General features: G+C 61.8%; 57 protein-coding genes, 3 tRNA genes and 1 riboswitch (2 of these 61 only partly in view). Of the genes, 26 read left to right on the top strand and 34 right to left on the bottom strand.

Annotated elements, in window-relative coordinates; all coding sequences use genetic code 11:
- Positions 1–897 carry the 5' portion of an isobutyryl-CoA dehydrogenase gene (locus AC1RRE_RS18400; RefSeq protein WP_492983191.1) on the bottom strand. 255 nt of this gene lie to the left of the window's left edge, so the window shows 897 of its 1,152 coding nt (coding positions 1–897); it begins with the start codon at positions 895–897; its stop codon lies off the left edge, out of view.
- A 139-nt stretch (positions 898–1,036) separates the two neighbouring features.
- Here AC1RRE_RS18400 and AC1RRE_RS18395 point away from each other — a divergent pair, with 139 nt between their 5' ends.
- Genes AC1RRE_RS18395 through hemB form a run of 3 tightly spaced genes read left to right on the top strand, consistent with a single transcriptional unit; the run spans position 1,037 to position 4,591 of the window.
- Complete coding sequence (locus AC1RRE_RS18395) at positions 1,037–3,295, top strand: PAS domain-containing protein (RefSeq protein ID WP_492983189.1); 2,259 nt, start codon at positions 1,037–1,039, stop codon at positions 3,293–3,295.
- A gap of 51 nt (positions 3,296–3,346) precedes the next feature.
- Positions 3,347–3,574: a helix-turn-helix transcriptional regulator gene (locus AC1RRE_RS18390; protein ID WP_492983187.1), complete on the top strand. Its 228-nt coding sequence runs from the start codon at positions 3,347–3,349 to the stop codon at positions 3,572–3,574.
- Positions 3,575–4,591 (top strand): porphobilinogen synthase, encoded by a 1,017-nt coding sequence (hemB, locus tag AC1RRE_RS18385; RefSeq protein ID WP_492983185.1) that lies wholly within the window; start codon positions 3,575–3,577, stop codon positions 4,589–4,591.
- A 48-nt stretch (positions 4,592–4,639) separates the two neighbouring features.
- On the opposite strand, the gene AC1RRE_RS18380 is transcribed toward hemB, so the two are convergent.
- On the bottom strand, positions 4,640–5,554 hold the full coding sequence (locus tag AC1RRE_RS18380; RefSeq protein WP_492983587.1) for an NAD(P)-dependent oxidoreductase: 915 nt from the start codon (positions 5,552–5,554) through the stop codon (positions 4,640–4,642).
- Between the two features lie 201 nt (positions 5,555–5,755).
- Between AC1RRE_RS18380 and AC1RRE_RS18375 the strand changes: the two genes are divergently transcribed.
- From AC1RRE_RS18375 to AC1RRE_RS18330, 10 genes are all read left to right on the top strand, one after another.
- Positions 5,756–6,343 carry a hypothetical protein gene (locus tag AC1RRE_RS18375; RefSeq protein WP_492983183.1) on the top strand — a complete coding sequence of 196 codons (588 nt, stop codon included), beginning with the start codon at positions 5,756–5,758 and terminating at the stop codon, positions 6,341–6,343.
- Positions 6,344–6,473: 130 nt separating this feature from the next.
- Positions 6,474–8,876, top strand: a complete 2,403-nt coding sequence (locus AC1RRE_RS18370) for a penicillin acylase family protein (RefSeq protein WP_492983181.1) — start codon at positions 6,474–6,476, stop codon at positions 8,874–8,876.
- Positions 8,877–8,980: 104 nt separating this feature from the next.
- On the top strand, positions 8,981–9,841 hold the full coding sequence (gene motA / locus AC1RRE_RS18365; protein WP_492983179.1) for a flagellar motor stator protein MotA: 861 nt from the start codon (positions 8,981–8,983) through the stop codon (positions 9,839–9,841).
- A gap of 20 nt (positions 9,842–9,861) precedes the next feature.
- Positions 9,862–11,061, top strand: coding sequence for a flagellar motor protein MotB (locus AC1RRE_RS18360; RefSeq protein ID WP_492983177.1), 1,200 nt, complete (start codon positions 9,862–9,864; stop codon positions 11,059–11,061).
- A 5-nt stretch (positions 11,062–11,066) separates the two neighbouring features.
- Positions 11,067–11,558, top strand: a complete 492-nt coding sequence (locus AC1RRE_RS18355; protein ID WP_492983175.1) for an RDD family protein — start codon at positions 11,067–11,069, stop codon at positions 11,556–11,558.
- Between the two features lie 61 nt (positions 11,559–11,619).
- A complete protein-coding gene (locus tag AC1RRE_RS18350) occupies positions 11,620–12,399 on the top strand; it encodes an arginyltransferase (RefSeq protein WP_492983173.1) in 780 nt (259 codons plus the stop codon).
- A gap of 132 nt (positions 12,400–12,531) precedes the next feature.
- On the top strand, positions 12,532–13,656 hold the full coding sequence (locus tag AC1RRE_RS18345; protein WP_492983171.1) for a TRAP transporter substrate-binding protein: 1,125 nt from the start codon (positions 12,532–12,534) through the stop codon (positions 13,654–13,656).
- A 196-nt stretch (positions 13,657–13,852) separates the two neighbouring features.
- Positions 13,853–14,965: a TRAP transporter substrate-binding protein gene (locus AC1RRE_RS18340; protein ID WP_492983169.1), complete on the top strand. Its 1,113-nt coding sequence runs from the start codon at positions 13,853–13,855 to the stop codon at positions 14,963–14,965.
- A gap of 186 nt (positions 14,966–15,151) precedes the next feature.
- The gene (locus AC1RRE_RS18335) at positions 15,152–15,634 is read left to right on the top strand and encodes a hypothetical protein (RefSeq protein WP_492983167.1); all 483 of its coding nucleotides are present in this window, start codon (positions 15,152–15,154) and stop codon (positions 15,632–15,634) included.
- A 101-nt stretch (positions 15,635–15,735) separates the two neighbouring features.
- Positions 15,736–16,929, top strand: a complete 1,194-nt coding sequence (locus AC1RRE_RS18330) for a hypothetical protein (protein ID WP_492983166.1) — start codon at positions 15,736–15,738, stop codon at positions 16,927–16,929.
- A gap of 54 nt (positions 16,930–16,983) precedes the next feature.
- Here AC1RRE_RS18330 and AC1RRE_RS18325 read toward each other — a convergent pair whose 3' ends face one another.
- Together AC1RRE_RS18325 and AC1RRE_RS18320 are read right to left on the bottom strand one after the other, a co-directional pair.
- Entirely contained in the window at positions 16,984–18,252 is a 1,269-nt protein-coding gene (locus tag AC1RRE_RS18325; RefSeq protein WP_492983164.1) for a pentapeptide repeat-containing protein, read from the bottom strand.
- Between the two features lie 35 nt (positions 18,253–18,287).
- Positions 18,288–18,611, bottom strand: a complete 324-nt coding sequence (locus tag AC1RRE_RS18320; RefSeq protein WP_492983162.1) for a hypothetical protein — start codon at positions 18,609–18,611, stop codon at positions 18,288–18,290.
- Between the two features lie 141 nt (positions 18,612–18,752).
- Here AC1RRE_RS18320 and speB point away from each other — a divergent pair, with 141 nt between their 5' ends.
- On the top strand, positions 18,753–19,805 hold the full coding sequence (gene speB, locus AC1RRE_RS18315) for an agmatinase (RefSeq protein WP_492983160.1): 1,053 nt from the start codon (positions 18,753–18,755) through the stop codon (positions 19,803–19,805).
- On the opposite strand, the gene AC1RRE_RS18310 is transcribed toward speB, so the two are convergent.
- From AC1RRE_RS18310 to AC1RRE_RS18280, 7 genes are all read right to left on the bottom strand, one after another.
- Positions 19,802–20,557, bottom strand: coding sequence for an SDR family oxidoreductase (locus AC1RRE_RS18310; RefSeq protein ID WP_492983158.1), 756 nt, complete (start codon positions 20,555–20,557; stop codon positions 19,802–19,804). The genes speB and AC1RRE_RS18310 overlap by 4 nt on opposite strands.
- A 97-nt stretch (positions 20,558–20,654) precedes the next feature.
- Positions 20,655–21,914 (bottom strand): hypothetical protein, encoded by a 1,260-nt coding sequence (locus AC1RRE_RS18305; RefSeq protein ID WP_492983156.1) that lies wholly within the window; start codon positions 21,912–21,914, stop codon positions 20,655–20,657.
- A gap of 25 nt (positions 21,915–21,939) precedes the next feature.
- Positions 21,940–22,016, bottom strand: a tRNA-Arg gene (locus AC1RRE_RS18300).
- A gap of 71 nt (positions 22,017–22,087) precedes the next feature.
- Positions 22,088–22,387: an ETC complex I subunit gene (locus tag AC1RRE_RS18295; protein WP_492983155.1), complete on the bottom strand. Its 300-nt coding sequence runs from the start codon at positions 22,385–22,387 to the stop codon at positions 22,088–22,090.
- A gap of 32 nt (positions 22,388–22,419) precedes the next feature.
- A tRNA-Pro gene (locus AC1RRE_RS18290) sits at positions 22,420–22,496 on the bottom strand.
- An 82-nt stretch (positions 22,497–22,578) separates the two neighbouring features.
- Positions 22,579–22,953, bottom strand: a complete 375-nt coding sequence (locus AC1RRE_RS18285; RefSeq protein WP_492983153.1) for a DUF192 domain-containing protein — start codon at positions 22,951–22,953, stop codon at positions 22,579–22,581.
- A 101-nt stretch (positions 22,954–23,054) separates the two neighbouring features.
- A complete protein-coding gene (locus tag AC1RRE_RS18280; RefSeq protein ID WP_492983152.1) occupies positions 23,055–24,173 on the bottom strand; it encodes an acetoin utilization protein AcuC in 1,119 nt (372 codons plus the stop codon).
- Positions 24,174–24,234: 61 nt separating this feature from the next.
- Positions 24,235–24,342: riboswitch (TPP riboswitch) on the top strand.
- Between AC1RRE_RS18280 and AC1RRE_RS18275 the strand changes: the two genes are divergently transcribed.
- The 4 genes from AC1RRE_RS18275 to AC1RRE_RS18260 all read left to right on the top strand — a co-directional run bounded on the left by AC1RRE_RS18275 (position 24,335) and on the right by AC1RRE_RS18260 (position 27,420).
- Positions 24,335–25,066, top strand: a complete 732-nt coding sequence (locus tag AC1RRE_RS18275; protein WP_492983150.1) for an ABC transporter ATP-binding protein — start codon at positions 24,335–24,337, stop codon at positions 25,064–25,066. It overlaps the preceding riboswitch by 8 nt.
- Positions 25,063–25,851, top strand: coding sequence for an ABC transporter permease (locus AC1RRE_RS18270; protein WP_492983148.1), 789 nt, complete (start codon positions 25,063–25,065; stop codon positions 25,849–25,851). Before AC1RRE_RS18275 ends, AC1RRE_RS18270 begins: the two co-directional genes overlap by 4 nt.
- The gene (locus tag AC1RRE_RS18265; RefSeq protein WP_492983146.1) at positions 25,848–26,789 is read left to right on the top strand and encodes an ABC transporter substrate-binding protein; all 942 of its coding nucleotides are present in this window, start codon (positions 25,848–25,850) and stop codon (positions 26,787–26,789) included. Before AC1RRE_RS18270 ends, AC1RRE_RS18265 begins: the two co-directional genes overlap by 4 nt.
- A gap of 100 nt (positions 26,790–26,889) precedes the next feature.
- Positions 26,890–27,420 (top strand): PAS domain-containing protein, encoded by a 531-nt coding sequence (locus AC1RRE_RS18260; RefSeq protein ID WP_492983144.1) that lies wholly within the window; start codon positions 26,890–26,892, stop codon positions 27,418–27,420.
- A 61-nt stretch (positions 27,421–27,481) separates the two neighbouring features.
- Here the strand turns inward: AC1RRE_RS18260 and AC1RRE_RS18255 are convergent, their stop codons facing one another.
- Both AC1RRE_RS18255 and AC1RRE_RS18250 read right to left on the bottom strand, forming a co-directional pair.
- A complete protein-coding gene (locus AC1RRE_RS18255) occupies positions 27,482–28,126 on the bottom strand; it encodes a cold-shock protein (protein WP_492983142.1) in 645 nt (214 codons plus the stop codon).
- A gap of 122 nt (positions 28,127–28,248) precedes the next feature.
- Complete coding sequence (locus tag AC1RRE_RS18250; RefSeq protein WP_492983140.1) at positions 28,249–28,935, bottom strand: hypothetical protein; 687 nt, start codon at positions 28,933–28,935, stop codon at positions 28,249–28,251.
- Positions 28,936–29,129: 194 nt separating this feature from the next.
- Here AC1RRE_RS18250 and AC1RRE_RS18245 point away from each other — a divergent pair, with 194 nt between their 5' ends.
- The 5 genes from AC1RRE_RS18245 to AC1RRE_RS18225 all read left to right on the top strand — a co-directional run bounded on the left by AC1RRE_RS18245 (position 29,130) and on the right by AC1RRE_RS18225 (position 34,689).
- Complete coding sequence (locus AC1RRE_RS18245) at positions 29,130–29,798, top strand: SRPBCC family protein (RefSeq protein ID WP_492983138.1); 669 nt, start codon at positions 29,130–29,132, stop codon at positions 29,796–29,798.
- 107 nt (positions 29,799–29,905) lie between these two features.
- Positions 29,906–30,376 (top strand): (2Fe-2S)-binding protein, encoded by a 471-nt coding sequence (locus AC1RRE_RS18240; protein ID WP_492983136.1) that lies wholly within the window; start codon positions 29,906–29,908, stop codon positions 30,374–30,376.
- Between the two features lie 5 nt (positions 30,377–30,381).
- Entirely contained in the window at positions 30,382–32,754 is a 2,373-nt protein-coding gene (locus tag AC1RRE_RS18235) for a xanthine dehydrogenase family protein molybdopterin-binding subunit (protein WP_492983134.1), read from the top strand.
- Between the two features lie 20 nt (positions 32,755–32,774).
- Positions 32,775–33,572, top strand: a complete 798-nt coding sequence (locus tag AC1RRE_RS18230; RefSeq protein WP_492983132.1) for an FAD binding domain-containing protein — start codon at positions 32,775–32,777, stop codon at positions 33,570–33,572.
- A gap of 61 nt (positions 33,573–33,633) precedes the next feature.
- A complete protein-coding gene (locus tag AC1RRE_RS18225; RefSeq protein WP_492983130.1) occupies positions 33,634–34,689 on the top strand; it encodes an Ldh family oxidoreductase in 1,056 nt (351 codons plus the stop codon).
- Here AC1RRE_RS18225 and AC1RRE_RS18220 read toward each other — a convergent pair.
- Positions 34,686–35,612: a VOC family protein gene (locus AC1RRE_RS18220; protein ID WP_492983128.1), complete on the bottom strand. Its 927-nt coding sequence runs from the start codon at positions 35,610–35,612 to the stop codon at positions 34,686–34,688. The two genes, AC1RRE_RS18225 and AC1RRE_RS18220, sit on opposite strands and share 4 nt — an antisense overlap.
- A gap of 102 nt (positions 35,613–35,714) precedes the next feature.
- Here AC1RRE_RS18220 and AC1RRE_RS18215 point away from each other — a divergent pair, with 102 nt between their 5' ends.
- Positions 35,715–36,335 (top strand): TetR/AcrR family transcriptional regulator, encoded by a 621-nt coding sequence (locus tag AC1RRE_RS18215; protein WP_492983126.1) that lies wholly within the window; start codon positions 35,715–35,717, stop codon positions 36,333–36,335.
- Here AC1RRE_RS18215 and AC1RRE_RS18210 read toward each other — a convergent pair.
- The 7 genes from AC1RRE_RS18210 to AC1RRE_RS18180 form a co-directional block, all read right to left on the bottom strand.
- Complete coding sequence (locus tag AC1RRE_RS18210; RefSeq protein WP_492983124.1) at positions 36,330–36,671, bottom strand: nitrile hydratase accessory protein; 342 nt, start codon at positions 36,669–36,671, stop codon at positions 36,330–36,332. The genes AC1RRE_RS18215 and AC1RRE_RS18210 overlap by 6 nt on opposite strands.
- Positions 36,668–37,330, bottom strand: coding sequence for a nitrile hydratase subunit beta (nthB, locus tag AC1RRE_RS18205; RefSeq protein WP_492983122.1), 663 nt, complete (start codon positions 37,328–37,330; stop codon positions 36,668–36,670). Before nthB ends, AC1RRE_RS18210 begins: the two co-directional genes overlap by 4 nt.
- Positions 37,327–37,998: a nitrile hydratase subunit alpha gene (nthA, locus tag AC1RRE_RS18200; protein ID WP_492983120.1), complete on the bottom strand. Its 672-nt coding sequence runs from the start codon at positions 37,996–37,998 to the stop codon at positions 37,327–37,329. The genes nthB and nthA overlap by 4 nt, the downstream gene beginning before the upstream one ends.
- A gap of 12 nt (positions 37,999–38,010) precedes the next feature.
- On the bottom strand, positions 38,011–39,372 hold the full coding sequence (locus AC1RRE_RS18195; protein ID WP_492983118.1) for a sensor histidine kinase: 1,362 nt from the start codon (positions 39,370–39,372) through the stop codon (positions 38,011–38,013).
- Between the two features lie 8 nt (positions 39,373–39,380).
- Positions 39,381–40,058, bottom strand: coding sequence for a response regulator transcription factor (locus tag AC1RRE_RS18190; protein ID WP_492983116.1), 678 nt, complete (start codon positions 40,056–40,058; stop codon positions 39,381–39,383).
- A 52-nt stretch (positions 40,059–40,110) separates the two neighbouring features.
- Positions 40,111–41,589 carry a DegQ family serine endoprotease gene (locus AC1RRE_RS18185; protein ID WP_492983114.1) on the bottom strand — a complete coding sequence of 493 codons (1,479 nt, stop codon included), beginning with the start codon at positions 41,587–41,589 and terminating at the stop codon, positions 40,111–40,113.
- A 101-nt stretch (positions 41,590–41,690) separates the two neighbouring features.
- Positions 41,691–43,079 (bottom strand): multicopper oxidase family protein, encoded by a 1,389-nt coding sequence (locus AC1RRE_RS18180; protein ID WP_492983112.1) that lies wholly within the window; start codon positions 43,077–43,079, stop codon positions 41,691–41,693.
- Between the two features lie 191 nt (positions 43,080–43,270).
- Between AC1RRE_RS18180 and AC1RRE_RS18175 the strand changes: the two genes are divergently transcribed.
- Positions 43,271–44,794: a methyltransferase regulatory domain-containing protein gene (locus tag AC1RRE_RS18175; RefSeq protein WP_492983110.1), complete on the top strand. Its 1,524-nt coding sequence runs from the start codon at positions 43,271–43,273 to the stop codon at positions 44,792–44,794.
- A gap of 21 nt (positions 44,795–44,815) precedes the next feature.
- Here the strand turns inward: AC1RRE_RS18175 and AC1RRE_RS18170 are convergent.
- From AC1RRE_RS18170 to AC1RRE_RS18125, 10 genes are all read right to left on the bottom strand, one after another.
- Positions 44,816–44,908 (bottom strand) — tRNA-Ser (locus AC1RRE_RS18170).
- A gap of 70 nt (positions 44,909–44,978) precedes the next feature.
- A complete protein-coding gene (locus AC1RRE_RS18165; RefSeq protein WP_492983108.1) occupies positions 44,979–45,485 on the bottom strand; it encodes a YbaK/EbsC family protein in 507 nt (168 codons plus the stop codon).
- A gap of 2 nt (positions 45,486–45,487) precedes the next feature.
- Complete coding sequence (locus tag AC1RRE_RS18160) at positions 45,488–46,114, bottom strand: glutathione binding-like protein (protein WP_492983106.1); 627 nt, start codon at positions 46,112–46,114, stop codon at positions 45,488–45,490.
- Positions 46,111–46,551: a GNAT family N-acetyltransferase gene (locus AC1RRE_RS18155; RefSeq protein ID WP_492983104.1), complete on the bottom strand. Its 441-nt coding sequence runs from the start codon at positions 46,549–46,551 to the stop codon at positions 46,111–46,113. The genes AC1RRE_RS18160 and AC1RRE_RS18155 overlap by 4 nt, the downstream gene beginning before the upstream one ends.
- A gap of 62 nt (positions 46,552–46,613) precedes the next feature.
- Entirely contained in the window at positions 46,614–47,318 is a 705-nt protein-coding gene (locus AC1RRE_RS18150) for a glutathione binding-like protein (protein ID WP_492983102.1), read from the bottom strand.
- A 253-nt stretch (positions 47,319–47,571) separates the two neighbouring features.
- Entirely contained in the window at positions 47,572–47,778 is a 207-nt protein-coding gene (locus tag AC1RRE_RS18145) for a hypothetical protein (protein WP_492983100.1), read from the bottom strand.
- A 203-nt stretch (positions 47,779–47,981) separates the two neighbouring features.
- A complete protein-coding gene (locus AC1RRE_RS18140) occupies positions 47,982–48,155 on the bottom strand; it encodes a hypothetical protein (protein WP_492983098.1) in 174 nt (57 codons plus the stop codon).
- 115 nt (positions 48,156–48,270) lie between these two features.
- Positions 48,271–48,489 (bottom strand): hypothetical protein, encoded by a 219-nt coding sequence (locus tag AC1RRE_RS18135; protein ID WP_492983096.1) that lies wholly within the window; start codon positions 48,487–48,489, stop codon positions 48,271–48,273.
- Positions 48,490–48,578: 89 nt separating this feature from the next.
- Positions 48,579–50,678, bottom strand: a complete 2,100-nt coding sequence (locus AC1RRE_RS18130) for an ATP-binding protein (protein WP_492983094.1) — start codon at positions 50,676–50,678, stop codon at positions 48,579–48,581.
- Positions 50,679–50,857: 179 nt separating this feature from the next.
- Positions 50,858–52,099: a GAF domain-containing sensor histidine kinase gene (locus AC1RRE_RS18125; RefSeq protein ID WP_492983092.1), complete on the bottom strand. Its 1,242-nt coding sequence runs from the start codon at positions 52,097–52,099 to the stop codon at positions 50,858–50,860.
- Between the two features lie 226 nt (positions 52,100–52,325).
- Between AC1RRE_RS18125 and AC1RRE_RS18120 the strand changes: the two genes are divergently transcribed.
- Positions 52,326–53,315, top strand: a complete 990-nt coding sequence (locus tag AC1RRE_RS18120) for a Bug family tripartite tricarboxylate transporter substrate binding protein (protein ID WP_492983090.1) — start codon at positions 52,326–52,328, stop codon at positions 53,313–53,315.
- A gap of 24 nt (positions 53,316–53,339) precedes the next feature.
- On the opposite strand, the gene AC1RRE_RS18115 is transcribed toward AC1RRE_RS18120, so the two are convergent.
- The 3 genes in view from AC1RRE_RS18115 to AC1RRE_RS18105 are tightly spaced (at most 15 nt apart) and all read right to left on the bottom strand, a layout consistent with a single transcriptional unit that may run on beyond the window.
- A complete protein-coding gene (locus tag AC1RRE_RS18115) occupies positions 53,340–54,794 on the bottom strand; it encodes an N-acyl-D-amino-acid deacylase family protein (RefSeq protein WP_492983088.1) in 1,455 nt (484 codons plus the stop codon).
- Between the two features lies 1 nt (position 54,795).
- Positions 54,796–55,716 carry an NAD(P)-dependent oxidoreductase gene (locus AC1RRE_RS18110; protein ID WP_492983086.1) on the bottom strand — a complete coding sequence of 307 codons (921 nt, stop codon included), beginning with the start codon at positions 55,714–55,716 and terminating at the stop codon, positions 54,796–54,798.
- Between the two features lie 15 nt (positions 55,717–55,731).
- Positions 55,732–56,269, bottom strand: partial view of a protein-methionine-sulfoxide reductase heme-binding subunit MsrQ gene (locus AC1RRE_RS18105; RefSeq protein WP_492983084.1) — the 3' portion only. The gene runs 374 nt beyond the window's last position; only the last 538 of its 912 coding nucleotides appear in the window; its start codon lies beyond the right edge, outside the window; its stop codon occupies positions 55,732–55,734.

Below are 56,269 nucleotides of genomic sequence, written 5' to 3'. Positions count from 1 at the left end.
CTGGCGGATCATCAGCCGGGCGGCCGTCAGATCGGTGGCCATGTCGGCCAGCTTGAACTGTGTCGCTTGGAAATTGGCGATGGCATTGCCGAACTGCTTGCGTGTGACGACATATTCGCGCGCAGCCGTCAGGCAGGCTTTGGCCGCGCCCAGCGAGCAGGCACCGATATTGATGCGGCCACCATCCAAGCCAGCCATGGCAATCCGGAAACCTTCGCCTTCCGCACCGATCCGGTTGGCCTTCGGCACCTTGCAGTCCTCGAAGATCACCATGGCAGTCGGCTGACTGTTCCAGCCCAGCTTGCGTTCCTGCGCGCCGAAGGACAGACCTGGCGTGCCGTTCTCCACGATAAGACAAGTGACACCGCGCGAGCCCGGCTCCCCAGTCCGCACCATGCACACATATATGTCCGAGCGGCCGCCGCCCGAAATGAACGCCTTGGTACCATTCAACACATAGTGGTCGCCGGCATCCACCGCCCTGGTCTGCAGAGCAGCCGCATCGGAGCCGGCATTCGGCTCGGTGAGGCAGTAAGACGCGAATGTCTGCATCCGGCAGAGGTCCGGCAGGAACTTCCGCCGTTGCTCTTCACCGCCGAAGCGGTCAATCATCCAGGCAGCCATGTTGTGGATCGAGATATAGGCGGCGGTTGAGGTACAGCCGGCTGCGAGTTCTTCGAAGATCAGGGCGGCATCGAGCCTGCTGAGGCCGGAACCACCGACATCCTCCTGCACATAGATACCACCGAAACCGAGGCTGGCGGCTTCGCGCAATTCATCTGCCGGAAAATGCTTGTCCTCGTCCCAGCGCGCGGCGTTGGGCTGCATCCGGTCGGTCGCGAAGCGCCGCGCCGTGTCCTGTATCGCCCGCTGATCCTCCGTAAGCTCGAACAGCATTCTCTTTTCTCCCTTTAAACGGGTCTTAATTGCCCGTTCCACGTCCGTCAACGCGCCGCCGCAACGTCAATGGACCGCAACAGAGTCGCATGAGATCGACCCGCATGCTAGTTTCGCCGCAGGATAAACCAACCGTTTTTTGGCACTTACGCTGATGCTGCCATCGTCACCAACCCCAGCTTTACCGGATACCGGCACCGGTATCGGCTGGCCGTTGCGTGGCCTCGCCTATGGTACGGCCGGGCTGATGCTCGGTTTGTCCGCCGTCCTGCTGGCGACTGCATTCTTCAGCGGTAGCAGCACTATTGCCTGGCTGCCGGGTCAGCCACCCATTCATATCGATATCACGGCCTGTGCCATTCTTGCCGCCCTGTCGCTGCTCACCCGGGACAGTGCTGGCCGCGTGTCGCGTTTGCTCGCGCTGGCGCTCGGCCTTCTGGCCATCGTAAGCATCGTCGCCTTCCTGCAGCACCTGGATCTTCGACAGGCTGGAACATCCATCTCCCCGGTCGCGCCTGCACTCTGGTCCGGCCATATGGGACCGCTGGTCGCCTTTGGTTTCCTGCTGGCGTCTATCCGCCTCTATATTCCCGCCGCGGGCCGAGCCACTGTCAGCAATGTCCCGCTTGGCTGGTCAAATGCCATGACGCTGTTGGCACTGGCGCTCACGTTGACCATCGGTGCATTGGACGTCTTGCCGCAGAGTCCGGCCTGGACGATGCATGCAGCGGCATTGCCTGACGGCGCCATCATGCTGTTGCTGCTTGGCGCGGCAGGTGCAGCGCGAACCTACCATCCATCGCCATCCGTCGCCCCCGCGCCACTGCTCATCGGCCAGGCCGGCATCCTGATCGGCGGGATCCTGGCGTCTTTCGTACTGTGGCAGGCCAATGTCGCCACCACATCCGATCATCTGGTGCCGGCGCTGTCCTTCACGGCCTGTCTTGTTGCGACTTATATGATCGCGGGACTGATGGCACTTTCAGCCCGCGTCATGCTGCAGCAGCGCGCCATGGAAAGCGCCCATGCAGCCCTCGAGGCCAGCAACAACCTGTTCCAGGCCGCCGCACGCAGCAGCCGCCTGGGCATCTGGGACTGGGATCTCGCCAGTGGCAACCTGCTGATCGTCGCCAATTACCTGCAGGACGGAAAAGACAACAACCTGCTGGCCTCACGCACCACCATTCATGCCTTCAATGACCTGGTCCATCCTGACGATCTTACCATGCTGCAAAAGCATGCCGAGGACAGTCTTCGTCATGGCAAGCCTTATGATATCGAATTCCGCATCCAGCGCTCCGACGGGCGTTACATCTGGGTCCTAGGGCGCGCAGAAGTTGCCCGCAATGACGCCGGCCGCCCGGTTCGGATGACCGGCAGCCTCGAGGACGTCGACCAGATCCGCCGCCAGGTGAATGAGCTGGAATGGCAGCGTCAGATGCTGGAAGAGCAGTCCGTCAAGCTGGCCGAAACTGCGCAGGCACTGGTGCTGGCCAAGGATGCCGCTGAATCCGCCAATCGCGCCAAGTCCAGCTTCCTGGCAATGATGAGCCATGAGATTCGCACGCCCATGAATGGTGTGCTGGGCATGCTGAGCCTGATCCATCGCAGTGAACTGGAACCCGCTCTCAAGCGCTATGCGGAAGTGGCGCATCAGTCCGCTCGTGACCTGCTTGGCCTGATCGACGACATTCTCGACGTATCGAAGCTGGAAGCGGGCAAGCTGCAAATCGAAGCGATCGACTTCGACCTGCGACCAAGCATTGACAATGTCATGGCTCTGCTGGCGCCAAGAGCCCGGGACAACAACAACCAGCTCATGCTCGATCTGGCCGAGAATGTGCCGGAACATGTGATCGGCGATCCACTGCGCCTGCGGCAGATTCTGATCAACCTGATTGGCAACGCCATCAAATTTACCGAGAACGGCAGCGTAACCATCACCATAACGGCGACGCCATTGCAGAATGGCGAGTTCATGCTGCACTGCGCCATCCGTGACACCGGCATTGGCATCGCGGCCGACCAGCAGAACAAACTATTCGAGCCCTTTACGCAGGCAGATGCTTCCATGACCCGTCGCTATGGCGGCACGGGCCTGGGGCTGACGATCTGCCGCCACCTGGTACATCTGATGGGTGGCGAGATCGGTGTCGTCAGTGCCCCTAACGAAGGCTCGACTTTCTGGTTCACAGTGCGCTGCCGCGAAGATGTGGAGCTTACAGCCAAACTTGCTGACCAGCAGGCACAGGCTGCTGCACCACCGCCGGCAAACGATGCCGCAACCCTGCTGCCCCCCGAGCCGCTTGATAAGGATGTCACCAACCTGGTCAATCAGTTTGATCGGCTTGCCGGCCGCACCCCGCGCGGAAATGGCGGCGGCGTTACGGGACATTAACCAACGCAGCGCATGATTCTCCATGCCGTCATCACGGTATGGAGTTCCGACATGCTGCCGATCCATCCAGGTGTTCTTCTCGAACGGGCAATTGTCGCCCGCGGCACCGATCCGGACGATTTCCAGCGGGAAGCCCATATCCCCCGCAAGCTGCTGCGACTGGTTCTGTCCGGCGAACGCCCGATCTCCTTTGGACTTGCCCTGCGATTAGGGCGGATTTTCGGCACATCCCCCTGGGTCTGGATTGCGTTTCAGGAGCGGTTTGATAAAGCTTTGTGAATGAGCAATCCGCCGATTACCCAGCCCCCTGCCTTTCCCGCGTCCCGCCTCCGCCGTCTGCGCCAGTCTGACTGGACCCGCAGGCTAGTGGCGGAAAACCGCCTCAGCGTCGACGACCTGATCTGGCCCATCTTCGTCCATGACGGTAAATCCAATGCCGCCATTCCCTCGATGCCCGGCGTCGAGCGCCTGAGCATCGATGCCGCTGTGACGGGCGCAAAGGAAGCCGAGGCGCTTGGCATTCCGGCCATTGCCCTCTTCCCTGCCACCGATCCGAAACTGAAGACCGAGGATGGCCGCGAAGGCCTCAATCCGGAGAATACCGTCTGCCGCAGCGTGCGCGCCATCAAGGCTGCGACGAAAAACCTCGGTGTGCTTTGTGACGTGGCCCTTGATCCCTATACCAGCCATGGCCATGACGGATTGCTGCGTGATGGCGAAATCCTCAACGATGAAACCGTGGAATTGCTGGTACAGCAGGCCCTGATCCAGGCACAGGCCGGCTGCGACATTATCGCCCCTTCCGACATGATGGACGGCCGCATCGGTGCCATCCGAACGGCTTTCGAGCGCGACGGCGTGCGTCATGTCCAGTTGATGGCTTATGCCGCGAAATACGCCTCGGCCTTCTATGGTCCCTTCCGCGATGCCGTCGGTTCGTCGGTCAATCTCGGCGTCGGCGATAAGCGCACCTACCAGATGAACCCTGCCAACGGCGACGAAGCCCTGCGCGAAGTTGCGCTGGATGTGGCCGAAGGCGCCGACATGGTGATGGTCAAGCCAGGCATGCCATATCTCGATATCTGCTGGCGTGTGAAGCAGGCTTTCCACCTGCCGACCTTCGCGTATCAGGTGTCGGGAGAATACGCGATGCTGGCTGGCGCGGCCGAGCGTGGCTGGCTGGACCGCACCAAAGTCGCCTTTGAAAGCCTGCTCGCTTTCAAGCGTGCGGGCTGCGATGGCGTGCTGACATACTTTGCGCGTGATGTCGCCCGGATGATCGCCGAGAAGAAATAACCGGGGCAGCAGTCCTGAGAACTGCTGCCACCGGCATCACTCTGACAATCAGAACTTCTTGGCCGTCTTGGTCGCTTCAAGGCGGGCGATCAGGCTGGACGTATCCCAGCGATTCCCACCCATCTGCTGCACTTCGGCATAGAACTGGTCAACCAGTGCCGCCACCGGCAGGCTGGCGCCGTTACGCCGCGCTTCAGCCAGGCAGATACCGAGATCCTTGCGCATCCAGTCGACGGCAAAGCCGTAGTCGAATTTGCCTTCGATCATCGTCTTGTGGCGATTGTCCATCTGCCACGATCCTGCCGCGCCCTTGGAAATGACTTCTACAGCCTTGGTCAGGTCCAGACCCGAAGCACGACCGAAGGCCAGTGCTTCCGCCAGGCCCTGCACGAGACCGGCAATGCAAATCTGGTTCATCATCTTGGTAAGCTGACCACTGCCAGTCGGCCCCATCAGGTTCTGCATCTTCGCATAGGCCTGGATCACCGGCTTGACCTTCTCATAGGTCGAGGCATCGCCGCCGCACATGATGGTCAGCTGACCGTTCTCTGCGCCGGCCTGACCGCCTGAGACCGGCGCATCGATGAAGGCCTGCCCGGCAGCCTTGGCCTTCTCACCGATTTCGCGAGCCACATCCGCCGAAGCGGTGGTGTGATCGACAAAGACCGCGCCCTTGGCCAGACCCGCCAGAATTCCGGTATCGCCATACACGACTGAACGCAGGTCATCGTCATTCCCGACACAGGCCATGACGAATTCGGCCCCCGCGGCGGCCTCCTTAGGGGTTAATGCCTTCTGCCCCTTATGCTGGGCAACCCAGCGGTCCGCCTTGCCTTGGGAGCGGTTCCAGACTGTCACCGTATGCCCGGCCTTAACCAAATGCCCGGCCATGGGGAAGCCCATCACGCCAAGACCAATAAATGCAACCTTCGCCATTCGCCTCTCCCTAAAAACCCTGAATATTTAACTAGTTAGTTTAAAAAACCTATCCGATGGAACAGTTTGCATCAAGATATCAACGGGGGCAATTACTCTTGGTTAACCCCCGCATAGCCCTCTACCGCGTTTGATTGCATGCTTCATACAATTTCAACTTGCGGGACAGGGGTAATTATAGTAAATAAAAGGCTGAGTTACCCTTTCCTGGCGTGGGAGAAACCCATCATGCCGCTCGACACTATCGGCAGTTACGCCGCGTCGAGCAGTACCGGTGCGATTGCCCGCAATACTGCTCGAAGTACTGAAGGACCGTCTGCTGCAACCATCGGGTTTGCGGCCGCGTCGTCGCGTCGCGGCACTACCGGCGGCGAAGAAGTTGATGTTTCTTCCTCCCAGATCGCAGCAGTTTTCGTCAGTCCCTTCATCCGGGTCGATATCAAGACACGTCTGGCAATCGTTGAAATTCGCAACAGCCAGACCGGTGAAGTGCAGCAGCAGTATCCTAGTCCGCGTGCGGTGCGCGAATATGCGCAGAACCTGCCTGATGACTCCGATCTGCGCGTTGCCAACCAGGATTCTGGCGACCAGCAGCATTCAGGCGATGCCAATGCCCCGCGCATCATCGGCAGCGCAGCGGATAAGGCCGACACGTCTGCCGAAACCCCTGCCGTGAGCTTCGGTCAGGGTGGCAGCACGGCCAACACCGCGCCTGCCCCCACGCCGGCCCCGTCCGGCGTTGCCCGGGCCGCCACCGCTGCCTTTACCAGCGCCCTGAATACGCTCGTCGGCGCCCGCGAACTGGCCGTCGCCTGACCTGAGCCGGCCATCCCCGGCTGCATAGCCGCCAGCGTATTTCAAACCTGCAAACAACCAGCGAATCTGTTAATCCTGCTCGTATCTTATCGGCGGGCGGAAACGTATGCGTTGGTTGTTCAGACTGGTTATGGCTGCAGTTCTGCTCGTCGCGCTCGTCGGCGGCAGCATCTACGTCATAGCCCGCCTGTCGCTGCCTAATGTGAATGGTGAAGTCCGGGTCGAACGGGCGCTTTCAGCGCCGGTAGAAATTCTGCGGGACCGGCATGCCGTCCCGCATGTCCGCGCCACTACTCGCGATGAAAGCGCCTTCGGTCTCGGGTATGTTCATGCGCAAGACCGCCTGTGGCAAATGGAAGTTCAGCGCCGCATCGCGGCTGGTCGACTGGCAGAAGTATTCGGCGCGCCGGCCCTGAACACAGACAAATTCTTTCGCACGCTAGGCATTCGCCGCAAGGCAGAAGTCGCATTCGGCACGCTCATGCCCGAAACCCAAAGCTACCTGCAGGCCTATGCGGATGGCATCAACGCGTTTCTCGCCCATCGTAGCGCCCCGCTGCCGCCGGAATTTCTGGCCTTCGACCTGATGCCCGAGCCATGGACGCCTGCGGACTCTCTCGGCTGGCTTAAAATGATGGCCTGGGACCTGAGTGGCAACTGGGGCAGCGAACTGGCCCGCCTCAGCCTGACGCGCCGCCTCAGCAAACAACAGATCGAAGAGTTTTATCCACCATATCCCGGTGACGGCCCGGTTGCGCTGGCCGCACTTGGCGACCTTCATCGGCAGGTCGCCGCCACGATTGATGTCGACGCCTTGATGAAGGCGTTGCCGCCGCCGCCGCCCGAAGGCATTGGCTCCAACAACTGGGTGATCAATGGCAAACGTACGGTTACCGGACTTCCCTTGCTCGCCAACGACCCCCACCTCGGTCTCTCTTCGCCGGCAGTTTGGTATTTCGCCCATCTTACAACGCAAACCAGCGGCATCATCGGCGCGACCCTGCCGGGTATTCCCGGCATTATCCTGGGCCACAACGGCCGCGTCGCCTGGGGCTTCACCAATACCGGACCGGATACGCAAGATCTCTATATCGAGAAAATCGATCCGGCTGATGCCTCCCGCTATATCACGCCAACCGGCAGCGCAGCTTTTGCGACGCGACAGGAAATTATCAAACTGCGTGGTGAAAGCGATGTCGCAATAACCGTCAGAGAAACCCGGCACGGTCCGGTTATCTCCGATGTGCACGAGCACGCACAACGCGCTATTGGCGGAGACTATGTGCTGGCTTTTGCGTGGACGGCATTGCGTGACGATGACACCACAGCAGATTCCCTGCTGGGCATGGAGAACGTCGCAGACTGGAATGGCTTCGTTCGCAATTTCGAACGGTATGTCGCGCCACAGCAGAATATCGTTTATGCTGATCGCGAGGGAAATATCGGCTTCCTGGCACCCGGCTCCATTCCGGTGCGACGCCCGGACAACGACATCAAGGGGCTTGCTCCAGTGCCCGGCTGGGACGCCCGCTACGACTGGACTGGCTTCATTCCCTTCGATCAACTGCCGCGCAGCTACAATCCGGCGCGCGGCATTTTGGTGACGGCCAACCACAAAATCGTGCCTGACAGTTACCCCCATTTCCTCACAACGGAATGGGCTGAACCTTATCGCGCGCGCCGGATCGAGCAGCTCCTGAATGAGCGGTCTGTCCATTCTGTCGAGAGTTTCCGCCAGATTCAGGGCGACACCCTTTCGCTCATGGCGACGGATATTCTTCCCCTCATGCTGACCGCGCCTCCCAAGCGGACGCCGAACAACAACGAGCTGCAGGCAACGCATGCCATGCTTGCTGCCTGGGACGGTAACATGACCGTGAACCGGGCTGAGCCGCTGATTTTCCAGGCCTGGTATCGTGAACTCACCCGCCTGGTACTGGCAGATGAACTGGGGGAGACCTTTCAGCCGCTCTGGCGTTCCCGGCCGATGCTGATGAAAAACATACTGACCAACCAGAATGGCCAGGCGCGATGGTGTTCCAATGTTGCAGCCGGCATTCCCAGCACCTGCAATGACCTGATCGCCGAAGCCCTGGATCTGGCGCTGAGCGATCTGAAAAACCGGTACGGGTCCGATCTCGGCCGCTGGCGCTGGGGCGACGCCCATTACGCCAAGGCCGTTCATCGGCCTTTCAGCAATATTTCAATCCTGCGCCGGTTCTTCGAGATCAACGTCCCCACCCCGGGCGATACCTTCACAGTGAATACGGGACAGAATGACCTGGCTAACGAAACCGAACCCTTCGCCAATCGCCATGCGGCCTCCCTGCGGGCCATCTATGACCTCGCGGACCTGAATCGCTCGCAATTCATCCATTCGACCGGCCAGTCCGGCCATGCCCTGTCACCCAATTACCGGGACTTTGCCGGCCCCTGGAGCGGAAACCAGTATATTCCGATGTCCCTGCGCCCCGGGGATATCGAGGCCGGGGCACTGGGTCGCCTGCGCCTTATAAGCCGCCAGTCCCCGTAAACCATTACGTCTTTTCAATATTCTATTTACCCCCCGCATACGATAAACATGGGTCGGGTTGACGCGCCGGACAGATTCGCCGGACGCGGGCATGGAGTGTTGAGATGCTGACTATTATTGGCGCGATTGTCGTCCTCGGCAGTGTGATCGGCGGCTATGTCGCCGGCGGCGGCCATCTAGAAGTTTTGTGGATGCCGTTCGAGTTCGTCATCATCTTTGGTGCCGGCGTCGGCGCATTGATCATCAGTTCTCCGAAACCCGTCCTGAAGCGAGCCCTGGGCGGCTTCAAGCTGGCCTTCAAAGGCCCCCGCTATACCAAGGATGATTATCTCGAGCTGCTTTCGATGCTCTACAGCGTGTTCAAGCTGGCCAAGAGCAAAGGCATGTTGGCGCTGGAACAGCACATCGAAAAGCCGGAGGAGAGCAAGCTCTTTACCCAGTTCCCCAAATTCATGTCCGACCATCATGCGATGGACTTCCTCTGCGATTATCTCCGCCTGATGACCTTGGGCAGCGAGAATCCGCACGAGATGGAATCCCTGATGGATATGGAACTCGAAGTGCATCACGAAGAAGACCATCAGGCTGCTCACGTCCTGTCCTCCTTCGGCGAAAGCTTCCCGGCGCTCGGCATCGTCGCCGCGGTGCTTGGCGTTATTCACACCATGGGCTCGATCAGCGAGCCACCCGAAGTTCTCGGCAAGCTGATCGGCGGCGCGCTAGTCGGTACCTTTGCCGGCATTCTGATTTCATACGGCTTCGTCTCGCCGATGGCCGCCGCGGCGAAGACCACCATGGAACATGAAGCCAAATACATGCTGTGCATGAAAGCCGGCCTGCTCGCTCATTTGCAGGGTTATGCACCGGCCGTGTCCGTCGAATTCGCGCGCAAGTCTCTGGTCTCGAATGTGCGGCCCAGCTTCTATGAAGTTGAAGAAGCCACCAGCAAGGTCCAGTCAGTTTGACCGGCCAGGAACAGTAAGCCATGGCATCGGCTGAGGGCGAACGCCCAATCATCGTCAAAAAGGTCAAGAAGACCGCGGCAGGTGCCCATGGCGGCGCCTGGAAGGTTGCCTATGCCGACTTCGTGACCGCGATGATGGCTTTCTTCCTGCTGTTGTGGCTGCTGAACGTCACCACGGACGAGCAGAAGAAGGGCGTCGCCGACTATTTCTCGCCCGCGTCTGTCAGCCGCAGCTTCTCAGGCGCCGGCGGCGTGATGGGCGGCCGCACCATACTGGAAGACGGTGGCAAGATTTCCAGCTTTGGCCTGCCAACCGTGATCGTTGGTCCCTCTTCGGAAAAATCGGACCAGCCCGATCAGCCGCAATACGACCAGAAATATCAGGAATCGCGTCAGCCCCCGCCGGCCCCCGGCACGCAGGGGGATCGGTTCCAGGATCCCAACATGATGGCCCAGCAGGGCGAAGGCGATCAGCAGCAGCAAGGTCAGGGCGCAGGCCAGCAGCAACAGATCACCGACCTGCAGCAGATCGATGCCCAGTCCGCGCGTGAGCGTGTCGCTCAGGCGGAGGCAGAAAATTTCCGTGAGGCCGAAGAACAGATTCGTCAGGCGATCGCCAGCAATCCACAGCTTGCCGAACTGTCGAAGCAGATTGTCTTTGACAACACACCGGAAGGTTTCCGCATCCAGCTCGTCGACGAGGAACAGTCATCCATGTTTCCGTCGGGCGGCACCAGCATGAATGACAAAGCCCGCCGCCTGATGCAGCAGGTCGCGCAGGTCGTTTCCAAGCTGCCCAACAAGCTGGCGATCAGTGGTAATACCGATGCGCAGCCCTTCCGTGGTCAGGGTTCTTATTCGAATTGGGAACTGTCGGCGGATCGTGCCAATGCGGCGCGACGCTCCATGATCGAAGCCGGCGTTCCGGCCGAGCGCATTCGTCAGGTTACCGGTAATGCCGATCAGGATCCGCTGATCAAGGATAACCCACTCGATCCGCGCAACCGCCGCATTGCCGTATTGCTGCTCAGTGACGTGCCGAAGGCCGGCGGCGGTGCAGGTGGCGCAGGCGCCGGTGGTGCCGGCAACCAGTCTGGCGGGCCGGCAGGGCCGCCACGTCCGGGCGTGTTGCGCAATCCGCCGCCACCGCCACCACTGCCACCGGGTCTGAGTGGTCCTGGCCCCAGCAATGGTGCCATTCGCATCCTGCCGACCCGCTGATCGCCATGTCGGACTCTTCGCAGTCTCCCTCGACGCAGCCGGTTCCTGCCAGCGCGCCGCTGCTTGATCCGTTTGCCCAGCCGGGCCGCTTCGAAGGTCTGCTCTGGCGTCGTGCCTTCGGCTATCTGGTCGACTTGGTCATCTTGGGCGGTCTGTTCGTCTTGTACTATTTCACTCTGGCAATGCTCTCGCTGATCACCTTCGGCCTGCTGACGCCGCTGCTGTTGTTACTCGGCGCCCTGATCCCGACCGCCTATCACACGCTCACCATCGGCAGCCCCGCTTCTGCCACGCTGGGCATGCGGATGTTTGGTCTGGAGGTTCGCATCTGGAGTGGCGGGAAACCGGGCTATCTCCAGGCCCTGCTTCATACCGTCGTTTTCTATGTCACGGTGGGTTTTACCAGTGGCCTGATCTTGCTCTGGCCGCTGTTCAGCAACCGCCGACGCTGCCTGCATGACCTGCTCTGTGGCACCCTTGTTGTCCGTCGGGTGTGATTAAACACAGAATCCCCCTCCCCAACCGGGGCAATTACGCTAATCTGTTTCTGAATTACTGATGGACTGCGACGTGAAACACCGCCTGCAGATACCCTTACGGCACTTTTTTGCCACTCCGCCCACGCCCTGTCCCTATCTGCCGGGACGGCTGGAGCGCAAGGTCGTGACCTTGCTGGCAGGGGACGATCCCGATGGCCTGCATAACGCCCTGAGCCAGGCCGGCTTCCGGCGCAGTCAGGACCTCGCCTATCGGCCGGCCTGCGAAAACTGCAATGCCTGTGTGCCGGTCCGGGTACCCGTCTCCGAGTTTCAGCCCAACCCGCCGCAGCGTCGCGTGTTGCGTCGCAACACTGGCATCATGGCCCGGCGCCTGCCCGCCTACGCCACGCGCGAGCATTACCAGGTCTTCCGGCGCTATGTGACGGCCCGTCACGATGGCGGCGGCATGGCCGACATGGAATTTGCCGATTATCGGGCGATGGTTGAGGACAGCCCGGTGCGCAGTGGCCTGACCGAGTTCCGCATGCCGGATGGTCGCCTGCTCGGGGTCTGCCTGATTGATGAGATGAATGACGGCATCTCGCTGGTCTACAGCTACTTTGACCCCGAGTTCGAAAACCGCAGCCCGGGCAGCATGATCATTCTCTGGCATATCCAGAATGCCTACGAATTGGGCCTGCCTTATGTGTATCTGGGCTACTGGATCTCTGAGAGCCAGAAGATGGCTTACAAGAGCCGTTTCCGTCCCCTGGAAGCCCTCACCCAGGAAGGCTGGCGGCGCCTTGATCCAGACGCCGAGCCCGTTCCCGCGCCCCTGTCGCCTGCGACCCTGGTCTGACCCCCGTTTCTTGCGTCCCGCCCTCCTGAGGGGTATTTTCCAACACCGTATGCGGATTCTCCGTGTACTCACGTGTTGCGTCTGCGCTTGTCCGAACGCGGACCACCGACCTTCTAGGGAGAACTACAGATCATGCTTCGTCGCAAATTCCTCTCCGGTGCGGCGGTTGCCGGCGCCGGTGCCGTCGGCGCCGCTGCCAGCTTCCCGGCCCCGGCGATCGCCCAGAGCCTGCCCGAAATCAAGTGGCGCATGCCCACCAGCTTCCCGAAGAGCCTCGACACTATCCATGGCGGTGGCGAGCAGCTGGCGAAGCGCGTTGCTGAGCTGACCGACAACAAGTTCCAGATCCGCGTCTTCGCCGCCGGCGAAATCGTGCCTGGTCTGCAGGTGCTCGACGCCGTTCAGGCCGGCACCGTCGAAGCCGGCTACAGCGTCAGCTATTACTACGTTGGCAAGGATCCGACCTTCGCTTTCGATGCCTGCCTGCCCTTCGGCCTCAACGTGCGCCAGCAGAATTCCTGGATGCGCAATGGCGGCGGCCTGGAGCTGATGCGCGAGTTCTTCAAGGACTACAACATCGTCCAGTTCCCGGCCGGCAACACCGGCACGCAGATGGGCGGCTGGTTCCGCAAGGAGATCAAGACCGTTGAAGACCTGAAGGGCCTGAAGTTCCGCATCGCGGGCATCGCTGGCCAGATTCTGTCCAAGCTGGGCGTCGTGCCGCAGCAGCTTGCTGGCGGCGACATCTATCCGGCGCTGGAAAAGGGCACCATCGACGCAGCCGAGTGGGTTGGGCCGTATGACGACGAGAAGCTCGGCTTCAACAAGGTCGCCAAGTTCTACTACTATCCGGGTTGGTGGGAAGGCGGTCCGCAGGTCTCGCTGTACGTCAACAATCAGCAGTGGGAAAGCCTGCCGAAGCCGTATCAGGCCGCTCTCGAAGCTGCCAGCGCGGAATGCACCAACTGGATGCTCGGCCGTTACGACGCGCAGAACCCGGTTGCGCTGAAGAAGCTGGTTGGCAGCGGCACGCAGCTGCGTCCGTTCCCGCGTCCGGTCATGGAAGCCTGCTTCGATGCCGCCAACGAGGTCTATGCCGAAGTGGCCGCGGCCAACCCGAAGTTCAAGAAGATCTATGACAGCTGGGCGAAGTATCGCGACGACCAGCTGCTGTGGTTCCGTGTGGCCGAAGGCACCTTCGACAACTTCATGTCGGCTGCCAGCCAGCGTAAGCCGGCTGCGAAGAAGGGCGGCTGATCGGAATTAATCCGTCCGCCTACGTATTGATGGAAAAGCCCCGCACTGCGGGGCTTTTCTTTGTCTGTCGCTTCCGGAGCGAATCCCGTAATCTCCCTCCGAATCACTTATCGCAACGGCAGCTTGTGAGAGTGACCGGTATCGGGCCGAGAGAGTCCGGCCCGCGACCGAAAGGGTCAAACAGGGAGAAGAACAAATGCAAAGACGTAAGTTCCTTAAGGGCGCCGGCCTGGCCGGCGTCAGCGGCATCGGTGTTGCAGCCGCAAACTTCCCGATGCCGGCGCTGGCCCAGAGCCAGCCCGAAGTCCGCTGGCGCCTCGCCTCCAGCTTCCCGAAGAGCCTTGATACCATCTTCGGTGCTGCAGACATTCTGGCCAAGCGCGTTGAAGCCGCGACCGGCGGCAAGTTCCAGATCCGCACCTTCGCCTCCGGCGAAATCGTGCCGGGTCTGCAGGTGCTCGACGCCGTTCAGGCCGGCACCGTGGAAATCGGTCATACCGCGAACTACTACTATGTCGGCAAGGATCCGACCTTCGCCTTCGATACCGCGCTGCCTTTCGGCCTGAATGCCCGTCAGCAGAATGCCTGGATGAACTTCGGCGGCGGCACCCAGCTGATGCGCGAGTTCTTCAAGGACTACAACTGCATTCCCTTCGCGGCCGGCAACACCGGTGCGCAGATGGGCGGCTGGTTCCGCAAGGAGATCAAGACCGTTGAAGACCTCAACGGCCTGAAGTTCCGCGTCGGCGGCTTCGCCGGCCAAGTGCTGAGCAAGCTGGGCGTCGTGCCGCAGCAGATCGCCGGCGGCGACATCTATCCGTCACTGGAAAAGGGCACCATCGATGCGGCCGAGTGGATCGGTCCGTATGACGACGAGAAGCTCGGCTTCAACAAGGTCGCCAAGTACTACTACTATCCCGGCTGGTGGGAAGGCGGCCCGCAGTTGTCGGCCATCGTCAATATCGATGCCTATAACAAGCTTCCGAAGGAGTACCAGGCGGTCCTGGAAGCGGCCTGCGCCGAAGCCAATGGCTGGATGCTGGCCAAGTATGACGCTGTCAATCCGGCAGCCCTGAAGAAGCTGCTGGCTGGTGGTACGCAGCTGCGTGCTTTCCCGCGTCCGGTCATGGAAGCCAGCTTCAAGGCTGCCAACGAACTGTACGAGGACACCTGCTCGAAGAACCCGAAGTTCAAGAAGGTCTTCGACAACTGGGTCAAGTTCCGTGACGAGCAGGTCAGCTGGTTCCGCGTTTCGGAAAACACCTTCGACAACTTCATGATCGCGGCCTCACAGCGCAAGCGCGGCTGAGCCACATCATCCGACGACAGGAAAGGCCCCGGGAAACCGGGGCCTTTTTTCGTTTTTGCGGCCCGGAACATTATAAAAACGTGTTACCGGCTCTTAATTTCCATTGCCGCCGCATCCGGGTTAAGCCTTGGGCAACCATTTGCATACAAAATCGGTGGCGCACCCCGGAGTTGTGTCGCACTATGAATGCGGCAGGCAGTGACCCCGACGGATGCCAGAAAGGACCGTCTTTCCAACGCCATGTGGCGCAGTGTCGTAAAGCGAGCAACCAAACGGACGGCGGAGCCTGATTTGACTCCGACGCCGCGCGACCGCGAGCGCGTTGACGGTATTATCAACAAGATTTCCGAAGAAACGCTTCTGGTTTTTGACCTGCTGAAAGACGGCATGGTCAAGGAAGCCTCCTTCAAGACGGTCGAGGAAAGCATTACCCGCCACTGCATCCTGTCGACCTTCGAACAGGTCCGTGTGGATGCTTTCCGGGACGCCGCCGGCCTCGCCTGGCAGCAGGCCCGCCGTTTCTCCGAGGCGGCTCTGGAAATGCCCGAACCGCAGCAGCGGCAATTCGTTCTCTCGGTGGCGCAAGCTTTTGAGCGCTTCGCCAAGCAACTGCAGACGATCGAGCAGCGCGCGATTGCCGAAAAACAACGCCGCGAACAGCAGGATTAAAAATCCAATGACCGGGACAAGGCTTGCCAAAGGCCGCCCGGAACGCAAAGATTCAGTCAGAATTGCGTAACAGCGTATAAGCCGGGTCCGGCGGGGGAAAAATGGTTTTTGGGTCGATGTTCGGCGGCGGACGCGCCTACGCCTATGAAATCTATGTCCAGGTGGATGGTCGTTGGCGGCTCGACAAGCGCCTGGAAGGCGAGTCCACCATGACCCAGCACGCCAACGAGCAGTTGGAGAAATCGGCCGTCGCCCAGGCCAATGCCCTTCTCAATCTCGGTGACTATCAGGCGGTCAAGGTGCTGCGCTCGCGGGCGCGCTCGGACGGTTTCACGACACAATCAGAAATCTTCAACAAGACAGCAACGGTGCGGCCGAAGGTCATGGCGACGCGGCCGTTCAAAGGTATCTTCCCGGTCTGCGCGACCCCATACGATCTTGCCCGCCGACCGGCTGCCAAAGCCTTCAGCGCTGTCTTTAGAGAGTTCCTCGACAAGCAGAATGCAACTTCGATCGAACTGCTGCATTCGCCGCAGCATCAGCGCAAGCTGAACGACATGAGCAATTTCATGCGTGCCGGCATCTATGCTCTTGCCGGAGCCCAGACCGACCCGGGCCTGCCGAGCCAAGGCGAACGCAGCAAGAAGCTAGAAGCTCTCTTCGACAAAAAGATCCAGCTCACGCGCGATGCCATGGCTGAAAAGGGTCTGCCGGCTTTCGAGAACAACGACTTTGCCCGCCTCTACGAGCGACTGTCGCATCGCGTGCAGGATGACCAGTTACGTTTCCTGTTCTTTTTCCAGACCTCCAAGGTCACTCAAAGCCTGTCCAGCTATGCTGGGCGGCTTGAGTTGTATCTCACGGATATGATCGATCGTCCGATGAATGGTCTGGCCCCGCTGCTGGATGAGGCGTCGGCGTCATGTCTGGATGCCACGACCCTGATCCAGGATATTCTGGGGCCACGTAACAGCCTGTCCGAGGCGCTGTTGGCCCTCGCTGAACTTTCAGCAGGCAAGCTGGAAATGCCGGCTAAGCCGGATCCTATTCTGGAAAAGCTGAACCGCCTGCTCGGCGAAGGCCGTCTGATCTACTGTGCAGAGACACTGTGGGAGCGCATTCTTTCCAATCTCAATTCAAAGGCCCTGCTCAGCAAGAGCGAGCCCAAGAAGGAATGGCAGCTGACTCGCAAGCTGAATCACAGACTGCTGGAAATCGCCCCGGACACGTTCAAGGAAGCCATCGATCACGCCGGACGCATGCGCATGGAACGCGTGCGCAATATGGAAGGCTGACAGATTGAAGTGCCGACGCTGCGCCTGCGCAGCGTCGCTCAATCGCGATCCCGCTTAATCCCTGGGCGGCATTTGTGCGCCAGTCAGATCTGCGCCGTTCAGATCGGTATTGACCATCTTGGCATCGGTCAGGTTCGCATTGACCAGTCTGGCGCGATTGAACTTGGCGTCAATCAGGTTCGCCCCCTTCAGCAGGGCATCCGAGAAATCAGCCTCGGTCGCATCGCAAGCCGCCAGGCTGGCCGACCAGAAACGACCGATCGGCTTACCATCGGGCCCGCGCAGCGGCACCTGGCCCAGCTGAGCGCGCTGCAGGATCGCCTTCTGCAGGATCGCACGGGCCATGTTCACGCCATTCGCCAGCGCACCGATCAGATTCGCACCGGTCAGATCAGCCTCGGAAAGATCGGTCATCACCAGCGTGGTGTTCTGCAGCTTGGCACCAGCAAGTTTCGCACCCTTGAGATTCGCACCGCTCAGATCCTTACCCGTGAGATCGATGCGCTCCATGTTCAGACCGGCCAGATCGGCACGCACACCCTCGCGGCCATCGGTCTTGATCCACTTCTCGTGCTCCTGAAGGATACCGGCAACGGTATCGCCGAAGCTTGAAACATCGACGAAGAGTTCAGCACCTGTGAAGTTTGCGGAATCCATATCCACATCTTCCAGGATCGCTCCCTTCAGGTCGGCGCCCTGAAAATCCGCGCCATCGATCAGCGCCATCGACATATCGACGCCCCGCAGACATGCCCCCTTCAGGTCGGCGCCTGCCAGATTGGCCTTGCGCAGCGAAACCTTCGTCAGGTTTGCCCTGGAGAGATTGGCGCCTGCGAGATTCACGCCATTCATGTTGGAACCGGTCAGGTTCGACCCACGCAGGTTAGCTTCGGCCAGATCGGCACCACCAGTGTTCGCCTTCGGCTTCTTGCCGGTTACGCTATCGGCCGCGCCAAAGCCCACCCCGTCATCAGACGCCTGCATCAGCGCCCCACCCCGGAAATCCACGCCCATCAGTCGGGCACCGGCCAGGGTCGCGCCGCGCATGGACGCGCCACGCAGATCGGCCTTGGTCAGGTCAGACCGGGACAGGTCGGCCCGTTCCAGGTTGGCGGCAAACAGGTCGGCTTCGGAGAGATTGGTTTCCACCAGAACGGATCGGGACAGGTTCGCGCCCGACATCTTCGCGGCACGCAGGTCAGCCCCACTAAAATCATAGCCCTGCAAATCCGCCAGGGAGAGATTCAGACGGGCTCCACGGGGACGCTTAAGCAGCCACTCTCTGTGGCGCGCAAGCATCTTTTCCACTTCCATCGGGTTCATTACCCGAGCCCCCTCAGCCTAAATACTGATGCAGCCTATTTCTTTGGCCGCATAAAATCTTCGACAATCTTAATGTTTTTCTCTAGTTCCGCAATCTTCCCAGACAGTTCCGCAATTTTCACCTTCACGGCCTGTCCCCCGGCAGCTGCCCCCTGCGAGGCCTCCTTGGCATTGCGCAGATCGGCCTGTAACTGGGAGGATGGCCCCTTGGCGTTGCGTAAGGCCGTCTGGATGTCGAGAATGGCCTTGTCCAGCTCCGGACGTTTTTTGGCCAGACTGTTCATATTGTCTTCCAGCCGCGCTTTTTCTTCCTGGAGCTTCCCGATCTGCTCCCGCATCTGGGTAATCGCATCACTCAAAACCGTTCCTCCGGGGGGAAACAAGGCCGGCCGGATCAGAGTAGTGCCGGGCAGGCCTTCTTAGACGTCTCCGGACCCCGCGCCTAGCTGTCCTAAAGGCGTAGGAGCCCCAAACGGCTTCTTGGGTGATAGAGTATGCATATGACCGATTCAGCCAAGCTTGCGGCCCTGCGGGCCAAATACGGCACCGCCCGTGGTGGGGATATCTACGACCCCGCCTTCCGGGCCGTGGCCGACCAGCAATTCACAGATGGCGACCGGCGAAAATGGCCGTTTGCAGACGTCGCCACCTTCATCGGGGCACCCTATCGCCCCGAAGCTGTGGATAAGACCGATCTTGATGGCCTGAACTTTGCTTTCATCGGCGTTCCGATGGATCTGGGCGTTACCAACCGGGCCGGGGCCCGGCTCGGCCCCCGGGCGGTGCGGGCGGTCGAACGGATCGGACCCTACGAGCACGCCCTCAAAATGGCGCCCCTGGCCGGCTGCAAGGCCGCGGATATCGGCGATGTCCGTTTCCGCAGCCGCTTCAGCCTGGAATCCTGTCACGAGGACATTGAGGCCTTTTACCGGAAGATCGCCGCAGCCGGGGTGATCCCGCTTTCTGTCGGCGGCGACCACTCCATAACCTATCCAATCTTGAAGGCGCTGGGTGCCGACCGACCAGTGGGACTGGTGCATATCGATGCCCATTGCGACACGTCCGGACCTTATGAGGGTTCGAAATTCCACCATGGCGGGCCATTCCGGATGGCAGTACTGGATGGCGTGCTGGACCCCGCCCGCACCATCCAGATCGGTATCCGCGGCGGTGCCGAGTATCTGTGGGAATTCTCGTATGAGTCCGGCATGAGGGTTATTCATGCCGAAGAGGTCGCCCCGATGGGCATTCCTACTGTGATCGCCGAAGCCCGCCGTGTGGTCGGCGAAGGCCCCTGCTACATCTCTTTCGATGTCGACGGACTGGACCCTGCTTTTGCGCCCGGCACCGGAACACCAGAAGTCGGTGGCCTCTCAACAGCGGAAGCGCTGGCGATCCTGCGCGGCCTGATCGGGCTCGATGTGATCGGCGGTGACGTGATGGAGGTGGCACCGCAATACGACGGCACCACCAACACCGCTCAGGCCGGAGCGCAGATGCTGTTCACCATTTTCTGCCTGGCGAAAGCCGCGTGGCAGACGCGGAAAGGCTAACCGCGACCGACGAAAGGCATCTTCGTCGCCATGACGGTCATGAACAGCACATTGGCGTCCAGCGGCAAGCTGGCCATATGCACAACGGCATTGGCCACATGCTCGACATCCATGCGCGGCTCAACGCGGGTCGAGCCATCAGGCTGCAGCACGCCATTCTTCATGCGCTCTGTCATGTCGGTGGCGGCATTACCGATATCGATCTGGCCGACACCGATGTCATAGGCACGACCGTCAAGCGCACTTGCCTTGGTCAGGCCGGTGATCGCATGCTTGGTTGAGGTATAGGGCGATGAGAACGGCCGCGGCGCGTGCGCCGAAATTGAACCGTTGTTGATGATGCGGCCGCCGCGCGGATCCTGGTCTTTCATGATGCGGAAGGCTTCCTGCGTGCACAGGAATGGGCCGGTGAGATTCACGTCTACCACGGCCTTCCACTGCTCATAGGACAGGTCTTCCAGCGGCATGGCTGGCGTGCCCATGCCCGCATTGTTGAACAGCACATCCAGGCGGCCAAAGGCCTGCTTGGTCTTGGCGAACAGCGCCTTCACTTGCGCGTGATCACCCACATCGGTGGCGACGGCGACGGCGCGGACGCCATGCTTTTCGGCTTCGCGGGCCGTGGCATCCAGGGCTTCCAGACGGCGGCCGGCCAACACGACATTATAGCCCGCCTTGGCCAGAGCCACGGCCGATGCCTTGCCGATTCCGGTTCCTGCGCCAGTAATCAGCGCAACCTTCTGAACTGCCATGTCACCGTTCCTCCAGTTCTATTATGCTAAAAGTGCCGTATAGAATGACAATTTACTATCCGCCGCAACCCGCTCGGAACCCCTGCCCGCAGATCACTTAGCGGAAACCGTATAATCCCCGGGCAGCATAAAGGTCGAAAGCCGTCCAGCCCGGATTGACATCGGATTTTATAAGGTCGAAGGCCTCTTCCGAGCGATCTCCATGCTGCAGTCGCAAAGCTGCCGCCCGCATGCCATGACCAAGCTCCGTATAGACCCATGCATACCGTCCCTGCTCACCCAGCAGGAGCACAGACACGACGAGAATCATGGCTTTCATCGGCAAGTGATCTAGAAACTGCATAACGAGCGCATTACGCATGATCGTAAGCGCTATACCCGCGTGAATCATACCGGTCCACAGACCATATCGCCCTATCGCCCCCATATCGGCACTCAATTCCGGTCTGCCGATGGCAATCAAAAAAGCGGAGCTGAGTCCGAACAGCAACAACGCAGAAGCAAACAATGCCACACCATCAAAGCGTGGCAGCCGCCGCATATTCATCCCAATCGCTATCAGCACAGACAGCAGGACGAAACATCCAATCCCCTGTCCGATGAATTCGGCCTTGCGCACCCAAGGTGCGCCCAGCATGTTCAATAGCGCCTGCAACAGACTCATAATGTTAAATGAGACGTGATCGGCCATATCTTGTCGGCCGGTGAAATACAGCCCCAGTCCGGTAAAAAATGTCCCGACGAAAGGCACCAGCACAGGCCAAGAGCGGCTGCGCAACCAAATGATAGCTGCGGCCAGCGGTATGGCCAGAAGACCATTGAACAGGCACAGGCTCGCGGCGAGTGCAAATAATGCCGACCAACAAGCGCGCATTAGTGACGGATGTCCGACGGCTATGACGAAAGACGCGACCGCAAAAAATGCCGTGAAGGGATAGTTGAATCCATTATTGAGCGCGATGCTCTCGAGATAGAACCCCCGAAACAATGCAATCGCTAGAAAAACACAAACAAGAATCCTGGAGGTAGTATCCGGCACGGCATGAAAGACCTGACGGGCGACAATCAAAAAAACACCGCACCAGGCAACCCATGCAAGCAGGACAAATCCCAGCATCTGCCCCCCGCTGGTAGCAATATCAACAATCAACAACAGCCGTGGCACAACGATGACGTGCTGATTATGAAGTTGCAGCAGCCACGACCAGGAAAATCCATCCGCCAGATAACTGGCCGTAATATCAATAGTGTCGAGGATGGGAATGGAAACTGCCGCCAGATATGCCACAAGGGCAAAGCTGGTGAATTGCAAGCCGGCGATGGCCAGAAGGATGCGCAGATAGGCAGACAGGACCATGACACTCGCATCAAAGGAAAGCCGGTGGCGTGCCCTGGTGGATTCGAACCACCGACCTGCCGCTTAGAAGGCGGCTGCTCTATCCAACTGAGCTAAGGGCACCCGAGGCCTAGCAGCCTGAAACGAAAAACGGCCAGCGAGGCCGGCCGCTGGGGCACCCCGCTGGATCGATCTTAGCGAATTCTGGTAAACGCGAAGTTGTCGGCGTAAGCGCGGCGGTTCATCTTGCGCGCCTGCGGCTCCTCGATCTCGTAGGGAATGCCGCGCTTGTCGGCATAGGCGACCGCCTCTTCCTTGGTATCGAACTTGAGCGTCAGCTGGCCCAGCGTGCCCGCAGCCCCCGTCCAGCCCATCAGCGGCTCCACAAAACGGCTGTCGGCGGTATCGTATTCCAACACCCACTGGCGGGTCCGCGCCTTGCCGGACTGCATCGCGGTCTTGGTCGGCTGGTAAATCCGCGCCTTGGTCGTCATGGGGCCGTCCTCGTGATTTCGTCTGGCCATTATGGTCGGGGTGACTGGATTCGAACCAGCGACTTCTTGCTCCCAAAGCAAGCGCTCTACCAGACTGAGCTACACCCCGCCCGAAATGGCGGAAAAGTGAGCGCCTTTTAGCATGAAGCTGGGGGAGCCCACCAGCCCCTCCTGAGGGTCAGGTTTACCGGTTAACGTCTTGGCGAAGCGCCAAAAATCGGGTGCTCGATTCTGTCTCCGGCCTTGATCCCCAGCCGGGAGGCTGTGCCCCCGTTCAGCTCCAGCACTGCCCGGACCGGGCCATTGGAATTGATTCCGGTCTCGTCCCGGGGGATGGCGCGCTGATGGATATTCAGGATGGTCCCGTCAGCCTTGATGAACAGCATGTCGAGCGGGATGAGCGTATTGCGCATCCAGAAGGAGGCCATCTGCTCCTGCCTGAAATCGAACAGCATGCCGGCATCCGGCGCCATGCTGGTGCGGAACATCATGCCGCGTGAGCGGCTCATATCGTTATCGGCCAGCTCGACCTTGAATTTCTGCGGCCCCTTTTCGGTGCGGATCACGAGGTCGCTCTGAGGCAAGGTCGGTTGCGGCTGTGCCGAAACCGGGAGAGGACTGGCAAACAGAACCATGGCGAATAAACCGCCGAGCACTGACTTAAGTTTCACGCCCTCATCCTTTCCTGCACACTGCGCACCAGAAGCCGGACATCCTCACGCACCGCGCCATGACGGGGGGTATCGGCAAGCGTGGTAAACCAGTGTTCCGGCGGGTTACGACCAGCCGACCGGTTCCAGCTCAGCTCCCGCAGCAGGCTTTCCGCCGCCGGCGGCAACCGGTCCGGAATTTCGGCTGCACTCAGCTTGGCCCAGATCCCGGCCCAGCAGCGCGCCACCGACCATGGATTATACCCGCCGCCGCCCAGCACCAACAGGCGCGGCGCCACGCCTTTCAGGGCTGCGACAGCCTGCCACAAGGCCCCGTTGGACAAATCCTGTTTACCGAGAGGGTCATCGGCCAGGGCATCCGCCCCGCACTGGATTACCAGCGCCTCCGGCTTGAAGTTTTCCAGCAATGGGCCGATCGCGTCGTCGATCAATGCAGCCATCTCGTCGTCCTGCATGCCGGGCGGGACCGGCAGGTTGAACAGGTTGCCTGCCCCCTCTTCATCCAGCGTCCCCGAGCGTGGCCAGCGGCCGGCCTCATGCACCGACAGCACCAGCACGCGTGGGTCATTGGCGAAGGCGTCAGCCACGCCATCGCCGTGATGTACATCGAGATCGACATAGGCCACGCGCGACAATCCGCCGTCGAGCAGCGTGAGGATGCCCAGCACCGGATCGTTGAAATAACAAAAGCCAGAGGCCTGCGCCGGACGGCCATGATGCGTGCCGCCACCGGGACTGTAGATGATGCCCTCATGCTCCAGCAGACGCCGTGCTGCAATCAGGCTGCCGCCAACGCCGGTGGCCGGGCGGCGGAACATGGTGCCATAGATCGGATTGCCGCCACGGCCGAGGTTATAGCGTTCCGACTCTTCGGGACTGATGCTGAGCGTGCGCTCGGCCCGCTGGACGGCGGCGATGTAATCCTCGCGATGGAACCGTGCAAGCTCATCAGGCGTGGCCGGCCAGCTTTCGCGATACTGGCCAGCCTCCAGCCAGCCCAGCGCCTGCACCAGGTCCATGACCGTGGAAACGCGCGGGATCGACAGCGGGTGTTTCCCACCCAGGGTGGAGACGCGGTAAATCTCATTTCCGATGAAAAGCGGCGTCCGGGACATGAGGTGAATCTAGCGGCCCGGCAGGGCTTAACAAGCCGCGCCCGGAGCCTATAATACGGCCTTGCCTCTGAGGGGGAGCCGATGGGCGGCTGAGAGGTCCGGGTGAGCCGGACGACCCCTCGAACCTGATCCGGTTAAAACCGGCGTAGGGATCAGCGGCCGTGACAGTGCAGACTACCCTTCACCCCCCCTCCTGTACTACTGCGTTCCATCTGGTGGGCTGCGGCTTTTCCTATGGTTCGCAAGCCGTCCTGGCCCCCTTCACGCTCGATATCGCGGCGGGAGAAACCGTAGCGATCCTTGGTACTAGCGGCTGCGGCAAGAGCACCTTCCTGAAAATAATCGCCGGGCTGCTGCCTGGTCTCTCCGGCACTCTCACGGACCGGGTCACCTGGATGGCGCAGCAGGACCTGCTGCTGCCCTGGGCCAGCATTCGTGAGAATACGCTGCTGGGCATGCGCCTGCGGGGAGAAGCCCCCGACTTTGCCCGCGCCGACGACCTGCTGCAGCGGCTCGGTTTGGATGGCTGGGGCGATGCCCTGCCGGCAAAACTGTCTGGCGGTATGCGTCAACGCGCAGCCCTGGCCCGTACCCTGATGGAAGAGCGACCGCTGGTGTTGATGGACGAACCTTTCTCCGGTCTCGACAGCATCACGCGCGCCACGATGCAGACGCTGGCCAGCAAGGAACTGTCTGCCCGCGCCGTGCTGCTGGTGACTCATGATCCGGCCGAGGCCTGCCGCATGGCGGACCGCATCTACATGCTGGCCGGGCAGCCTGCTCAACTGCAGTTGGTGATTGAACTGCCGCAGCCCAAGCCGCGCGATCCGTTGTCGCAGGCAATGCTGCCAGCGTTGCGTGCGGTGCAGGCCATGCTGGAGGCCAATGCATGATGGCCTGGCTCCGCCCACTCCTCACACTGCTCGGCCTTATCCTGCTCTGGCAGGTTGTCGTTTGGCTGTTCGATCTGCCGCCCTACATCCTGCCGCCGCCGCACAAGGTGGCACTGGCGTTCGCGCAGCGCGCCGATGTGCTGTTCGGCGAAGCACTGATCACTCTGGCTGAGATGCTGCTCGGGCTGATTTTCGGTACCTTGCTCGGTGCCAGTGCCGCGCTGGCTCTTTTGATTTCTGGGACAGCACGACGTTGGCTGCTGCCGCTGATCATCGCCAGTCAGGCCGTGCCGGTCTTCGCCCTAGCGCCCCTGCTCGTGCTGTGGTTCGGCTATGGCATCGCCTCGAAGATCGTGATGGCGATGCTGATCATCTTCTTTCCTGTATCTGCCGCGCTCTACGATGGTCTGCGTCGCACAGACTCCGGCTGGCTCGACCTGGCGCGCGTCATGACCGGCGATGCGCCAAGACACCGCCATCGCATCCTGCTGCGCATCCGCTTGATGGCCGCGCTGCCGGCCTTTGCCAGCGGCCTGAAGATCGCGGCTGCCGTGGCACCGATCGGTGCCGTGATCGGCGAATGGGTCGGCGCCAGCGCCGGACTGGGCTTCCTGATGCTGCAGGCCAATGCTCGCGTGCAGACCGATCTGATGTTCGCCGCCCTCATCCTACTCACACTTTCCGCAGTGGCACTCTACGCCACCATCGACCACCTCACCCGTCGCCTGCTGCCGTGGCAGGCCGACAGCCATGCCCAGCCCGTTGCTGAAGGAATTTCCCGATGACCCGTCATTTCCTTGTCGCCGCTGTCTTTGTCGCAACCCTGCTGCCCGGCATGGCTTCTGCGCATGACAAGCTCACCGTGCTGCTCGACTGGTTCGTCAATCCCGATCATGCTCCGCTGGTCGTGGCCAAGCACACCGGCATCTTCGACCGCCATGAACTGTTAGTTGATCTGATTGCGCCCGCCGATCCCAACGATCCGCCCAAGCTGGTTGCCGCCGGCAAGGCCGATGTCGCCATCTCGTATCAGCCGCAGCTGCATGTGCAGGTCGCGCAGGGCCTGCCGTTGCGCCGTATCGGCACCATAGTGGCGACGCCACTGAATTCCCTGGTGGTGTTGCGCGACGGGCCGATCAAGTCAGTGGCCGATCTGAAAGGCAAGAAGATCGGTTACTCGGTCGGTGGCTTCGAGGATGCGCTGCTGAAAAGCATGCTGGAGCAATACAATCTCAAGCTCACCGACGTAACGCTGGTGAATGTCAATTTCGCGCTCTCGCCGTCGATCTTCGCCGGCAAGGTCGATGCGACTATCGGGGCCTTCCGTAATTTCGAGCTGAACCAGATGGACATCGCCGGCAAGCCCGGCCGCGCCTTCTATCCGGAAGATTACGGCGTGCCGCTCTATGACGAACTGATCATGGTCGCCCACAAGGACAAGCTGAAGGATGATCGCCTGAACCGCCTGCTCGATGCGCTTGAGGAAGCTGTCGCCTATCTGCATAACGAGCCGCAGAAAAGCTGGCAGGCCTTCATCAAGGAGAACAAGACGTTGGACGATGAACTGAACCGTCGCGCCTGGGCTGCCACCCTGCCCCGCTTCGCCCAGGCGCCACGCGCACTGGATGGTCGCCGCTATAGTCGTTTTGCCGATTACCTGGTTAAACAAGGCCTGATCCCGCAGGCATTGCCCGTCGATAACTATGCGGTGGAATTGCGTTAATCCGTACTCTGTCCTGATGGAGGCGTTGCTCGCCAATGCGTGATCGCGCGCTTATCAGCCTCATGCTAATGTTTCCTCAAAGGCGTGGGAGGAGCAGTGCATGCGGAGCCCGAATTACGCCGACCTGCATCCACGGTTTACTTGGATGCGCGACTATCTCGACCGTGTAGCGCCGCCTGGGCTGCTGCCGGGACGGCAGCATATCGACCCGGTGGCGCTGCGTGCCATTCTGCCCTTTATCAATCTTGTCGATATCGAACGCAGCGACGATGGTGCGCTACGATTTCGCTATCGCCTGATCGGTACGCTGCAGACTACGGCAGCCGGTCGCGAGATCAGCGGAAAATATCTGGAAGATGCCGTGGCGCCGGCCTTTGCCGACCGCATCCGCGCCAACATGACCGCCGTCGTGAAACAGGCCAGGCCGGTCTACGACCGTTTTCCGATGCCCTACGAGGATCGCGATTTCATCGACAGCGAACGGGTTTATTTCCCGTTGGCCGCCGACGGAAAAACCGTCGACAAGCTGCTGATCCTGAACTTCTATCCCGACGATGAGTCTGACCGGCCGCCACAGCAGGCATCAAAAAACGTGCCGCTCCAGCCGTTGCCGCCGCACAGCCGTCCCTGAAACGAAAAACGCCGGCGCAGTTGCCTGCGCCGGCGGCCGGAGCGACTGATCGGGCCGGCTCTCAATCCATACGGATTTCGGCGACCTGCGGCCCCTTCGGGCCCTGGCCGACGCGCACACGGACCGACTGGCCCGGCTGCAATTCGTTGATGCCCTCGCGGCGCAGCACTTCCATATGCACGAAGATGTCCTGGTCGCCCTCGCCGCGCGAGACGAAGCCATAACCCTTCACGGCATTGAACCACTTTACCTTGGCCTCGAAGAAGTCTCCCTGGGCGGTCACCGAAGGGAAGCGCGGACCGCCCCGATCGGCACCAAAACCGCCACGGGGACCCCGGTCCCCGAAACGGTCGCCGCCGCCGAAGCCACGGTCATCACCACCAAAGCGCGGCTGGCGCGGCGGACGCGCACCGCGATCGCCAAAACCACCACCCGGACCAGCCCCCGAAGGTGCGGCCGTGCTGGTATCGACCGAGAGCACGCGGACTGCCTGCATACCCTTGGGTCGTTTCGCGACCTCAAGCAGCAAGGTTGAGCCTTCTTCAATGCTTTCGTAACCGGCCTGCCGCAGGCAGGAGAGATGCAGAAACACGTCGCCGGAATTGTCGTCAGGACTGACGAAACCAAAGCCTTTGACGGAGTTGAACCACTTGACCTTGCCAGAAATCTTGACGATTTCGGCGTCGCCGAAGCCCCCTTGATCCACTCTTTTAACCCTTCATTAGCCGCACTACGCCCCAAAGCGTAACACCTTTTAGGGACGCTGCCAAAACGATTCTAACAAGGCTTGCGGAGGGTTAGCACCCTCTACGAAGGTCACACGGAGGGTCAGATCGTGGGGCCTTCGACGCGGCGCTTGGGGCGCCAGCGGGTGACGGAACGACCGTCGGCGGTGAAGCGAACTTCCTGGCTGTCCGGCGGTGCGGCGCGCAGGTGGTTGGCAGCTTCCGCGACCGAGGCGGGGCGGCCGCCCTGTCCCGGAGCCGGCCCCTTGGCGGGCTGGCCACGCATCGCCTTCGCCAGCGGATGCTGCGGCAGGCTGCCGAAGGCATGCTCGGCGATCTTGGCCTGGACAGCCTCCTCGAAAGGCGGCAACTCGACCGGACGTTCGCGACGTGCGGTGCTGCTGCCGGCCGGCGTAAGACCGGGGATATTCATACGGGGCGTCGGCGCCTTCACTGCACTGCGGTGATTCTCGACCGCGATCTCGCTGCCCGGGCCGTTCTCCTGCGCCTTGCGCCAGGCGGGATCGCCAATCACAAGTTTGTGCAGCGCAACAGCCGGCAGAATGCCAAACCGCTTCCAGAAAGCATCCAGGAAGGCTTCCGAGGTTTCACTCAGATTGGGGGTCCAGGGGTTTTCGATACCGGCCTGAAACACGAGGTCCAGCGTCGGCTCCACCGGGCCGTCATCGCCGACCAGGAAGGTTGCCGGCATCAGCTTGGCGCCCTCGCGGGCAATCGCGTAATGGGCCTGTGCCAGGTACAGCAGCCAGCGCAGCTTGGGCAGCGACATGGCAATCCGCTCCGATGCCGCCCTTTCGAGCAGCCAGAAACTCACGTCAATACCGGACCGTGTCGCGGGGACCATGTGTACCGCTTTACCTCAAACAGACCTGAACCTAGTTATGCCCAAGCTAGGGGGCTAATCTTAACAGGACGTGAATCGATTTCCCCACTCAATTCCTGTTGTGTTTTGGAGTTTCTGCCATGGACCTGACCGGCGAACAGCTGATACCCGCCCCCCGCCAGACCGTATGGGACGCCCTTTACGACCCCGAGGTTCTGCGCCAGTGCATCACCGGCTGCGAAACCGTCACCAAGACCTCCGACACCGACTTCGAAGCCAGCGTCCAGGTAAAGGTGGGTCCGGTGAAGGCGCGCTTCAAGGGCAAGGTCTCCCTGAACGACCTCGATCCGCCCAACAGTTGCACGCTCAGCGGCGAAGCCCAGGGCGGCGTGGCGGCCGGCTTCGGCAAGGGCAGCGCCAAGATCGCGCTCACTGATGCCGAGCCGGGCGTCACCCGGCTGACATACAACGTCAATGCTCAGGTCGGCGGCAAGCTTGCCCAGATCGGTGCACGCCTGATTGATGGCGTCGCGGCCAAGATGGCCGACGAGTTCTTTGCCAAGTTCAACCAGATCGTAGCCGCCCCGGGCGGTACACCAGGCACTGCCGCCGCCGCGGTCCAGGCCGCGCAGGATTTGGCCGCCGCCCAACCAATTGCGGCGTCGGCTGCATCGGTCGCGCTGGCCCAGCCGTCGCCTGCTGCATCGCAAACCGGCAAGCCGGTAACCGGCGGGATACCGAGCTGGCTCTGGATCGGTGGCCTGATCGTTGTTGTATGTGCAGCAACGGCACTGGTTCTCCGCAGCTGATTCAATCTGCTTTTGCAACTTGACGCCCCTTGCGCGTTGCGCCCAAAGTTACCGGGTGTAGCGCGCGATATGCCCCAACACTTCTCCGCGCTCCATGGGAGGAAATCATGACCATCTCCGTGACGATTACCGTCAACGGCCAGCCGGTGTCACGCGACGTCGAACCCCGCACCCTGCTGGTGCAGTTTCTGCGCGAACATCTTGAACTGACCGGCACGCATGTCGGCTGCGATACCAGTCAATGCGGCGCCTGCGTCGTCCATGTCGACGGCAACAGCGTGAAGTCCTGCACCATTCTTGCGGCGCAGGCCCAGAATGCCAAGGTCACCACGATTGAAGGCCTCGCGCAGGACGGCAAGCTGCATCCGATGCAGGAAGCTTTCCGCGAACATCACGCCCTGCAGTGCGGCTTCTGCACACCCGGCATGATCATGAGCGCCATCGACCTGGTGAAGCGCAATCCTTCACCGAGTGAAGAAACGGTGCGTCACGAGCTGGAGGGCAACCTCTGCCGCTGCACCGGCTACCACAACATCGTCAAGGCCGTGATGGCCGGGGCTCAGGCAATGCGGGGGTAAGCGTCATGACAAACCAGGGCATTGGTCAATCCGTCCGTCGCAAGGAAGATTTCCGCTTCATCACGGGTCAGGGCCACTATACCGATGACATCAATCGCCCTGGTCAGTTCCATGCTTCTTTCCTCCGTTCGCCGCATGCTTTCGCAAAAATAAAATCCATCGACACGACGACCGCGCAGAAGATGCCCGGTGTCGTCGCCGTCTATACCGGCAAGGATGTGGCGGCCGACAAGATCGGCGGCCTGATCTGCGGCTGGACCGTCAAAGACAAGCAAGGCGAGCCGCACAAGGCGCCGCGCCATGACATCATCGCCATCGATCATGTGCGCCATGTTGGCGACCAGGTCGCCGTGGTGATTGCGAGAACCCAGGCCCAGGCCCGTGACGCGGCCGAGCTGATCGAGGTCAAGTACGAGGTGCTGGCGCCAGTGGTTGATGTACGCAGCGCGCTCAAGCCCGGTGCACCGCAGGTGCACGCCGATGCCCCCGGGAACCTCTGCTACGACTGGGAGTTCGGCGACAAGGCCAGTACCGAACAGGCCTTCGCCAAGGCCGCGCATGTGACCACGCTTGAACTGGTCAACAATCGCCTGTCACCCAATCCTATGGAGCCGCGCAGCGCGATTGGCGAATACGATCCCGGCACCGATACCACGACGGTCTACACGACCTCGCAGAATCCGCATGTCATCCGGCTGATCCTCTGCGCCTTCGTGCTGGGCCTGCCGGAAAACAAGGTGCGCGTGATCGCGCCCGATGTCGGCGGCGGCTTCGGGTCCAAGATTTTCAATTATGCCGAAGAAACCGTCTGCGTCTGGGCGGCGCGCAAGCTGAAGAAGCCGGTGAAATGGACTTCGGATCGCACCGAGGCCTTCCTCACCGATGCCCATGGCCGCGATCATGTCACCCATGCCGAGCTGGCAATGGACAAGGACGGCAAGTTCCTCGGCCTGCGTGTTGCCACCATGGCGAATATGGGCGCGTATCTGTCGACCTTCGCCTCGGCCGTACCGACCTATCTCTATGCGCTGCTGCTGGCTGGCCAGTATACGACGCCGGCAGTCTACGCCGAGGTGAAGGCCGTCTTCACCAACACTACACCAGTGGATGCCTATCGCGGCGCCGGCCGGCCGGAAGCCACTTATGTGGTCGAGCGTCTGGTCGAAGCTGCCGCACGCGAACTCAAGCTCGACCCGGCTGAAATCCGCAAGCGCAATTTCGTGCCAGTCGATGCCTTCCCGTATCAGACACCGGTCGCCTGCGTGTACGACAGTGGCCAGTACGCCAAGGCCCTGGATGAAGCGATGAAACTCGCCGATTATTCCGGCTTCGCCAAACGCAAGGCCGAAAGCATCCGCAAGGGCAAACTGCGCGGCATCGGCATCTGCGCTTATATCGAGGCCTGCGGTATCGCACCGTCGGCTGTCGTTGGCTCGCTCGGCGCGGGCGTCGGTCTCTGGGAGTCGGCGCAGATCCGCTTCAACGCCACCGGCACCGTCTTTGTCTATACCGGCTCGCACAGCCATGGCCAAGGCCATGAGACGACCTTCGCGCAAGTGGTGTCCGACAAGCTCGGCGTGCCGCTGGATAGCATCGAAGTCGTGCATGGCGACACCGCGCTGGTGCCGATGGGCATGGGGACCTATGGCTCACGATCGCTCGCCGTCGGCGGTTCGGCCATCGTACGCGCCACTGACAAGATCATCGAGAAGGGCAAGAAGATCGCGGCCCATCTGATGGAAGCCTCGGCCGACGATGTCGTCTTCGAGAACGGCAACTTCACCGTGAAAGGTACCGACAAACAGGTGCCGATGGCGCAGGTGGCTTTCACTGCCTATGTGCCGCACAACTACCCTGCCGATCTGGAGCCGGGTCTGGAGGCCAGCGCCTTCTACGATCCGGCCAACTTCACCTTCCCCGCCGGTGTGCATATCGCCGAAGTGGAAATCGACAGCGACACTGGCGTCACCACACTGGTGAACTGGTCTGCCGTCGACGACTTCGGCAATGTCATCAATCCGATGATCGTCGAGGGTCAGGTGCATGGTGGCATCGCCCAGGGCGTGGGTCAGGCCCTGCTGGAAGGCGTGGTCTACGATCCGCAGAGTGGCCAGCTTCTCACCGCCTCGTTCAACGATTACTGCATGCCACGCGCCGACGACCTGCCCTCCTACAAGGTCGGCATGATCGAGACGCCCTGCCCGCATAACCCGCTCGGTGTGAAAGGCTGCGGCGAGGCCGGTGCGATTGCCGCGCCTGCTGCGCTGATGAATGCCATCACCAACGCGCTTGGTACCGAAAAGATCGACATGCCGGCAACGCCACAGAATGTGTGGCGTGTGATTCAGAGCAACAATCTTGCCGCCGCGGCGGAATAAAATTCAAACGGAGAAGCCTCATGTATGCATTCAACTATCACCGCCCGACCTCGCTGTCCGATGCCGCCAAACTGCTTGGCGGTGCCGATGACGGCAAGCTGCTGGCCGGTGGCCAGACTCTGCTGCCGACCCTGAAGAACCGTCTGGCGCAGCCGTCCGATCTGGTCGACCTCACCGGCATCGCCGAACTGAAAGGCATTTCGGTTGCGGGGGGAACAGTAAGCATCGGCGCCGTGACCAAACATGGCGATGTCGCCAGTTCGGCTGAAATCAAGAAGGCCATTCGGGCGCTGGCCAATCTGGCCAGCCTGATCGGCGATCCGCAGGTCCGCAACATGGGTACCATCGGCGGTTCGGTCGCCAACAATGACCCGGCAGCCGATTATCCAGCAGCGCTGGTGGCGCTGGGCGCGACTGTGCATACCTCCAAGCGCAAGATCGCGGCCGATGATTTCTTTACCGGCCTGTTCGAGACCGCGCTGGAAGACGGTGAGATCATCACCAAGATCGAATTCCCCACGGCCAAGCGCGCCGGCTACGAAAAGTTCCGCAATCCGGCCTCGCGCTATGCCATGGTCGGCGTCTTTGTCGCTGAAACCGCAAATGGCATCCGCGTCGCCGTCACCGGCGCCGGCCCCTGTGTCTTCCGTCACAAGGAGATGGAGGCCGCGTTGGCCAAGTCCTTCAACGCCGATGCGCTGAAAGGCATCAAGACCGATCCCAAGACGATGAACAGCGACATCCATGGCAGCGGCGAATACCGCGCCCATCTGGTCGGCGTCGTCGCCAAACGCGCCGTGCAGAACGCACTCGGCTGATCCCTCTTTCATCCTTTATACGGCGCGCCTCACCAGCGCGCCGTTTTCGTTGCAGGACATCATGACAGACCGCCATTCCGCCAAAGCCCTTGCCGCCTTCGCCACCAGCCTGCTGACCAAAGCCGGTCTCGATTCCGACAAGGCCGCCACCACAGCGCAGATCCTGGTCGAGGGTGACCTGATGGGCCATAGCACGCATGGCCTGCAGCTGCTGGGGCAGTATCTGGGTGAGATCGAAGCCGGCCGCATGACCAAAACCGGCGAACCGACCGTGATCGCCGAACGGCCGGCGACGCTGACCTGGGACGGCCGCTACCTGCCCGGCCCCTGGCTGGTGCTGAAAGCCGTTGATGCCGCCATTGCCCGGGCGAAGACCTATGGCACCGGCACGGTGGTGATCAACCATTCGCATCACATCGCCTGCCTGGCCGCCTATCCGCTACGCGCCATCGAGCAAGGGATGGCGCTGCTACTGGCCAGCAGCGATCCGGCCAGCGGCTCGGTCGCGCCCTTCGGTGCCATCGCCGGCCGCTATACGCCCAATCCGATTGCCGGCGGCTGGCCGGTGAAGGATAGCGATCCGGTGATCTTCGATGTCAGCGCCTCCTCCACCACCAACGGCATGGTGGCGCGCCTGAATCGCCAGGGCGGCAAGCTCGGTGGTCCATGGCTGATCGACAACCAGGGCAACGCCACCGACGATCCGAAGAGTTTCACCGCCACACCGCCGGGCGCTGTGCTGCCGCTGGGCGGCATGGATCTCGGTCACAAGGGTTTCGCGCTCGGCCTGCTGGTCGAGATGCTGACCAGCTCGCTGGCCGGTTCCGGCCGTGCCATCGGCTCCAAACAATGGGGCGCGCGCGTCTTCGTGCAGGTGATCGATCCGGCCGCCTTCGGCGGGTTGGACGCCTTCACCACCGAGACCAGCTGGCTCGCCGATGCCTGCCGCACCGCGCCAGTGAAGCCCGGCAACCCGCCGGTGCGCATGCCGGGCGAACGCGGGCTTAAGCTGCGTCGTCAGCAGCAGGCCGACGGTGTAACCCTGCATCCGGAAATCATGCCCAGCCTCAAGCCCTGGGCCGAGAAGCTGGGCGTGCCGCTGCCCGCGACGGTCTAAACTGCGCGGCGGAATTTGTCGGCAAGCAGGTCCATCGCGCCGCGCAGCTTCATATGCAGGCTCGGCTGATGGCCCCAGTCGCTGGTCACATGCTTGATCTCGGTCCGGTGCGTCGTCGGATCGATAGCGCCGCTGCCGGCACCGATCTCGAAATCGAAGCCCGACGGCGTCGGCGCATAGAAGGACACGGTGCCATCCGGCGCGGGATGCTGGCCCAGATCGAGTGTCGGCCTGATGCCCACGGCACGCGCCCGCTGTAAGGCCAGCCCGACGTCACGCAGATGGTTCACCTGCAGCATGAAATGCAGCAGCCGCTTGCGGCTTGGCACTGCGATCAGCGCCAGCGAATGATGGCGGCTGTTACAATGCCAGAAGCTGCCGTCGACCTTGATCGGGCCGATCTTGGTGTCGATGCGCTCGGTCAGGCTCAGGCCGACCACATCCATATAGAAAGCCTCCATCGTGGCCGCCTGCCGGCCAACGGCCAGCACGGCATGGCCAAGGCCGAATTCACCCGTGCAAAAACCGCCGGGCATGACAGAGGACGTGAACACGGTCGTCGCCAGCGGCAGGCCGGTCACAGCCTCGTTCACCAGTCCCATCGGATCACGGAAGCGTATACCAGCAAAGACCTGCCGCGCGGCCAGGTCGGCCTGGCTGAAGGCTTCCACGGCAACGCCCGCCTTTTCCAGTCGTGCCCCCAGGGCCCGCAAGGCCTCCGCATCGCGCAGCGACCAGCCCAGCACCACTAGGTCCTCTGCCTTGCCCTGCCGTAGCAGCAGGCGGTAAGCCGCCTCATCAACACGAAAACCGCAGGCTTCTCCGCCAGCGCTGTCCGCGACCTGGCAACCCAGGATATCCACGGCGAAACTGCGCCAGCTATCGGGACGGTTGACCTCGAAGACCAGGTACCCCAGGGACATTGCGCCATTCATGGTGCTTTCCTTCCGCTTACCGATGTTTAATATATTTATGAGACAATTCTCATAATTGAGAGTTGCCTCATTTATGAGAAAGGTCTCATTTTGTCAACGGCAAAGTCGGCACTCACCAAGCGCGACCGTACCCGCGCCCAACTCCTTAATGCAGCAGCAAAAGTCTTCGCGGCCAAGGGGTTCGAAGCCGCTGCTATCCAGGAGATCGCGGCCGTCGCCGGAGTCGCCAACGGCACCTTCTACAATTACTTCCCCACCAAGGAGTCGATTCTGGAAGCCGCTGCCATTCATTACGGCGTGGGCTACTGCGAACGCATCGATATCAGTTGCACCCATGTCAGAGATGCCGCCGAGCGTATGGCGATCGGTGGGCGGCAGTATATGCAGCTGGCGCTCGAACAGCCGCAGCTGGCGCGTTTCATGATGTCGGTGGCGGTATCATCCACGGTCTGGGACGATCAGATTCGTCCCTATGTCTATGCCGACCTGATGCTGGGCATCAAACAGAAACGCTTCCAAGTCGCCAGCAAGGAAGCCGCGATGGACCTGATCACTGGCACGAATTACAGCGCCATCCGCAGCCTGCTGGGCGGCGCGCCGAGGAGCCATATCACCGCAACCGCCGCATCAATCCTGCGCGGCCTCGGGATGTCGCCCAAGGATGCTGATGAAATCGCGAAGCGGCCTCTACCGCCCCTGCCGAAATTATAAAGTAACCGGCTGACCGTGCGGCGTGGCCCGCGCGGCGCGATCCCAGGCCTTGGCCTTCTCCTGCAACGCCGCCGTGGTGGCAGCGCCCTTCTCAACCGTCAGGCGCTCCAGCGCATTCAGCCAGTGGTAATAGTAGGTCGCGCCGGTATCGGGATCACCGGCCGCCTGCGCGGCCTTGATCTCGGCGCTCAGCACCGCCGCCCATTCCGGCCAGGTGAACAGCCCCTGTTTGTGCAGCGCCACCGCCATGGCAAAAGCCTGTGCCTCCCAAGGGGCGCCAAAGACCGGACCTTCGGCATCGCAAGGCAGATCGGGCAGCGTGCCGATATCGGTCATGCAAAATCCAGATAACTATCCCAGGCATCTACCGAAACGGAGTGATTGGGATCGCCCTGCGGACCCCACAGCTCCGTGGCGGCAAAGCGCACGGTATAAAGCCATTGCGGTGCCTCACCCTGCCCGGTCGCATTGCTGTCGGGGAAGACGTGTACGCCATGCAGTAACTCGACGGTGCCGATATGCCCGCGCACATAGCGCGGAAGGCGCGTATGCCCCGTCGGATGGATGTTCTTCGCACGCACGCGATCGCCTACCTTGAAACGGGCCGGCAGGTCGCTCGGCCGCTCGGTCGGGCCGCCCTTCGCCAGCACCGCCGGGACGACATCTTTTGTCAAAATACGTGGCAGATTTTTCGGCGGCGCCAGCATGCGACCGGCCTCGATCTCCTCGGCAGAGATCATGCCGCGCTCGATCATCAGCTTCTCGATCCCGGCCAGCCATATCTGATAATAGGTCTTGGACAGGTATTCCGGCGGCGGCAGGCTTTCACGCGCCGAGCGCGACATGTCGATATTCCACTGTCCGGTCGCGCCAACGGCCAGTGTCATTGCCAGCACGCGCTTTTCCCAATCGCCATGGAATTTCGGCTCATGCTCGCCTTCATGGCGCACCGGGCCGAAGCCCATCACGCCGCCCATGTCGGCCGCGCCGTTCATGTGGGGTCTTTCGCAAGACCGGTGCCGATCATGCTGTCGCGCGTCACCAGCTGCGCCAACCTGTCCTCGCTCCAGCCTTCGGTGCCTTTTGGCCGCTCGGGCAGCACGAGGTAGCGCACCTCGGCCGTGGAGTCCCAGACCTTGATCAGTTTGTCGGCTGGCAGCGTGACGCCGAAATCCTTCAGCACGCCACGCGGATCGATCACCGCGCGCGAGCGATACGGCGCTGACTTGTACCAGACCGGCGGTAGGCCCAGTACCGGCCACGGATAACAGGAGCAGAGCGTGCACACGACCATGTTATGGGTCGTCGGCGTATTCTCGACCGCGACCATATGCTCGCCCTGACGGCCGACATAGCCGAGCGACTGGATCGCCGCACTCGCATCTTTCATAAGCCAGGCGTAATAGGCCGGATCGCTCCAGGCCTTGGCCACCACATGCGCGCCGTTATGCGGTCCGACCTTGGTTTCATACGTTTCGATCAGCAGGTCGAGCGCAGCCGGATCGACATAGCCCTTTTCGACCAGCACGCTTTCCAGCGCGCGGACACGCAGCTCGACATCGCTGAGCACAGTCCCATGCTCATGGTCGTGATCATGCCCATGATCATGCCCGTGAGCGTGAGCGTGGCCGTGGTCATGATGATCGTCGTGATCGTGTCCCATGGGCAAAGTCTATCAAGCCGGAGCCGGCAATGCCAAGACTGCTCGCAGGCCCGGATTGTCGCCTTCCAATCGCAGTGCGCCACCATGCAAGCGGGCCACGGCATCGACCAGACTGAGTCCCAGCCCCACGCCTTCTGCATGCCGGCTGGTATCGCCGCGATAAAACCGCTGTTTCACCCGGCCCCGTTCGGTCTCCGGGATTCCCGGCCCGGTATCGGACACTATGATGTGAACGCCGCCATCGGCACCTTGCTGCGCTGCAAGACAGATGCGGCCGCCAGCTGGCGTGTACTTGATCGCATTGTCCAGCAGGTTGCCCATGGCCTGGGCCAGCAGCAGCCGGTCGCCCGTTACCGTCAGGCCGGATGCGACCTCGAAGGAAAATACCAGCCCCCGGGCTTCGGCCGCCGGTGCATACAGCTCGCCGGCATCCTCCACCAGCGCCGGCACATCGACCGCGGCAAAACCGGTACGACGCAGGCCGCTGTCCAGCTCCGCCAGTCGCAGCAGGGCGTTGAACACACCGATCAGCCGGTCGATATCGGCAATCGACGCGGCAATGCCGTCCAGCATTGCCTCCGACCGGTTGGGCCGGCGCAGCAGGTCTTCCAGCCGTGCGCGTGCCTCGGCCAGCGGCGTGCGCAGGTCATGGGCAATGGCATTCGAGACATTGCGTACGCCTTCGATCAATTGCTGTATCTGGTCCAGCATCCGGTTCAGCGTCAATGTCAGCTGATCGAATTCGTCATCGGTGTCGCGTTGCGGGATACGATGCGCCAGATCGCCTTGCACGATGGCAGTGGCCGTTCGGTTGATGCCATCGATCCGACGCAGCACGGTGCGCCGGATCAGCCAGCCGCCCAGCAGCGCCAAAGCGAAGACCGCCAGTCCAGCCCAGATCAGGCTGCCGAGGAACAGGTTGCGGATATCGACACGGTCCTGCACATCCCGGCCGACCAGCAACTGGTAATTGCCCGGCAACACCACATGCAGCAGGCGTGTGACATGCAGGCGGTCGCGATGCACCAGATCGACCTCATACCAGCCCGGTGCCGCCCCCACCTTCAGCGGCCAGGCCCCGACATTCCCGCCCAGTGGCCGTAGCTGAGGGTCGGTCAGCAGATAGATCGCCTTGCGGTCGGCGTCGGCGGCGATGCGTTCGTTCATCAGCTGCACCGCACCCGGCAGGCCGAAGACCTGCAGGCGATCACCGATGGCACGCGTGTCGGCCGCGATCACGGCATCGGATTCACGATCCAGATAGCCGGTGGTGTTCCACCACAGCAGTCCAGTGAGCAGCAGAGAGGCAATAACGAACAACGCGGCAAAGACCAGCGCCAGCCGCAACGAGGTCGAGCGCAGGATTTTACGCATCGCCCACCTTAAGCCTCACCCAGCCTGTATCCCGCCCCGCGCACAGTGTGCAGCAGCGGCCGGTCGAAGCCCGCATCGATCTTCTGGCGCAGGTTGCTGATGTGCACGTCAATCACGTTGGTCTGCGGGTCGAAATGATAATCCCAGACATTCTCCAGCAGCATGGTGCGGGTGACCACCTGCCCGGTATGGCGCATCAGATATTCCAGCAGCTTGAACTCGCGCGGCTTCAGCATGATCGGCTTGCCGGCGCGCGTCACCTTGCGGCTGAGCAGGTCGAGGCTGAGATCGCCCGCCATCAGGGCGGTCTCGGTTGAATTGCCCTGCGCGCGGCGGGTCAGAGCGAACAGCCGCGCCTCCAGTTCGCCGAACGAGAATGGCTTGGTCAGATAGTCGTCGCCGCCGGCCTTCAGGCCGCGGATGCGCTCATCCACATCGGCCAGCGCACTCAGGATCAGGATCGGCACCTTGCTGCCGGTACGACGCAGGGATTCGATAATGCCCAGACCATCGATGCCGCTGGGCAGCATACGGTCGAGGATAATGGCATCGTAGGATTCGCTGCTGGCGAGGAACAGGCCGTCGCGGCCATTATCGGCATGGTCGACGGTATGGCCGGATTCCGTCAGGCCCTTGCGGACGAACTGGGAAACCTGCGGATTGTCTTCGACGAGCAGGATTTTCATGGCCATCAGAAGAATAAGCCGGAGCAGTCGCCCGCTCCGGCTTTCTTTTGCCTTACGCGAGCTGCAAGGCCAGATAATAGGTCGTGCCGTTACGCATGACCAGCAGGGTCACGGCTTCCTTCTTGTCATGCTGGGCGGTCTTGATCGCCTCCACGGCCTGGGCCGGGGTCGCCACCTTGCGGCCGGCCACGTCAACGATGATGTCGCCCGGCTGCACACCGCTTTCCTCGGCCTTGCTGTCGGACGCCACTTCGGCCACCACCACGCCCTTGGCGCCAACCTCGATGCCGAGGCGGTTGCGCAATTCCGGCGTCAGCGGCGCAAGGCTCAGCCCCACCTTGCCGTCCTCGTTGCCGTTATCGTTCAAGGCCGCGGTCTGGTCGGTCGGCTGGGCACCGACCGTTACCGACAGGGTCTTCTCCTTGCCATCACGCCAGACGGTCAGTTTCGCAGTGTCGCCGGCCTTGGTCGCGGCCACCTGGGTAGCGAGATCGCGCGCGTCACGCACCGACTGTCCATTCAGCGCGGTGACCACATCGCCCTGCTTCAGGCCGGCCTTGGCGGCAGGTGCATCGGGCTGCACCTCGCTGACCAGCACGCCCTCGGTGCCCTTGCGACCCACGGCCTTGGCCAGACTCTCGGTCAGCGGTTGCATGCTGACGCCGAGCCAACCGCGCTCGACCTTGCCGCTCGTCTGCAATTGGGCCACCACAGTACTGGCCAGGTTGGCCGGGACGCCGAAGCCGATACCGATGCTGCCGCCGTTGGGTGAATAGATCGCGGTCGAAATGCCGATCACCCGGCCGGTGGCATCGAAGATCGGGCCGCCGGAATTGCCCGGATTGATCGGCGCATCAATCTGGATGAAGTTATCATACGGGCCGTTGTTCAGGTTGCGGCCACGCGCCGAGACGATGCCGGCCGATACGCTGCCGCCTAGGCCGAAAGGATTGCCCACGGCCACGACCCAGTCGCCGATCCGCGCCTTGTCGCTATCGCCGAAGGCGACATAGGGCAGCGGCATCTTGCTCTCGATCTTCAGCAGTGCCACGTCAGTCTTCGGGTCGCGCCCCTTCACCACGGCCGGATGCTCGCTGCCGTCTTCCAGCGTCACCACGATCTTGGCGGCGTCTTCGACGACATGATTATTGGTGACGATGTAGCCGGTCGGATCGATGATGAATCCCGAGCCCAGTGCATGCTGCGGACCACGGCGGCGCTGGCCGCCCTGCTGCTCCATGAACTGGCGGAAGAATTCTTCCATCGAGCCGGGCTGCATCTGCTGGCGGCCAGCTTTGGTATCCACTTTTTCCGTGGTGGCGATATTGACCACGGCGGGCTTCACCTTCTCGACCAGATCGGCAAAGCCCGGACGTGCGGCGGTCACCATCGGCTGCTCGGCCGGGACGACGGTGATCGGAGCATCGCCGGCGGCAAAGGCACGGGCAACCAGATACCCGCCGCCACCGGACAGCACGGTGCTGGCCAGCAGGACGGCGGCGATCGTACGTTTAATGCGCATGGTCTTCATCGGAAGGCTCCTGACGTCTGGGGGAAACTCTCCCCTGCAACATAGGAAGCCACGGCTCTACCGCACCTGAACGCCAGATTAATTCGGCTTAATGTTCGGGTTTAAGCCACCCGGAAATAGCCCATCATCCCGGTTTCCTGGTGCTCGATGATATGGCAGTGGAACATCCAGTCGCCGGGCTCACCCGCCACGAAGGCGATCCGCACCCGCTCCTTGGGGCGCACCAGAACCGTATCGGCCCAATGCGCCGGCAGATCGCGTTCCGAGGAGCCGAGCACCCGGAAGGTATGGCCGTGCAGATGCATGGGATGCTGGTGCGGTGTGCCGTTGAACAGCTCAGCCACATAGGTTCTGCTGCTTTTCAGCTCAAACAGCGGCGGTGATTTCTTGTCATGCGTGCTGCCCGGCCAGGACTGGCGGTTGATCGACCAGAAGACCTTCTGGGTCAGGCACAGATCATCGACGCTCATGCCGGTCTGCTTCGCCCAGGCCTCGATGGCGGGATCGGCATGACCAGCCAGCAGCTGCACATCCAGTTTGGTCGCCGTCTTCAGGTCGGGCTGCGGCAGTTCGGCGGCCGGCAAGCGCAAAGATGCTTTGGTACTGCGCAGGGCATCGCCGGCCGTCACAATCCTGGCCAGCGGCCGGGGCCTGGTGCTGAACACATCTTCGAGAACGATCTCTGTGCCGGCCTTCTCCGGGGCGACGAAACCGACATCGACGCGCATCGCCGGACCTAACCGCCAACCGCTCAGCGCAAAAGGCTCGCAGGCATTGCCATCGGTGGCGATCACCTGGGCACCGCTCACGCCGCGCAGCGACAGCTGCGGGATGCGAGTAGGATCAACGTTGAGAATACGTAATCGCACCCGGGCACCGGGTTGCACCGTGATGGTCGGGTTCACCTGGCCGTTCACTGTGCGCAGGTCGCCAAAGCTACCGGCACGTCCGGCGCCGGCATCGGTCATGAAATCCTCGAAGCCGCCATCATGCTTCACCCGCCAGTCCTTCAGCACCAGAACATGCTCGACATCGAACAGGCCCTGATCGCGCTGGTCTTCGACAATCAGCACGCCAGCCAGGCCACGGCCCAGAGCCTCGACCGTGTTGCAATGGGGATGGAAGAAAAAGGTGCCGGGATCGGGCGGGGCGAATTCGTACATGAATCGCTCACCCGGCTTCACCGGGTCCTGCGTGAAGTACGGCACACCATCCATTTTGTAGGGCACGCGCACGCCATGCCAGTGAATCGTGCTGTGCTCCGCCAACTGATTATGAAACTCTGCCCTGAACGGCTCGCCGCGTTTGGCACGCAGAACCAGTGGAAACTTTTCGTTGTAGAGCCAGAGGTCGGACGGACCGACAGCCGTGGGCAGAGTCTGCGCTTTCACCGATGCCGTGATCTGCACCGGATCGCCGGCCGCGAGAGCGACGCGCGGCAGCAAGAACGCTGCACCACCCGCCAGCATGATCTCCCGCCTGGTCAACATACTCGTTACTCCGATCCCGCTTGCTTCACTGAACCAATCACGCGACTATGTTCGTCGTATATCGCTCATAGTCAGGCCTCGTCACGATCCGGTCAATCCGGCGGGGCGCGGTCAAAATGACACCGCGATAAAAAGCAGGCCGGATGCGCCGATGTTCCGCACAATAACTATAAAAACCGGGGGATGCTGCCGTGAACTGGGCCGAAGGTTATGTTGCCGATGTTGGCTACACCCATGATTTCTACCGAGAGCTGACGCCGGCCCTGCATCGATTCGCCCTGCTCTCGCGTGGCATTGAGGCTGGCGGCGACGCCAGTCGCTTCACCTATTGCGAACTGGGCTGCGGCCATGGCTTCAGCAGCGCCTTGCTGGCGGCCACCCATCCGGACAGCGAATTCCACGCCAACGACATCCTCCCGGGCCATATCGCCTATGTCCGCAAGCTGGCCAAAGACACCGGCACCACCAACGCCACCTTTTACGATGACTCCTTCGAGGACTTTGGCAAGCGGACGCTGCCTGCCTTTGACGTCATCGCCCTGCATGGTGTGTACAGCTGGATCTCGGAAGAGAACCGCCGCCACATTGTCAACTTCATCGCCCGCAATCTGAAGGTCGGCGGCATCGTTTACATCAGCTATAACTGTCACCCTGGCTGGGGGGCCATCAGCCCGCTGCGTGACCTGATGATGATCTTTTCCGGCAATCCGACGGACCCAATCCTGCCGCGGGTCGACCAGGCACTAGCCAAGATCCAGACGCTGTTCGACACCAACAGCGCCTATGTGCAGAACAATCCGACCCTGAAAAAGCAGTTTGATGGCATCCTGCAGCAGTCGCGCACTTACGTTGCCCATGAATACTTCAATCGCGACTGGACTGTTTTCCATCACACGGATATTGCCGGCGACCTGCGCGGTGCAAAACTTGAATTCGCCACCACCGTGCAGATGATCGATCACCTCGACTCTTTCAATCTGACCGCCGAACAGCAAAAGTTACTGAACGATACGCCGAACGTGGACCAGCGCGAAGTCATGCATGACTTCATCGTGAACCGGCAGTTCCGCCGCGACCTCTATGCCAAGGGTGGCCTGTCGATCGACATCGCGGAGCGTAACGAGCGCATCGCCAATACACGCTTCGTGCTGACGACCATGCCGGCCGATATCCCCCGCACGCTGACGACCCCGCTGGGCTCGCACAATGTGAACCCGGCGATCTTCGATCCGCTAATCAATGCCTTTATGCGCGGCCCGCGCAGCATCCGGCAACTGGAGCAGGAATCCGGCACACGCGAACTGGGTTTTGCGGTGTTGCTTGAAACCATCATCATCCTGATTGCCGGCAACCACCTGCAGCCCTGCCTGGATGCCGCCGGCGAAGCCGGCCGCAGGAAGCACACCACCGCCTTCAACACCGCAGTCATGCTGCGGGCCCATACCAGCGGCGACCTTGCCTTCCTCGCCTCCCCCGTCACCGGCGGCGGCTTCCATATCAATCGCTTCGAGCAGCTGTTCCTGCTGGCGCGCGAACGCAAGCATGCCGATCCGCCGGCGCTGGTGATGGAACTGCTGGTGGCGCGGAACGAGGGCCTGAAGCGCGACGGCAAGCTGCTGCGGACGGCCGAGGAAAATCTCGCCCATCTGCGCGAGCGGCACACCGATTTCCTGCGACGGCTGCCACTGCTGCAGCACCTCGGCATCGCCGCCTGAAGACGGATCAGAAAAAGGAAATGGCGGAGGGGGCGGGATTCGAACCCGCGGTACGACTTGACATCGTACGGTGATTTAGCAAACCACTGCCTTCAGCCACTCGGCCACCCCTCCGCACGTGAGTGGGTATTAACACAGTGTATGCGGGGGCTGTTCTAAGGGGCCGGGCATGGGCTGTCAACGCTCAAGCCCTTGCCAGATCAGGGACCTCCACGCCGCCGGTCCAGTCCAGCAACTCCCCATAGGACAACGGAAATACCGCATAGGGGTGACCGGCCGCCGCATGCAGCCGCGGGAAGCGTTTCAGGCTGGCATCAATGGCGATGGCCAGCTTTTCCGCATGGGCCAGCGGCGACACCCCGCCGATGGCAAAACCGGTCGCCCGGCGCACCAGATCGGCATCCGCACGGCCTGGTGTCGCACCCAGACCCAACGCCCGGCCGAGCGCCGCCACATCGCACTGGCGGTCGCCCGCCACCAGCGCCATCACGGGCTGGCCGTCATGGGCGAATACCAATGACTTCACGATGGCGCCGACATCACAGCCCAGCGCGGCCGCAGCCTCGGCCGCCGTGCGCGCCGCACCATCCAGCGCGATCACCCGCTCCCCTGCCCCGCGCGCGACCAGCGCCTCGCGCACGCGCTTGACGGAGGCATTCTCCAGAATCGCGCCTTGTTCAGTCAGGGCCATGGTCAGGGAACCTCGAAACCCCGCTGCACGGCCGGGCGGGCCATGAGGGCATCGAACCAGCGCTTCACATGGGGATAGGTCGCCCAGTCGATGCTGTGCCATTCCCAGCGCGCCGCCCAAGGCAGGATCGCCATATCGGCAATCGTGTAATCCTTGCCCGAGACGAACTCGTTCTTGGCGAGCTGGCCGTCCAGCACCTTGTAGAGGCGCGCGGTCTCGGTGGTGAAGCGTTCGATGGCGTAGGGAATCTTCTCCTTGGCGAAGCGGCCGAAGTGATGCAGCTGGCCCGGCATCGGACCGAAGCCGCCCATCTGCCACATCAGCCACTGCAGCGCCTGCATACGTGCCTTGGCATCCGTGGGCAGGAACTTGCCGCTCTTCTCGGCCAGATAGATCAGGATCGCGCCGGACTCGAACACGCTGACGGGGGCGGTGCCATAGGCCGCCGGCGGCTCGTGATCGACGATGGCCGGAATCTTGTTGTTGGGATTCACCTTGAGAAAGTCGGGCGCGAACTGCTCGTCCTTGCTGATGTTGACTGGAAAGGCCTGGTACTTCAGCCCGGCCTCTTCCAGCATCACGGCGATCTTGCGGCCGTTCGGCGTGCCCCAGGTATAGAAATCGATCACGGCTTGATCCTCTTCAGGAAATGGAAGGAGCTGATGGTGAAGCGCTCGCGCAGGTAAAAGCGGTGGGCATCGACGCGCTGGGTGCCGCTGTCGAGATCGATGGCGCCATAGCCTTCGGCACGGGCCAGATCTTCCAGCCAGGCGAGCAGCGCCTTGCCATGACCGCCCGAGCGCTGGTCGGCCAGCGTCACCAGATCATCAACATAGATCACCTTGCCATGCACCAGACGGTTCTGGCGGCGAAACCCCATGCAGCCGGCTGGCTTGCCATCCGAGCCCATGGAATAGGCCAGCACATAGCCTTCCTTCTGCTGCAGACGCACGCGCGATACCATCTCGGCGGCATCCTTCAGATGCGGTCGCAGGTCGAGCATGACGGGATAACAGGTGGCAATCTGGTCGTCGGTTTCGGCAATCTGGATATTAGGCTTTGTCATTCGTCTCTCATTAAAAATGGGACCCTCGGGTCAAGCCCGAGGGTGACGATCCTTTTTTACACTTACCCCTTCACCACGCTGGCGGTCTGGCCGAACAGCACTTTCTTGGCTTCTTCCGTCATTACCGGAATGCCCTGGTTGATCGCCTTGCCCTTTTCGTAGGCGACCTTGGTGGCCGGGCGCGCCCAGATGCTGTCGAACCAGCGCTTCAGGTTCGGGAAGTCTTCCAGCTTCTGGCTCTGGCGCTCATGCGGCACGATCCAGGGATAACTCATCATGTCGGCAATGGTGTAGTCGTCGCCGCAGATGAAGGCACGGCCGTCCAGACGCTTGTTCAGCACGCCGTAAAGCCGGTTGGTCTCGTTCACATAGCGGTTGATCGCATACTCGATCTTCTCGGGCGCATACTGGGTGAAGTGATGGTTCTGGCCGCACATGGGACCGAGGCCGCCCATCTGCCACATCACCCATTCAGTGCAGGCGACGCGGCCGCGCAGGTCCTGCGGGATGAACTTTTTGTACTTCTCCGACAGGTACAGCAGAATCGCACCGCTCTCGAAGACGCTGATCGGCGCGCCGCCATCGGCGGGCTTCTGGTCGACGATCGCCGGCATGCGGTTGTTCGGTGAAATCTTCAGGAACTCGGGCTTGAACTGCTCGCCCTTGCCGATGGCGACCGGCTTGATCGTGTAGTCGATGCCGGCTTCTTCCAGGAACAGGGTGATCTTGTGGCCGTTGGGGGTCGGCCAGTAATACAGGTCGATCATGAGCGGGCTCCGCGCTGCAAAGGCGTCACGTCAGAATGCGTGACGGGAGGATGGTCCATCGGATTGCGCCGGGCAAGATGCGCGGGCTGCCGAATTCTGCGCGAAGTAGAGCCGGAACAGGCACTTATCAAGCCAATGTGACCACCTGGCCGGCCCATTGAGAGCCAATGCGGGCCCGTGGAGAGCCGATTGCGTCCCATTCGGAGCCAATTCCGTCCCATTGCGAGCCAATTGAGTCCCATTGGAAGCCCGTTCAAGCCGATTGAGTCCCGGTCTTGCCAGTTCCGGTCTCGTCAGCCGGTTTCCGTCGAGACCCTGCCCGCCGGCTTCCCGGCAACCGCGCCACGGATTCAAGCCAGTCGCCCAGATCGCGCGTGCCGGCCGGCGTCTCGCCCATGCGCAGCCGCTCGGCCAACCACTGCAGCGTCTTTGGATCGAGCTTGTTGGCGCGATGGCGCATCTGCAACGCAGCGTGGATATGCAGATCGCGGAAACGCAGATCGGCCTGCAGCCGCAGGCGCTCGACTTCCTGGGCAATGCGGTCGCGGAAGCGTTTGCTGCGTCGCAGGTTGCGCCAGATGCGCTTGGGGTCGCAGCTATAGAGCAGCGCCGTGCTCTCCGCCGAATATCCCCCAGCCAGGCTCTGGGCGATGATCTGCCAACTCAGGCGCTCGCCGGGCCGGCGATTGAGGATGCGGGGATTTGCCCCTCCTCATCCTCCCGTTTGGCCGGATGCCACATGTCCACCCCCTTCAACAGGTCCGGGCGGCCCATCTCGTATTCGGTGGGCGGAACAATGGAGGTATCTTTGAAAGGATCGTAGCGACGACGGCTCATGACTATCTCCTTGGGGAAATAATCATATTATATGTTCTTTTATTGTTCTTTTCAAGTTTGCGAAAATACCTTCATCTGTAAGATGACATAGATTATTTAACAAACTGAAATTAAATCACTTTCCGATCAAATCGCGAAGCTTTTTCTCGACCTGAGCCGGAACCGGATCGACGCCTTTGAGCATCAGGCTGAGATTCACGCGGGGCACGCCGACCTTGGTGGCCAGGCCTTCCAGATTGGTGCCGGCGGCCGTGCACCACCGGATCACCAGCAGGTCGCAATCCCGCGGAAAAAAGCGGGCATTACCGATCACCTTGGTTTCTGGAAGCTGCATGCTGACCCCACCCCCCGGTCGAGAATCCGTCTACTGATTAGACGGGACGGCGCTACAAAACACAACCAGCCTTAGCAGTATACGGAGGTCTATGAGACCACACGAACCGCCGGCAGCCGGATATAGACCGTCGTGCCCTCGCCCAGGCGGCTGTCCAGCCACAGGCTGCCGCCATGCAGTTCGGCAAGCTGGCGGGTCAGGGTGAGCCCCAGGCCGGTGCCCTGCTGGCTGCGGTTGCGGTCGTGATCGATCTGGGCGAAGGGCTGCAGGATCATGTCCAGGTTATCCGCCGCGATGCCGATGCCGGTATCCCGCACCGACAGGATCAGGTTGCCATCGGTGTCGAAACTGGCAGCCACCTGGATGCTGCCGCCCGCTGGCGTGTATTTGATCGCGTTGCCCAGCAGGTTGATCAGGATTTGCCGGATGCGCCGCTCGTCGCAGAGCAGGTGCATGCCAGGGCTGACATCCGTGCCGATCGTCAGGCTGGCGCGTTCCGCCTGCAGCACGAGCATATGCACGGTGAAGTCCACAACCTCGACCAGGCTGACGACTTCCTCATGCAGTTCCAGATGACCGGCCTCGATCTTGGCATGATCGAGAATGTCGTTGATGAGCTGCAGCAGATGTTCGCCGCTGACCTTGATGTCTGTCGCATAGCCGACATACCGCTGGTTGCCCAGGGGACCGAAAAGCTGGCGCGCCAGAAGATCGGAGAATCCGATGACGGCGTTGAGTGGCGTGCGCAGCTCGTGACTCATGCCGGAGAGGAAATTCGACTTGGCGCGACTGGCCAGTTCGGCGGCCTCTTTCGCCCGGGCAAGCTGCATCTCGGAAATCTTGCGGCTGCTGATGTCGCGGGTGCTGGCCATGATTTCGAGCGGCTCGCCGCTGCTGTCGCTCAATACGCGGAAAGCGACCTCCAGCCAGACATAATGGCCGTTCCGGTGTCGGCCCCTGTAGGTGACCGTCGTGCGGGCATTGGGCGCATTGAGATCGTGCAATCCCTGCTCGACCAGGGCGTGGTCATCGGGATGCACCAGATCCAGCAGGCTGCTGCCCAGCAGGTCCGCCGGCTCGTAACCCAGCATGTCGCGGCAGGCCGGCGAAACATACAGGCGCCGTCCGTCCAGGGTGGCGCGCACGATGATGTCGGTTGCGGCTTCGGCAATCAGTTCGTACTGCCGCGCGGTATCCGCCGCCGCCTGCTCGGCCCGGTCGCGCCGACGCAACAGGATAATCGACAGCGTGCCCAGCGCGGTGATGAAGATGCTGGCCGCCAGGGCCAGGAAAATGTCGATCTGGAGCGTGTTTTCCCAGCCGGCCAGCACATCGCTCTCGGCCCGCCCCACGGTGATCAGCAGCGGAAAATCCTCAGCCCGGCGCCAGATCAGCAACCGCGTGACGCCATCATAGACCGACGGGCCGTACAGGCGGCCGGTGGCCTGCCGCTCCGGGATCTGCCGGAACATGCCGGTGACGTCGCGACCGTAATGGTTGTCATCGAAGGGCCGGCGCACCAGCAGGGAACCGTCATCGCGATAGAGCGAAATCTGGCCGGTGCGTCCGATATTCAGGGTGTCGTAGAAGCTCTGGAAATAATCCGTGTCGATGGAGGCCAGGGCCACGCCGCCAAAGCTGCCATCCGGATTGTTGAAGCGGCGCGTGAGCAGGATGGTCCAGGTGCCGGACAGGCGGCTGCGCACCGGTGCATTGATGCGCACGCCCCGGTCCAGGTTGTCGCGATGATAGATGAAATAGTTGCGGTCGCTATTGTTATGGTTCGGGAGCTCGCTCAGCGAGGAGGCGACCCAGTTGCCTGCCGCATTGAGCAGGCCCAGTTCACGCACCACGCGCGAGGCGCGTACGTGATCGACAAGGATGCGGTTCAGCCGCGTCATCGAGGTCTTGCCGGTACCGTCCGTTTCCACATGCTCGACGGCATCGGCCAGGATCAGTTCCGGACCCGAGAACGTGCGCGCCGCATGCTGACTCAGCGACAGCACCAGATCGTCGGCCTGGGCAAAACCCTGCTCCAGGGCCAGGCTGCGCGTCTGCCAGCCATGCCAGGCGACAAAGCCAAACGGCATCAGGCAGGCAATCAGCACGAACAGGGCAAGCAGCGACGTCGGCGACGGCCACTGGGAAGCCGCGACGCTTCTATTGCCCCTGATGTCCTGCTTCCCCATTGGCTGAAAGTTTAAACGGCGATGAGTTCGATACCAGCGCTGTTTATCCTTTCATCAACTCTGCAGGCAGACTTCTGTGTGTAACAGAAGCGATAGTCTGATTTGCATCTACTCAAGGGTGCGGCTAGGCAGACATCCACAATTTGGGATGCGGCAGGCGTGCCTGCATGGCGCGACATTCAGCTCTGTTGCTGGCGCAGGCGAATCCAGAAAATGCTGCCCTCGCCTTCCTGACTCTCGAAACCGATCTGGCCGCCCATGGCTTCGGTCAGCCGCCGGGCAATCGACAGGCCGAGACCGACGCCGGCAACACTGGTGCCTTCGCGGCCCAAGCGATTGAAGCTCTGGAAGGCTTCGGCCTGACGGCTGGCCGGAATGCCCGATCCGGTGTCGCGGACATAGAAGCGGACCATGCCATCCTGGGTGTCGCAGCCGAATTCGACACGACCGCCGGGCGGCGTGAATTTGAAGGCATTGTCCAGCAGATTGCGCAGGACCGTGATGATGCTGTCGCGATGGCACAGAACCTTGTAATCCTGCTCGTCGCGCAGGCGGAAGGTGATCTTGCGTCCCAGCGCCGTGCCGCTGTATTCGCAGTCGAGATCGTCGAGCAGGTCATTGCTGCTCTGGGTGACCATGCTGGCGCGGATGGCCTCTTCGTCCAGCTGCGCCAGCGTCAGCATGCCCTTGGTCAGATTCAGCAGAGTCTGCCCCGCCGTCTCGATGGCTGTTACATATTCATGCTGGTCGCCGTTCAGCGGCACACCGGTGTGAATCCGCAGGACCTGCGAAAAGCCGAGAATGGCATTCAGCGGTGTGCGGAATTCATGGCTCATCGACTGCAGGAAGGTGGTCTTGGCCCGATTGGCGGCCTGCTGGCGCTCCATCGCACCTTGCAGGTGATGCTCGGCGCGGTGCAGTTCCAGGAGGTCGGCCACGGTGGCCGCCAGGGTCATCAGGTTTTCCAGCTGGCCCGGACGCAGGTCGCGCGGTTCGCGGTCCATGATGCAGAAGCTACCGAGCGCATGGCCGGTCTTGGAGATCATCGGCACGCCCGCATAGAAGCGGATGGCGGACGGCCCGGTGACCAGACCGTTGCGCCTGAAATGCGGATGATCGGTCGCGTCACGCACGACAAATGGTTCGTGTCCCATGATCACGTGAGAGCAAAAAGATGCCATCGTGCGCGGCGTCTGGCTGACTTCCAGTCCGTCATGGGACTTGAACCACTGGCGGTCGGCAGCGACCAGCGAGATCACGGCCACCGGCACATCGAACTGTCGGCGCGCGAATGCCGTCAGCCGGTCGAAACGCGGGTCCGCCGGCGTATCCAGGATGGCATGCGCCGCGAGGTCGGCCAGGCGCTCTGCTTCATTTTCAAGCAGCGGCGGGGCTGGCATGGTCTGTACGGGTGAAGTCACGGGATATCCGGCGTTGGTCTTTCGCCGCTGTAGCATCTGGACCATCGCCAGTCGGCTTAATATCCGGTAACGCCAGCCAGAGTTATCAAAATGCCTTGCGAAAAAGCAATGTGCCAGCACGCAAGGCGTGCATGAGCAGCCGGGCTGCACGTCCTACTTTCCGCTTGTCCATATCCGCATACTGAGCAAGGCTGGAGGCATAAAAAACCACATAACGGAGGATGTCTTGAACACCACGCGTCGTGATCTGCTGCAGGCCGCTGCCGCATTGTCCGCCCTCAGCCTGATGCCGGCTGGCCATGCCCATGCCGCCGGCTGGCCCGACAAGCCCGTGAAGATCGTCGTGCCCTATCCCGCTGGCGGTTCGACCGACGTGCTGACCCGCATCCTCGCCGAAGAGCTCAAGGTCAAATTCGGCCAGCCCTTCCTGATCGACAACCGCGCCGGCGCTGGCGGCAATATCGGCATCGATGCCGTGGCCAAGAGCGCGCCCGACGGCTACACGCTGGGCTCGGCCACCATCGGACATTTCTCGATCAACCAGTATCTCTATTCCAAGATGAGCTGGGATGCCGACAAGGACATCCTGCCGGTCTCGATGACCTGGGAACTGCCCAATGTCGCCGTCGTACCGGCCGACCATGTGCCGGCGAAGACGCTGAAGGAGTTCATCGCCTGGGCCAAGGCGCGGCCTGCCGGCATTTCCTACGGCAGCCCCGGCATCGGCACCACGCCGCATCTCTCAGGCGTGCTGTTCTGCCAGCGCGCCGGCCTGAAGGGCGAGCATGTGCCGTTCCGCGGCGCGGCGCAGACCATTCCGGCGATGCTGTCGGGCGATGTGCATATCGCCATCGACAACCTCGCCTCCTACATCCCCTTCATCAATTCGGGCAAGCTGCGCGCGCTCGCCGTCACCTCAGCCGACCGCTGGTCGACCATGCCCGACATCCCGACCATGGCGCAGGCCGGCATGGACGATTTCGTCGTCACCTCCTGGGCTGCCTTCGTGGTGCCGGCGGGCACGCCGAAGGAGATCATCGTGGCACTGTCGCAGGCGCTGCAGGACATCGCCAAGAAGCCCGAGATCCAGGAGAAGTTCCTGATCACCGGCGCGAAAAGCCTGGGCAGCACGCCCGAGGTGGTCACCGCGCGCGGCGTGAAGGAACGTCCGATGTGGAAGAGTGTGGTCGAAAGCTCGGGCGCCAAGCAGGACTGATTGGTAACGGCGCGGCAGCCAGCTTTAGCTGGGCTGCCGCGTGACCAGCCGGCCATGGGCGGCACCGGTGACGCCCTTGTTGCCCACATAAGACGACACGCCATTCACCCAGACCTCATTGATGCCGCGTGCCGGCTGGATCGGATGGGTGAAGGTCGCGGTGTCGATCACGGTTTCCGGATCGAACAGTACCAGGTCGGCGAACGCGCCGGCGCGGATCGCGCCGCGATCCTGCATGCCGAAGACGCGGGCAGTCAGCCCGGTCATCTTGTGCACCGCCTGCTCTAGCTTGAGCAGTTTCAGGTCGCGGCTGTAATGGCCCAGCACGCGTGGGAAAGTGCCCCACAGGCGCGGATGCGGCATGTCGTTGCTGGGCAGGCCGTCCGAACCGATCATGCTGCGCGGATGCGCGATGATGCGCTGCACGTCCTGTTCGTCCATGGCGAAATAGATGGCGGCCGCCGGCAGCAGACGCTTGGCCGCCGTCACCTGATCGACGCCCCATTCCCTGGCGATATCGGCCAGCATGCGGCCGGCCATCTGCGGATGGGATTCTGACGACGCGATCTGGATCGGCAGGTCATCGCGCACGCGGTCCGGCAGCAGCGCCGTCGAACTGGCGCAATAGGGATAGACGTCGAAGTCGACAGTCTGTTCCTGTGCCGCGCGGTCGATGCGGGCCAGCGTTTCCGGCGAGCGGCCGTAATTTTCCGGCATGGTGCATTTGTGATGGCTGATCACCACGGCCGAGCCGCTGTCGCGGCCGATCTTCAACGTCTCCTCGATGGACTCCATCACCAGATCGGCCTCGTCGCGCATATGTGTGACATACAGTCCGCCGCGCGAGCGCAGTGCCTCGGCCACCGCGATCACTTCCGAGGTCGGCGCATGCCGGCTGGGCGGATACCACAGACCTGACGACAGTCCTGACGCGCCCTCGTCCAGCGAGTCCGTCAGGCGCTGCTGCATCTGCGCTGCTTCCCTGTCGGTCGCGGCACGCTCCACGTCATGATCCATCGCTACCACACGCAGCGACATATGGCCGACCAGCGCATAGACATTGGTGGCCGGCGGCGTCTTGCGCAGCGCTTCCGCATAATCGCCGAAGCTGGGAAAAGCCCAGGCGGCTTCAGTACCAACCAGATCGAGTGGCGGTGGCGGACGCTTCTTCATGGTGGCCGGCGCCAGGCTGATGCCGCAATTGCCGATCACCACGCTGGTGACGCCCTGGCTCAGCTTACAATGCATGCATTCGGCGCCATGCAACACGGCGCCATCGTCATGGGTATGGGCGTCGATGAAACCCGGCGCCAGCGCCAAGCCTTTCGCATCGACCTCGCGGTCGGCCGCACTCGCCCCCAGGTCGCCGACATCAACAATGCGGTCGCCGCTGACCCCGACATCGCCCGTGACGGGCAGCGCCCCGCTGCCGTCATAAATGCGGGCGTTGCGGATGGCGAGGTCGTAGCGGCGGGTCATGCTATTTGCCCTCTTTGGCAATCCTGCGGGTATGCGCGTGTGCCGCGTTGATCAGATTGTCACTGGCCTCGGGCGTGCGGAAAGCCGAATGGGCCGAGAGCGTCACGTTGTCCAGCGTGGTCAACGCATGCCCGGCCGGCATCGGTTCGACATCGAAAACGTCAAGCCCGGCATGGCCGATCTGGCCGGACTTCAACGCCGCGATCATCGCACCCTCGTCTACCGTGGCGCCGCGCGCGGTGTTGATCAGGATCGCGCCCTTTTTCATTTTGGCGATACGCTGGGCTGACAGGAAACCGCGGGTCTCGTCATTGAGCAGCAGATGCATCGAGACCACATCGCTTTTGGCCAGCAGGTCGTCGAGCTCGGTGAAGGTGACGCCGGCCGGCGCATCCTTCTTGCTGCGGTTCCAGGCCAGCACGGTCATGCCGGCGCCGAGGCAGAGCCGCGCCATCTCGGCTGCGATGCCGCCATAGCCGATCAGGCCGACGGCCTTGCCGGTCAGCTGCTTGCCGTCCAGCCGCAGCCAGTTGCCAGCGCGCATCTGGCCGTCCATGCGGGCAAAACCCTTGGCCGAGGCCCACATCAGCGCGAAGGCGCATTCGGCCACGGCAGTATCGCCATAGCCCTTGATCAGATGGACCTGGATGCCGAGCGCGGCCAACTCTTCGATATTCATGTAGCTGCGCGCACCGGTGCCGAGGAACACCACATGCTTCAGCGCCTTACACTGCCTGGCGATCTCGGTGGGGAGCGCGGTGTGGTCGACCCAGATCACCGCGGCGTCGCCGATCACGGCGGGCAGCTCGGCCGGCTTCACATCCGGCTGGCGGTTGACGGTGACGGCGGGGTCAATGGGAAGACGCAGGCTTTCGGCCAGATCACCAAGGGTGGCGTTGGCATCGACGAAGACAGCACGCACGGGACACTCGCTTTTTCAGGTTCGACGAGCCCGTATTGTGGCGGCGGCAGCGGCCAGTGTCACCCCTGCGGCGCAGATGAAAACCCAGATACCGGGTCGCAGCCCCATCTCGATGGACAGATTGGCCTCGAGCACGCGAGGCACGAATGCAGGACCTGCTTTCCACCCGAAGTAGGCCGCCTCCCCCGCCACGGTGAGCAGCGTCGCAACCAGGCCGAGGACAACCACCGCCCACAACGCCAGAGCCGTTCCCTGGGGCCTGAATTTGCGCCACAGCCGGTAGCCGAGCAGCCATGCCAGGAAGCCGATCAGCAGCAACGGCTGGAAGATATCGGCCTTCACCTGCAGGAAGTAATGCCACAACCCCAGCGCCGCCGCCGGGAAGACCAGATAATGCAGCAGCTGCCAGCGGCGGCCGCCCAGCCGGCGCAGCATGCCATCGGTCGACGTGACCAGCAGAAGCATCAGCATGATCAGACCGCAGAGGCCGATGATCAGGTAATTCGCCTTGGCGATCTCGACCACGATGCGGTTGAGATCGAAGGCCAGGTTG

Source organism: Ferrovibrio sp. GW821-FHT12D07 (assembly GCF_058807275.1).
This window is presented reverse-complemented; position numbering and strand designations above follow the sequence as displayed.

Coding starts and splice junctions, on each gene's coding strand:
- AC1RRE_RS18390 (WP_492983187.1), top strand. CDS start 3,347: ATGCTGCCGATCCATCCAGGTGTTCTTCTCGAACGGGCAATTGTCGCC.
- hemB (WP_492983185.1), top strand. CDS start 3,575: ATGAGCAATCCGCCGATTACCCAGCCCCCTGCCTTTCCCGCGTCCCGC.
- AC1RRE_RS18375 (WP_492983183.1), top strand. CDS start 5,756: ATGCCGCTCGACACTATCGGCAGTTACGCCGCGTCGAGCAGTACCGGT.
- AC1RRE_RS18370 (WP_492983181.1), top strand. CDS start 6,474: ATGGCTGCAGTTCTGCTCGTCGCGCTCGTCGGCGGCAGCATCTACGTC.
- motA (WP_492983179.1), top strand. CDS start 8,981: ATGCTGACTATTATTGGCGCGATTGTCGTCCTCGGCAGTGTGATCGGC.
- AC1RRE_RS18360 (WP_492983177.1), top strand. CDS start 9,862: ATGGCATCGGCTGAGGGCGAACGCCCAATCATCGTCAAAAAGGTCAAG.
- AC1RRE_RS18355 (WP_492983175.1), top strand. CDS start 11,067: ATGTCGGACTCTTCGCAGTCTCCCTCGACGCAGCCGGTTCCTGCCAGC.
- AC1RRE_RS18350 (WP_492983173.1), top strand. CDS start 11,620: ATGGACTGCGACGTGAAACACCGCCTGCAGATACCCTTACGGCACTTT.
- AC1RRE_RS18345 (WP_492983171.1), top strand. CDS start 12,532: ATGCTTCGTCGCAAATTCCTCTCCGGTGCGGCGGTTGCCGGCGCCGGT.
- AC1RRE_RS18340 (WP_492983169.1), top strand. CDS start 13,853: ATGCAAAGACGTAAGTTCCTTAAGGGCGCCGGCCTGGCCGGCGTCAGC.
- AC1RRE_RS18335 (WP_492983167.1), top strand. CDS start 15,152: ATGCGGCAGGCAGTGACCCCGACGGATGCCAGAAAGGACCGTCTTTCC.
- AC1RRE_RS18330 (WP_492983166.1), top strand. CDS start 15,736: ATGGTTTTTGGGTCGATGTTCGGCGGCGGACGCGCCTACGCCTATGAA.
- AC1RRE_RS18325 (WP_492983164.1), bottom strand. CDS start 18,252: ATGAACCCGATGGAAGTGGAAAAGATGCTTGCGCGCCACAGAGAGTGG.
- speB (WP_492983160.1), top strand. CDS start 18,753: ATGACCGATTCAGCCAAGCTTGCGGCCCTGCGGGCCAAATACGGCACC.
- AC1RRE_RS18310 (WP_492983158.1), bottom strand. CDS start 20,557: ATGGCAGTTCAGAAGGTTGCGCTGATTACTGGCGCAGGAACCGGAATC.
- AC1RRE_RS18305 (WP_492983156.1), bottom strand. CDS start 21,914: ATGGTCCTGTCTGCCTATCTGCGCATCCTTCTGGCCATCGCCGGCTTG.
- AC1RRE_RS18295 (WP_492983155.1), bottom strand. CDS start 22,387: ATGACGACCAAGGCGCGGATTTACCAGCCGACCAAGACCGCGATGCAG.
- AC1RRE_RS18280 (WP_492983152.1), bottom strand. CDS start 24,173: ATGTCCCGGACGCCGCTTTTCATCGGAAATGAGATTTACCGCGTCTCC.
- AC1RRE_RS18270 (WP_492983148.1), top strand. CDS start 25,063: ATGATGGCCTGGCTCCGCCCACTCCTCACACTGCTCGGCCTTATCCTG.
- AC1RRE_RS18265 (WP_492983146.1), top strand. CDS start 25,848: ATGACCCGTCATTTCCTTGTCGCCGCTGTCTTTGTCGCAACCCTGCTG.
- AC1RRE_RS18260 (WP_492983144.1), top strand. CDS start 26,890: ATGCGGAGCCCGAATTACGCCGACCTGCATCCACGGTTTACTTGGATG.
- AC1RRE_RS18250 (WP_492983140.1), bottom strand. CDS start 28,935: ATGTCGCTGCCCAAGCTGCGCTGGCTGCTGTACCTGGCACAGGCCCAT.
- AC1RRE_RS18245 (WP_492983138.1), top strand. CDS start 29,130: ATGGACCTGACCGGCGAACAGCTGATACCCGCCCCCCGCCAGACCGTA.
- AC1RRE_RS18240 (WP_492983136.1), top strand. CDS start 29,906: ATGACCATCTCCGTGACGATTACCGTCAACGGCCAGCCGGTGTCACGC.
- AC1RRE_RS18235 (WP_492983134.1), top strand. CDS start 30,382: ATGACAAACCAGGGCATTGGTCAATCCGTCCGTCGCAAGGAAGATTTC.
- AC1RRE_RS18230 (WP_492983132.1), top strand. CDS start 32,775: ATGTATGCATTCAACTATCACCGCCCGACCTCGCTGTCCGATGCCGCC.
- AC1RRE_RS18225 (WP_492983130.1), top strand. CDS start 33,634: ATGACAGACCGCCATTCCGCCAAAGCCCTTGCCGCCTTCGCCACCAGC.
- AC1RRE_RS18220 (WP_492983128.1), bottom strand. CDS start 35,612: ATGTCCCTGGGGTACCTGGTCTTCGAGGTCAACCGTCCCGATAGCTGG.
- AC1RRE_RS18210 (WP_492983124.1), bottom strand. CDS start 36,671: ATGACCGATATCGGCACGCTGCCCGATCTGCCTTGCGATGCCGAAGGT.
- nthB (WP_492983122.1), bottom strand. CDS start 37,330: ATGAACGGCGCGGCCGACATGGGCGGCGTGATGGGCTTCGGCCCGGTG.
- nthA (WP_492983120.1), bottom strand. CDS start 37,998: ATGGGACACGATCACGACGATCATCATGACCACGGCCACGCTCACGCT.
- AC1RRE_RS18195 (WP_492983118.1), bottom strand. CDS start 39,372: ATGCGTAAAATCCTGCGCTCGACCTCGTTGCGGCTGGCGCTGGTCTTT.
- AC1RRE_RS18190 (WP_492983116.1), bottom strand. CDS start 40,058: ATGAAAATCCTGCTCGTCGAAGACAATCCGCAGGTTTCCCAGTTCGTC.
- AC1RRE_RS18185 (WP_492983114.1), bottom strand. CDS start 41,589: ATGAAGACCATGCGCATTAAACGTACGATCGCCGCCGTCCTGCTGGCC.
- AC1RRE_RS18180 (WP_492983112.1), bottom strand. CDS start 43,079: ATGTTGACCAGGCGGGAGATCATGCTGGCGGGTGGTGCAGCGTTCTTG.
- AC1RRE_RS18165 (WP_492983108.1), bottom strand. CDS start 45,485: ATGGCCCTGACTGAACAAGGCGCGATTCTGGAGAATGCCTCCGTCAAG.
- AC1RRE_RS18155 (WP_492983104.1), bottom strand. CDS start 46,551: ATGACAAAGCCTAATATCCAGATTGCCGAAACCGACGACCAGATTGCC.
- AC1RRE_RS18150 (WP_492983102.1), bottom strand. CDS start 47,318: ATGATCGACCTGTATTACTGGCCGACCCCCAACGGCCACAAGATCACC.
- AC1RRE_RS18145 (WP_492983100.1), bottom strand. CDS start 47,778: ATGCGCCATCGCGCCAACAAGCTCGATCCAAAGACGCTGCAGTGGTTG.
- AC1RRE_RS18140 (WP_492983098.1), bottom strand. CDS start 48,155: ATGAGCCGTCGTCGCTACGATCCTTTCAAAGATACCTCCATTGTTCCG.
- AC1RRE_RS18135 (WP_492983096.1), bottom strand. CDS start 48,489: ATGCAGCTTCCAGAAACCAAGGTGATCGGTAATGCCCGCTTTTTTCCG.
- AC1RRE_RS18130 (WP_492983094.1), bottom strand. CDS start 50,678: ATGGGGAAGCAGGACATCAGGGGCAATAGAAGCGTCGCGGCTTCCCAG.
- AC1RRE_RS18115 (WP_492983088.1), bottom strand. CDS start 54,794: ATGACCCGCCGCTACGACCTCGCCATCCGCAACGCCCGCATTTATGAC.